The 52978-nt window shown below is 50.2% G+C and carries 59 protein-coding genes, 1 tRNA gene and 1 pseudogene (1 of these 61 running past the window's edge); 6 read left to right on the top strand and 55 right to left on the bottom strand.

What is annotated here, in order from left to right:
- Positions 1–95 precede the first annotated feature (95 nt).
- From nrdA to O6D90_RS25725, 8 genes are all read right to left on the bottom strand, one after another.
- Positions 96–2411 (bottom strand): class 1a ribonucleoside-diphosphate reductase subunit alpha, encoded by a 2316-nt coding sequence (gene nrdA / locus O6D90_RS25755; protein WP_270956666.1) that lies wholly within the window; start codon positions 2409–2411, stop codon positions 96–98.
- Between the two features lie 77 nt (positions 2412–2488).
- The gene (locus O6D90_RS25750; protein WP_002214145.1) at positions 2489–3058 is read right to left on the bottom strand and encodes a hypothetical protein; all 570 of its coding nucleotides are present in this window, start codon (positions 3056–3058) and stop codon (positions 2489–2491) included.
- A gap of 10 nt (positions 3059–3068) precedes the next feature.
- Entirely contained in the window at positions 3069–3815 is a 747-nt protein-coding gene (locus tag O6D90_RS25745; RefSeq protein WP_270956665.1) for a hypothetical protein, read from the bottom strand.
- Positions 3805–5721, bottom strand: a complete 1917-nt coding sequence (locus tag O6D90_RS25740; protein ID WP_047722240.1) for an AAA family ATPase — start codon at positions 5719–5721, stop codon at positions 3805–3807. The genes O6D90_RS25745 and O6D90_RS25740 overlap by 11 nt, the downstream gene beginning before the upstream one ends.
- Complete coding sequence (locus tag O6D90_RS26275; protein ID WP_000107766.1) at positions 5718–5954, bottom strand: hypothetical protein; 237 nt, start codon at positions 5952–5954, stop codon at positions 5718–5720. Before O6D90_RS26275 ends, O6D90_RS25740 begins: the two co-directional genes overlap by 4 nt.
- A complete protein-coding gene (locus O6D90_RS25735) occupies positions 5951–7036 on the bottom strand; it encodes a metallophosphoesterase family protein (protein WP_047722239.1) in 1086 nt (361 codons plus the stop codon). The genes O6D90_RS26275 and O6D90_RS25735 overlap by 4 nt, the downstream gene beginning before the upstream one ends.
- Positions 7037–7212: 176 nt before the next feature.
- Positions 7213–7707: a GNAT family N-acetyltransferase gene (locus tag O6D90_RS25730; RefSeq protein WP_060570061.1), complete on the bottom strand. Its 495-nt coding sequence runs from the start codon at positions 7705–7707 to the stop codon at positions 7213–7215.
- 75 nt (positions 7708–7782) lie between these two features.
- Positions 7783–8427 (bottom strand): hypothetical protein, encoded by a 645-nt coding sequence (locus O6D90_RS25725; RefSeq protein ID WP_270956664.1) that lies wholly within the window; start codon positions 8425–8427, stop codon positions 7783–7785.
- A gap of 744 nt (positions 8428–9171) precedes the next feature.
- Between O6D90_RS25725 and repA the strand changes: the two genes are divergently transcribed.
- Positions 9172–10236, top strand: coding sequence for a replication protein RepA (gene repA / locus O6D90_RS25720; RefSeq protein WP_047722236.1), 1065 nt, complete (start codon positions 9172–9174; stop codon positions 10234–10236).
- Positions 10237–10804: 568 nt separating this feature from the next.
- On the opposite strand, the gene O6D90_RS25715 is transcribed toward repA, so the two are convergent.
- The 13 genes from O6D90_RS25715 to O6D90_RS25655 all read right to left on the bottom strand — a co-directional run bounded on the left by O6D90_RS25715 (position 10805) and on the right by O6D90_RS25655 (position 17896).
- Positions 10805–11017: a hypothetical protein gene (locus O6D90_RS25715; protein WP_006812558.1), complete on the bottom strand. Its 213-nt coding sequence runs from the start codon at positions 11015–11017 to the stop codon at positions 10805–10807.
- Positions 11017–11352: a hypothetical protein gene (locus O6D90_RS25710; protein WP_023180917.1), complete on the bottom strand. Its 336-nt coding sequence runs from the start codon at positions 11350–11352 to the stop codon at positions 11017–11019. The genes O6D90_RS25715 and O6D90_RS25710 overlap by 1 nt, the downstream gene beginning before the upstream one ends.
- Positions 11349–11528, bottom strand: a complete 180-nt coding sequence (locus O6D90_RS25705; RefSeq protein ID WP_004110036.1) for a hypothetical protein — start codon at positions 11526–11528, stop codon at positions 11349–11351. The genes O6D90_RS25710 and O6D90_RS25705 overlap by 4 nt, the downstream gene beginning before the upstream one ends.
- A 40-nt stretch (positions 11529–11568) precedes the next feature.
- A complete protein-coding gene (locus tag O6D90_RS25700) occupies positions 11569–11844 on the bottom strand; it encodes a hypothetical protein (RefSeq protein WP_004110038.1) in 276 nt (91 codons plus the stop codon).
- A 68-nt stretch (positions 11845–11912) separates the two neighbouring features.
- Positions 11913–12323, bottom strand: a complete 411-nt coding sequence (locus tag O6D90_RS25695; protein ID WP_270956662.1) for a DUF7238 family protein — start codon at positions 12321–12323, stop codon at positions 11913–11915.
- Positions 12307–12678 carry a DUF2591 domain-containing protein gene (locus O6D90_RS25690; protein WP_060453946.1) on the bottom strand — a complete coding sequence of 124 codons (372 nt, stop codon included), beginning with the start codon at positions 12676–12678 and terminating at the stop codon, positions 12307–12309. The genes O6D90_RS25695 and O6D90_RS25690 overlap by 17 nt, the downstream gene beginning before the upstream one ends.
- Positions 12679–12840: 162 nt before the next feature.
- Entirely contained in the window at positions 12841–13671 is an 831-nt protein-coding gene (locus O6D90_RS25685; RefSeq protein ID WP_004110049.1) for an SPFH domain-containing protein, read from the bottom strand.
- A 3-nt stretch (positions 13672–13674) separates the two neighbouring features.
- Positions 13675–13875 (bottom strand): hypothetical protein, encoded by a 201-nt coding sequence (locus tag O6D90_RS25680; RefSeq protein WP_000589750.1) that lies wholly within the window; start codon positions 13873–13875, stop codon positions 13675–13677.
- A gap of 91 nt (positions 13876–13966) precedes the next feature.
- Entirely contained in the window at positions 13967–15043 is a 1077-nt protein-coding gene (locus O6D90_RS25675; RefSeq protein WP_047722232.1) for a recombinase RecA, read from the bottom strand.
- A gap of 2 nt (positions 15044–15045) precedes the next feature.
- Positions 15046–15312, bottom strand: a complete 267-nt coding sequence (locus O6D90_RS25670) for a hypothetical protein (protein WP_000920226.1) — start codon at positions 15310–15312, stop codon at positions 15046–15048.
- Complete coding sequence (locus tag O6D90_RS25665) at positions 15312–16256, bottom strand: 5'-3' exonuclease H3TH domain-containing protein (RefSeq protein WP_047722230.1); 945 nt, start codon at positions 16254–16256, stop codon at positions 15312–15314. The genes O6D90_RS25670 and O6D90_RS25665 overlap by 1 nt, the downstream gene beginning before the upstream one ends.
- Before the next feature lie 60 nt (positions 16257–16316).
- A complete protein-coding gene (locus O6D90_RS25660; protein ID WP_047722229.1) occupies positions 16317–17345 on the bottom strand; it encodes a hypothetical protein in 1029 nt (342 codons plus the stop codon).
- A 119-nt stretch (positions 17346–17464) separates the two neighbouring features.
- Positions 17465–17896 (bottom strand): hypothetical protein, encoded by a 432-nt coding sequence (locus O6D90_RS25655; RefSeq protein ID WP_270956661.1) that lies wholly within the window; start codon positions 17894–17896, stop codon positions 17465–17467.
- A 245-nt stretch (positions 17897–18141) separates the two neighbouring features.
- Here O6D90_RS25655 and O6D90_RS25650 point away from each other — a divergent pair, with 245 nt between their 5' ends.
- On the top strand, positions 18142–18732 hold the full coding sequence (locus O6D90_RS25650; RefSeq protein WP_270956660.1) for a hypothetical protein: 591 nt from the start codon (positions 18142–18144) through the stop codon (positions 18730–18732).
- Between the two features lie 93 nt (positions 18733–18825).
- Here O6D90_RS25650 and O6D90_RS25645 read toward each other — a convergent pair whose 3' ends face one another.
- From O6D90_RS25645 to O6D90_RS25625, 5 genes are all read right to left on the bottom strand, one after another.
- Positions 18826–19269, bottom strand: a complete 444-nt coding sequence (locus O6D90_RS25645) for a hypothetical protein (protein WP_270956659.1) — start codon at positions 19267–19269, stop codon at positions 18826–18828.
- Positions 19266–22784 (bottom strand): DNA polymerase III subunit alpha, encoded by a 3519-nt coding sequence (gene dnaE, locus O6D90_RS25640; RefSeq protein WP_270956658.1) that lies wholly within the window; start codon positions 22782–22784, stop codon positions 19266–19268. The genes O6D90_RS25645 and dnaE overlap by 4 nt, the downstream gene beginning before the upstream one ends.
- 180 nt (positions 22785–22964) lie before the next feature.
- Positions 22965–24200, bottom strand: coding sequence for an AAA family ATPase (locus O6D90_RS25635; RefSeq protein ID WP_270956657.1), 1236 nt, complete (start codon positions 24198–24200; stop codon positions 22965–22967).
- A 95-nt stretch (positions 24201–24295) separates the two neighbouring features.
- A complete protein-coding gene (locus tag O6D90_RS25630; RefSeq protein WP_270956656.1) occupies positions 24296–26668 on the bottom strand; it encodes a cobaltochelatase CobT-related protein in 2373 nt (790 codons plus the stop codon).
- Positions 26669–26777: 109 nt separating this feature from the next.
- Positions 26778–26990 (bottom strand): hypothetical protein, encoded by a 213-nt coding sequence (locus O6D90_RS25625; RefSeq protein ID WP_004110118.1) that lies wholly within the window; start codon positions 26988–26990, stop codon positions 26778–26780.
- A 264-nt stretch (positions 26991–27254) separates the two neighbouring features.
- Here O6D90_RS25625 and O6D90_RS25620 point away from each other — a divergent pair, with 264 nt between their 5' ends.
- Positions 27255–27641: a transcriptional regulator gene (locus tag O6D90_RS25620; protein ID WP_000224608.1), complete on the top strand. Its 387-nt coding sequence runs from the start codon at positions 27255–27257 to the stop codon at positions 27639–27641.
- On the opposite strand, the gene O6D90_RS25615 is transcribed toward O6D90_RS25620, so the two are convergent.
- From O6D90_RS25615 to O6D90_RS25530, 18 genes are all read right to left on the bottom strand, one after another.
- Entirely contained in the window at positions 27633–28739 is a 1107-nt protein-coding gene (locus O6D90_RS25615; protein ID WP_050194546.1) for a tyrosine-type recombinase/integrase, read from the bottom strand. The two genes, O6D90_RS25620 and O6D90_RS25615, sit on opposite strands and share 9 nt — an antisense overlap.
- A gap of 218 nt (positions 28740–28957) precedes the next feature.
- Positions 28958–29152: a hypothetical protein gene (locus O6D90_RS25610; protein ID WP_160956553.1), complete on the bottom strand. Its 195-nt coding sequence runs from the start codon at positions 29150–29152 to the stop codon at positions 28958–28960.
- A gap of 20 nt (positions 29153–29172) precedes the next feature.
- Positions 29173–29589 carry a type II toxin-antitoxin system YafO family toxin gene (locus O6D90_RS25605; RefSeq protein WP_160956552.1) on the bottom strand — a complete coding sequence of 139 codons (417 nt, stop codon included), beginning with the start codon at positions 29587–29589 and terminating at the stop codon, positions 29173–29175.
- The gene (locus O6D90_RS25600) at positions 29580–30107 is read right to left on the bottom strand and encodes a hypothetical protein (RefSeq protein WP_241324227.1); all 528 of its coding nucleotides are present in this window, start codon (positions 30105–30107) and stop codon (positions 29580–29582) included. The genes O6D90_RS25605 and O6D90_RS25600 overlap by 10 nt, the downstream gene beginning before the upstream one ends.
- A gap of 147 nt (positions 30108–30254) precedes the next feature.
- Positions 30255–30500: a GrxA family glutaredoxin gene (locus O6D90_RS25595; RefSeq protein WP_160956550.1), complete on the bottom strand. Its 246-nt coding sequence runs from the start codon at positions 30498–30500 to the stop codon at positions 30255–30257.
- Positions 30500–30865, bottom strand: coding sequence for a Gp49 family protein (locus O6D90_RS25590; protein WP_270956655.1), 366 nt, complete (start codon positions 30863–30865; stop codon positions 30500–30502). Before O6D90_RS25590 ends, O6D90_RS25595 begins: the two co-directional genes overlap by 1 nt.
- Before the next feature lie 15 nt (positions 30866–30880).
- The gene (locus O6D90_RS25585; protein ID WP_270956654.1) at positions 30881–31084 is read right to left on the bottom strand and encodes a crAss001_48 related protein; all 204 of its coding nucleotides are present in this window, start codon (positions 31082–31084) and stop codon (positions 30881–30883) included.
- Positions 31085–31094: 10 nt separating this feature from the next.
- Positions 31095–31868: a phosphate starvation-inducible protein PhoH gene (gene phoH, locus O6D90_RS25580; RefSeq protein ID WP_270956653.1), complete on the bottom strand. Its 774-nt coding sequence runs from the start codon at positions 31866–31868 to the stop codon at positions 31095–31097.
- A 122-nt stretch (positions 31869–31990) separates the two neighbouring features.
- Positions 31991–32647, bottom strand: coding sequence for a hypothetical protein (locus O6D90_RS25575; RefSeq protein WP_270956652.1), 657 nt, complete (start codon positions 32645–32647; stop codon positions 31991–31993).
- Positions 32648–32812: 165 nt separating this feature from the next.
- Complete coding sequence (locus O6D90_RS25570) at positions 32813–33361, bottom strand: hypothetical protein (protein WP_058672020.1); 549 nt, start codon at positions 33359–33361, stop codon at positions 32813–32815.
- Between the two features lie 78 nt (positions 33362–33439).
- Positions 33440–34168, bottom strand: coding sequence for a hypothetical protein (locus O6D90_RS25565; protein WP_050194551.1), 729 nt, complete (start codon positions 34166–34168; stop codon positions 33440–33442).
- Positions 34169–34915: 747 nt separating this feature from the next.
- Positions 34916–34990, bottom strand: a tRNA-Asn gene (locus tag O6D90_RS25560).
- Positions 34991–35739: 749 nt separating this feature from the next.
- Complete coding sequence (locus O6D90_RS25555) at positions 35740–36045, bottom strand: hypothetical protein (RefSeq protein ID WP_023180935.1); 306 nt, start codon at positions 36043–36045, stop codon at positions 35740–35742.
- Positions 36046–36193: 148 nt separating this feature from the next.
- Entirely contained in the window at positions 36194–36406 is a 213-nt protein-coding gene (locus O6D90_RS25550; RefSeq protein ID WP_270956651.1) for a hypothetical protein, read from the bottom strand.
- The gene (locus O6D90_RS25545; protein ID WP_023180936.1) at positions 36390–36566 is read right to left on the bottom strand and encodes a hypothetical protein; all 177 of its coding nucleotides are present in this window, start codon (positions 36564–36566) and stop codon (positions 36390–36392) included. The genes O6D90_RS25550 and O6D90_RS25545 overlap by 17 nt, the downstream gene beginning before the upstream one ends.
- A complete protein-coding gene (locus O6D90_RS25540; RefSeq protein ID WP_270956650.1) occupies positions 36566–37888 on the bottom strand; it encodes a DNA ligase in 1323 nt (440 codons plus the stop codon). Before O6D90_RS25540 ends, O6D90_RS25545 begins: the two co-directional genes overlap by 1 nt.
- 34 nt (positions 37889–37922) lie before the next feature.
- Entirely contained in the window at positions 37923–38399 is a 477-nt protein-coding gene (locus O6D90_RS25535; RefSeq protein ID WP_270956649.1) for a hypothetical protein, read from the bottom strand.
- A gap of 81 nt (positions 38400–38480) precedes the next feature.
- The gene (locus O6D90_RS25530) at positions 38481–39275 is read right to left on the bottom strand and encodes a hypothetical protein (RefSeq protein ID WP_000642525.1); all 795 of its coding nucleotides are present in this window, start codon (positions 39273–39275) and stop codon (positions 38481–38483) included.
- Positions 39276–39458: 183 nt separating this feature from the next.
- On the opposite strand from O6D90_RS25530, the gene O6D90_RS25525 reads away from it, so the two are divergent.
- Together O6D90_RS25525 and O6D90_RS25520 are read left to right on the top strand one after the other, a co-directional pair.
- The gene (locus O6D90_RS25525) at positions 39459–40124 is read left to right on the top strand and encodes a hypothetical protein (protein WP_270956648.1); all 666 of its coding nucleotides are present in this window, start codon (positions 39459–39461) and stop codon (positions 40122–40124) included.
- Between the two features lie 33 nt (positions 40125–40157).
- Positions 40158–40855 (top strand): IS1 family transposase gene (locus O6D90_RS25520; RefSeq protein WP_151884388.1). Its coding sequence is split into 2 segments (ribosomal slippage): positions 40158–40407 and positions 40407–40855, totalling 699 coding nucleotides; the frame shifts between segments, so codons are not numbered across the junction.
- A gap of 75 nt (positions 40856–40930) precedes the next feature.
- Here O6D90_RS25520 and O6D90_RS25515 read toward each other — a convergent pair.
- Complete coding sequence (locus O6D90_RS25515) at positions 40931–41284, bottom strand: hypothetical protein (RefSeq protein ID WP_160956455.1); 354 nt, start codon at positions 41282–41284, stop codon at positions 40931–40933.
- 5 nt (positions 41285–41289) lie between these two features.
- On the bottom strand, positions 41290–41955 hold the full coding sequence (locus O6D90_RS25510; protein WP_023180946.1) for an AAA family ATPase: 666 nt from the start codon (positions 41953–41955) through the stop codon (positions 41290–41292).
- 330 nt (positions 41956–42285) lie between these two features.
- Between O6D90_RS25510 and O6D90_RS25505 the strand changes: the two genes are divergently transcribed.
- Entirely contained in the window at positions 42286–42837 is a 552-nt protein-coding gene (locus tag O6D90_RS25505; protein ID WP_270956647.1) for a hypothetical protein, read from the top strand.
- Positions 42838–42887: 50 nt separating this feature from the next.
- Here O6D90_RS25505 and O6D90_RS25500 read toward each other — a convergent pair whose 3' ends face one another.
- From O6D90_RS25500 to O6D90_RS25460, 9 genes and pseudogenes are all read right to left on the bottom strand, one after another.
- Positions 42888–43055, bottom strand: a complete 168-nt coding sequence (locus tag O6D90_RS25500) for a hypothetical protein (protein WP_162269441.1) — start codon at positions 43053–43055, stop codon at positions 42888–42890.
- Positions 43048–43299 (bottom strand): hypothetical protein, encoded by a 252-nt coding sequence (locus O6D90_RS25495; protein ID WP_270956646.1) that lies wholly within the window; start codon positions 43297–43299, stop codon positions 43048–43050. Before O6D90_RS25495 ends, O6D90_RS25500 begins: the two co-directional genes overlap by 8 nt.
- A gap of 1 nt (position 43300) precedes the next feature.
- Complete coding sequence (locus O6D90_RS25490) at positions 43301–43993, bottom strand: membrane protein (RefSeq protein WP_006812500.1); 693 nt, start codon at positions 43991–43993, stop codon at positions 43301–43303.
- 13 nt (positions 43994–44006) lie between these two features.
- Positions 44007–44330 carry a hypothetical protein gene (locus O6D90_RS25485; RefSeq protein WP_000064174.1) on the bottom strand — a complete coding sequence of 108 codons (324 nt, stop codon included), beginning with the start codon at positions 44328–44330 and terminating at the stop codon, positions 44007–44009.
- A 113-nt stretch (positions 44331–44443) separates the two neighbouring features.
- Positions 44444–45136: a tail fiber domain-containing protein gene (locus tag O6D90_RS26435; protein WP_425476446.1), complete on the bottom strand. Its 693-nt coding sequence runs from the start codon at positions 45134–45136 to the stop codon at positions 44444–44446.
- 816 nt (positions 45137–45952) lie between these two features.
- A pseudogene (locus tag O6D90_RS25475) lies at positions 45953–47343 on the bottom strand (hypothetical protein); the annotation flags it as partial.
- Positions 47344–47427: 84 nt separating this feature from the next.
- Positions 47428–51810, bottom strand: coding sequence for a phage tail tip fiber protein (locus tag O6D90_RS25470; protein ID WP_270956643.1), 4383 nt, complete (start codon positions 51808–51810; stop codon positions 47428–47430).
- A gap of 20 nt (positions 51811–51830) precedes the next feature.
- Positions 51831–52418: a tail assembly protein gene (locus O6D90_RS25465; RefSeq protein ID WP_001293197.1), complete on the bottom strand. Its 588-nt coding sequence runs from the start codon at positions 52416–52418 to the stop codon at positions 51831–51833.
- Positions 52406–52978, bottom strand: partial view of a C40 family peptidase gene (locus O6D90_RS25460; protein WP_048665914.1) — the 3' portion only. It continues 225 nt past the right edge of the window; the window shows 573 of its 798 coding nt (coding positions 226–798); its start codon lies off the right edge, out of view — the gene reads right to left on this strand; the stop codon is at positions 52406–52408. Before O6D90_RS25460 ends, O6D90_RS25465 begins: the two co-directional genes overlap by 13 nt.

Below are 52978 nucleotides of genomic sequence, written 5' to 3'. Positions count from 1 at the left end.
GAATGTTATCGAGTGGCTTTAAACAAATTGTTATCTTATTGGTTTAAACAAGGTACTCAACTCAATGAAAAGGTGGGGATTTCTCCCCACACTCATCAGATTTTGCACGCGCCATCGCACTCATCTTCTGGCTCAACAACCTCCGCAACTGAAGGTTCGGACACCTGATCGTCGTCGTCACGCTTACCAGCGCCATCACGCGTGTTGTGGTAATAAAGCGTCTTCACACCTTGCTGATACGCAAACAGCAGATCTTCCAGCAGCTTCATCATTGGAACCTTGTCGCCAGGGAAGCGAGTCGGGTCGTAGTTGGTGTTCGCAGAGATGGCCTGATCGAAGAACTTCTGAATGATGGCCACCTTAGTCAGATAGCCGCGGTTATCAGGCATATCCCACAGGTACTCGTACTGGTCTTTCAGTTGCGCGAAGTCCGGAACGACCATCTTCACGATGCCGTCTTTGGAAGACTTCACGGACACCGGGCCGCGGGGCGGCTCAATACCATTGGTGGAGTTGGTGATCTGGCTGGACGTCTCACACGGCATTTGAGCGGTCAGAGTGGAGTTACGCAGACCATGCTCACGGATACGGCCACGCAGTTCTTCCCACGGCATTTTCAGCTCGAAAGAGGTCTCCGGGTTGGTATCCAGCGTTTTGCGATAGTGGTCGACTGGCAGCTGGCCCTGTGCATATTTGGTGTGGGAGAACCAGTCACATGCACCTTTCGCTTCGGCCAGTCGGCAGCTCGCATCGAGCAGGTAGTACTGAATGGCTTCGAAGGTCTCATGCACCAGCTGGTTGCCTGCAGCGTCAGAGTAGTTAAAACCGTTCTTCGCCAGATAGTAGGCAAAGTTTGTCACGCCAATACCCAGACTACGACGAGCTTTAGCCGGGATTTCTGCAGCAGCCATCGGGTAGTCCTGATAGTCGAGCAGAGAGTCCAGTGCCGCCACAGCGTAAAACGCCACGTCTTTCAGTGAGTCCAGCGTGCGGATCGCGCCCAGGTTGAACGCAGACAGAGTGCAAAGCGCGATTTCCCCGTTCGGATCGTCAGTGAACGCCAGTGGCTTGGTCGGTAGCGTGATCTCCATACAGAGATTGGACTGGTGTACCGGTGCAATTTCCGGAACGAATGCGCCGTGATCGTTCATGTGGTCGACGTTGGCAATGTAAACGCGACCAGTAGAGGCACGCTCCTGCATCAGCGTAGAGAACAGGTCGACGGCCGGGATAGATTTCTTACGAATGCTCTCGTCGGCTTCGTACTTCAGGTACAGCTCTTCGAACTTGTCCTGATCAACAAAGAACGCGTCGTACAGGCCCGGCACATCGTGTGGGCTGAACAGCGTAATATTTTCGTTGCGCACCAGGCGGCGATACATCAGACGGTTAATCATCACGCCATAGTCGAGATGACGAACGCGGTTCTCTTCAATGCCACGGTTGTTTTTCAGTACCAGCAGACTTTCAACTTCCAAGTGCCAGATCGGATAGAACGCTGTAGCAGCGCCGCCGCGAACACCGCCCTGAGAGCAGGATTTCACAGCTGTCTGGAAGTGTTTCAGGAATGGAATAACGCCAGTGTGGGTGGCCTCGCCATTGCGGATCTCACTTCCCAGCGCACGCAGACGCCCAAAGCCAATACCAATGCCCGCGCGACGTGACACGTAGTCAATGATTGCGGAAGACGCAGCGCTAATCCCTTTCAGACTATCAGCTGCTTCAATCAGCACGCAGCTGGAGAACTGGCGAGTAGGGGTGCGCACGCCGGCCATAATTGGCGTTGGCAGAGACAGCTTGAATGTACTGGTCACATCGTAGAAGCCTTTGACCATCTCCAGACGCGTCTTACCGGCGCAGCCATCTTCCCAATTCTGGAACAGGCACATGCCGACCAGCATGTAGAGTTGCTGTGGCCCTTCGTAGATAGCGCCAGTTACTCGGTTTTGAACGAGATACTTGCTCGCCAGCTGCACGGTGGCGGCATAGCCGAAGTATTCGTCGCGCTTAGGCTTGATGTACACGCCCAGCTCGGCAATTTCTTCCTGAGAGTAGTACTTGAGAAGGTCTTCATCGTAAACGCCACGACTGACGTTGCTGACGATGTGATTGTAGAAATTCGGGTAGTCATACTGGCCGAAGGCGTCCTTGCGGATCTTGAACAGGCTCAGTCGCGCGGCAACCTGCGAGTAGTTCGGGGTTTCCGGAGAGATCAGATCGGCAGCGGACTTCACCAGCGCTTCATGCAGCTGGCAGGTGGTCATTCCGTCGAAAATGCTGGCAGCGGCGCCCATAGCGACAGCAGACGCGCTAACGTTGCGAATGTTTTCGACTCCCCACATCACAACGCGGTTGTATTTTTCCTCTGACAACGGCTCTGTGGAACCGTTACGTTTTACGATGCTTATCATGTATCACCCAATAAAAAAGGCCACTAAATATAGTGGCCTCATGTTAATAGATAAGCACCTACCTATCAATTACCGACTTATAAAATTCCTGCAAGAACATCGCGAACCTGACGGAATTGATCAGTTTGCATACCGGTGTAAATCGACGCGACAGCGTCCGCAAGGTGCTCGTTTTTATTCACCAGCACTTCCTTACCAGATTGCTTCCGGCGCAACCACGGGGCGTTTGGCTGCTTCTGCGTAGCCCACTGAATGATCTCTTCCTTCGACGTGGTCAGCTTATTCCCGACATAGTGCTTAATCTCGTTTGGCGTGACCTGTATCAGTGGCTTATCCACGCACGCCAGTACGCCAATGCAGATGCCGTATGAGGTTTGTGCGCGACTGGACTGGCTACCAACCGGCAACTCGCAAAACACCATATGAGCCTGCTCGATTATGGGCTTGGCGGTACGCCAGATTTCGTTAGCGCGGCGCAGATCGTCGCTGTTTACGCGAACCGTCTTCTTGTTGCCACCAGCTTTGGTTTCCACCAATGTCAGGCCATGAATGTCCAGCTTATCCGTTTCCAGATCCAGCGTGCCAATCGCCAGGCCAAAATTGCTCATTGAAGGGTCGACGCCGACCACACGAATGGTTTTACTCATTTTGGTCTCCTTACCACGTAGCCCAGGTTGGGCATTCCAATAGTTTCTGTTCAAGTGTCTTCTCCGGCTCGCGAGTTGGCGGCTTCGGAATGTCGCTAACAACATGAATGCTATCGTTGGTTAGAACGCCTGCAGCAATATCTGCATCAATCATGCTCTGGCCGATGAAATGCCGCATGATGTCGATCAGATGGCGTGCAGTCGTTTCATTCGCGCTGAATACATGGGGGAGAAGAACTTCAATAACCGCTACTTCACATCCCTCCTCGTATAAGCAGAGTTTCGCCCGCTTTGAAATTGGCGCGTGTCGGTCATAGTCAACAGAGAAGCTGACGAAAGCAGCACCAGGCATTGCAACGTGATCCGCGCGTGCGTTAGCGTGTCGAATCAGATTAGTGAATGCGGTGCTGATGTGCGTCTCCATCGCATTGAAGAGCGCATTTTCTTGGATGTTCAGCGTTCCGGTTTCAGGAATCACAACGAACCCCGGCCCAGAATGTGGGAGATATCCACCTTCCGTAAATGGATTAATAAGGATCGGCGCAGTGCTTCCTGACGGCAGCATAGACAAACTCGGCATCAACGGAGTCGATGACAACAGACTGGTTAATACCGAGAACTGGTCGTCATTGATGTTTTCGTTTTTCCACAAAAGTGCAGGCGCAGCTGCTTTTGCCGTATGGTGGTTTATCAGCTTTATAGACTGCATCACGGCAAACATCTGCAAAAACTGCGTTCGGCTCAAGTTAAACGACATAGCTGCGACCCTCTTTGACTTCGACTGTGATGGTTTCCCGGAACCACGATTTCATCTCTTTGTGGGAAATGATCATCACTGTGCCGCGTTCACGCGCTTTGGCTTCCAGAATCCCCATGAGACGCTCCAGACCGGCAGTGTCGAGCGCGTCGTCAATTTCATCCCCGATAAACAGCTCGATATTCTTACTGGCGCGACTGGCAACCAGATCCTGCAAAGCAAGAGAGCACGCAATGCGTACCTTACGCTTCTCGCCACCAGACAACGTCTGGAAGGATTTGCTGGAGCCTGTTTTGGTTACGCTGATATTGAATTTGTCGCGATACTCGCCTTTCTTCGTTGTCTCCATTGTCGACCATTCGGCAACGATATTGCCGTCCGACAGCGTGTTGAGATACTCCGCAGTCCTGATGTTCAGGAAAGGCGTAACAGAAGTCAGGATGTGTGAACGCACGCCAGATGGGGAGTAAACCTGGCGAGCTTTCTCCAGCAACAGAGCCTGTTCCTGAATGCTTTTTAACTCTTTTTTAAGTACTGCATGATTAGATTTATTGGCAGCCAGGTTGTCTTCATGGCGCTTAATGACAGCCAGAAATGGGTTTACCTCTGCCATGATGCGATTCACGTCAGTACGCGCCCGCGCCACCATCGCTTCGACGGCCACAACTTCACGTTCGCGATGACGCAGCGCACTTAGCTCATTGGTCAGGCGTTCGATTCTGGCGATGATTTCTGAGACATCGGGTGTGGCCGCGACCAGTGCAGACTCGATGCCGAGCGCTTTCTCAAGACGAGCTTTGTGTTGAGCCACTGCCGCTGCTGATGCCTGCGCCTGGCCGATCTCATTACGCGCTTGTTCAATGAAACTCTCCTTCACGGTGGACAAATCTTCTTCGCAGTAGGGCTTTCCGCACGTAACACAAGGTGCTCCGACCTTTGTGTTGACCTCTTCTGCTTTGCTTTTAAACGAGCGAGCACGGTTCATGGACTCGTTCTGTGCCGCTTCTGAAGTGCGGATGCTTGAGCGGATCTCCGTAATCGCACCGCGCACCTTCAGCAGTTTGGCGTCATGCTCTTCTTTGGAGGCCAGCTTGCTGCGTTCGCCAGCAATCGCGTTTTCCGTATCCCGGATCTGTTCCGGCAGCGAGCGAATTTCCATCACGACTTCGGACAGCGTTACCTCCGCGCCAGCCAAATCGACGCGGGCCTTGTCCAGACGTTCGCCGCGATCGCGTTCCCAACTATCAGAGGACGCTTTGGCCGCCTCAATCTCTGACTGCGCGGTCTCGATAAGCGTGAGACAGGCGTCCATTTTGGATTTGGTAACATCCATGCGTGCGGCAGCTGCATTAGCACGCTCGCGAGCAATGGCATAGGCTCGCGTTAACCGGTCGACGCCAGCGGCTTCTTCAACGATGGTTTTGAGGTTCTTGTCGGACATACCCGGCAGATCTGGCATTGCTTCCTGACTGGCGTAGATGGACGCCATGAACACCTCTTTCGATGCACCAATCAGGCGTTCAACGAACTCCTGCGTCAGTGTGTCTTTGCCTTTGGTCATATCACCGTCTTCGCCACGGACGATCAGCCGGTTCTTGAACTCTTTGTGTTTGCGGTGGCGAATGATGGCGTAACGCTTTCCTTCATCCTCAACAGTCACCATCACGCGACAGTTTTTCTCGTGGCCTGTAGAGAGCACGTCGTCACCTTTGACGCCATGCGCAGTTTCGCCATACAGACACCACATCAGGCTGTTCATCAAAGTCGATTTGCCCGCGCCATTGCTGGCAGCGGAAGAGTCGCCACTGTTAACACCCTGAATGAGCACCAGACCGCGTTGGTCTAACTCAACTTCGGCGCTGGCTAACGCCATGAAGTTCTCAACCTGGAGCTTTAGAAATTTCATACAATGCCTCTAACTTTTTGATTCAAATGCTGGCCTTTTCGCAGTTGAAACTCCGTGTGGGCTGGGAAAGATCGGCGTTTCAGTACGCCTTGTTTGCTCAGTCTTCCCAGATAAAACGCCACAGGGTTTCCGTTGGGTGGGTAGGGCTTGTGGAACATCACCGTCTGGCCTCGTTCAAGTCTTTTCATCGTGGAGATGAAGTCCCGAAAGCTCCCAGAATGGCTCGTACTCACATTGCCTCCGCACTCTCCGCTTCGGTCAGGATCTCCTGACACAGCATGTCCAGCTTGCTCAGGTCGAAGCCGCCGTCAGTGTCGTGAACAATCTTGCAGTACGCCGCGACGGACTCGCCCAGGCTGTCTATTTTGCTGGTCTCCGCAGTACTGGCAGTGCCTTCCATCATCGATGCCTTGCGGATGAAGTTGCAGACGACACCCTTCGCGCCCATTGTTTTCAGGACGTTCTGGATTTTGATGCCTTCTTCATCGCTCTCCACAACGGCACGGAAGCGCACGTAGTTACCGCGAATTTGGTCGTCTTCCACATCGTCCTCAAGGTTGACGAACTTGGGTGCGGAGGTTTCGTGGTGGGTGAATGTGCCGTCAGGGTTGACGATCATGAAGCCAGCCAGCGAACCAACATCGCCCCAATTCTGGTGCGTCAGCGCCCCGATGCTAACCACTCCAGGCAGCACTTCTTTGTGGTTGTGGTAGTGTCCGGACAGCAACAAACGGAAGCCGATATCTTTCAGTTCCTGTGCGTCGATGCCGACATCTGGCATGGTGGGGATCGCTTTGTTGATCGAGGTATGCACAACGACATCGTGATTGTCGCCATCCAGCCCGGAACGCAGTGTTTTGAGGTCGCTGATAAGCTCTGCGTGATTATTGCGCCAGCTAATCAGGTGGACGGTTACGTCGCCCATTTTGATGGAGTGAGGACGTTTGCCGCAGACGATTTCCACACCGATTGAGCGCAGAGAGGCAGCTGCGTTGGCGCTGTATACGGAATCGTTGGTTTCGAGGTCGTGGTTGCCGGCCAGCATAACCACTTCGAGGCCCAACTCTTTGACGATCCACTCGTAAGTTTCTGTCACGAAATGCAGGACGGAAGGCGATATAGCACCACGAACATGGAAAGTATCACCAGCCACCAGCATGTGCTTGCAGCCCGCAGCTTTCATGGCTTTGGCAGCTTCTTTCGTGGCGTCCAGTTGGATCTCCAGTCGAGAGTTCAGCCCGTCAGCGTTTGTTGTCGCAAAAGCATCCCAACGATGATAATGGGGATCTGATATCACCCCGTATGGCAATGTCATGTGTCTTTTCCTTTGTGGTTATTTTGATACAGATGTTAAGCGTGTTTGAGAGGCGAACAACCCAGACAACACGGCACAGAAGAAAATCTACAGGCACATGATTATGACAAAATATATAAGTAAATACCTACTTATTTTTATGGTGGTGACAATATCTCAACCGTATGGGGGGCTTATTACTTCGGATCGCGAAACAGCATCTGCGTGCCTTTGGGGGACGTGTCGAAAAGGTGAAAACCTCTGCGTTTTAGCATGTCGGCCATTTGCGAGGATTTGACATAGCACTTCGCCATCATCGGCTGGCTCGGGTTTGAATCGATCATGTCGGACAGCAGCATTGACCCATAGCCTTTCCCGCGTAGATCTTTGACGATACTGATGGCACGGAGTTCAAGTCGTGGCGCACCGGTTGGATCGAGTGCGGCACAGAACCAGATTAGCCCTGCTTTTTTGTCATCAGAACGGCGCAGCAGGATGTAGATAAAATGCCCCGAGTATTGACCCTGCTCGTTCGTCTTGATTGCCAGCCTGGTCTGCTTCTCAAAGGTTTTACAGCCCTTAGACGTGAGGATTTCTTCGTAGAAGTGACCTTTACGCGCGCCGTCTTCAAACTCACCCATGATAAATGGCATGTCTGCCACAGTTGCTGCCCTTGAATAAAATTCACTCATGTATTAATCCCTAAAGCTCTCAGTGTCTTTCTAAGACACCATATTTTATGCCCCGGTAAAACCATGAGTTTACGTTTAAAACGTCTCAGGGGGCTTCTGACGCGCTACGCTGATGTTTATTACCCCAGCTTTTGGACGAGGGTCGACAAGATTCAACTCTTCAGCACTGTGATACTCCGTATCGAACTCCCGATCGACATGGCGAATGTAGATGGCCGTGAGAAGGCTGTCGTCGTTCAGGAAGTGTCCGTAGGATTTGCGGATCACTTCGCCAACCTTCTCGATCTTCTCTCCACCCATGCAGAGATGGTTAAACCGGCTGTGTTTCCGCAGCATCTCATGCACCGGGCCTGAGTAGACCTTATCGACTCTCCCGAACCGGATGATATTTCCAGTATCAGCCTCAACCAGACAAACGAGCTTGCCAGGTTCGACCCGGTCTCGCCATGTTACACCAGAGCGGAGTGTGTTGAAGTAGGGAGCGTCTAATCCGATGATCGGTTTACGAAATGCCATCAGTGGCACGTAACGTATGCAACTATTCAGGTGGAAGTGCGCACCGGCGTCGTGGAGTTTGAGCCGGGTTTCGTTAATCGGGCACTTCGACGCAATGCCACACAGGTCGCAGAGCAACTTCTGTTTGTTCAGGCTAGTGTTCGATTCAATGGTGTAGGAGCCATCTTCAAGACGGCGAACCCAGCGCGTGCGTTTGAGATCCATAATTCTTATTCAAATAGTTTTGTCCTGGGCAACGATAACTGACAAGGCGCACCGATGTTTGCAAATGCCTGTTTTACTTATACCCATTATTCACAGGACCGATCCAATAATTAGATCCCCAGAGAGATCCTACAGAAGATCAAAAGAGATCCCCGATCGTCTCCAGCCGTTGCGGTTACTGGCCTGAGAGGGGGTTACTATCCACTATGGGGAGGAAAATAACCTCTGTAGAGAGCATAATAACCGCTATGAAGAGCAAAACAACCTCTCTGGAGAGTGGTCGGTATCCACTGTAGTGAGTAGGAGACATTGTCTTAACTGGATAACTCAGTGCCTGTATTTCTACGTCAGGTGGCTGATATTCATAGAGATGTTGGAAGTTTTGCGTTCAGGCGTGTTTGTTTCGACCACACATCATCCCCAGAAGGGGAGTGATGGCTGGTTTTGCAATTACCTGATTTTTATACACAGGCCCGATCCAGTAATTCAGATCCCAAAGAGAAACAAAGAGACCCACAAAGACCCAAAAAGATCCCCGCACCCCGCAAACCGTTGTCCCACAGGGCCTTAGAGGTGATCGATATCCACTATAGAGAGAAGATCAGCCACTATGAAGAGCAAACCAACCACTGTAGAGAGTAGAAAAACCACTATAGGCGGTAGGATAACCGCTGTGATGAGTGCTACTATCCACTGTAATCAGCAAAGGCCACCAAAGCGGTCGAATAAAAAGAGACACTTGGAATGAGTGAAAACGGCAATAAAAACATAGCGATCGTTGAAGCATTCTCAGAAACAGACAAAAAGACCGGTGAAGTTGTTACGTTAGTTCCTAACACCAACAACACAGTTCAGCCTGTTGCTCTGATGCGTCTTGGTCTCTTTGTTCCGACGCTGAAATCGACCGCCAGGGGCAGAAAGGGGCAAATGGTCTCTATGGACGCCTCTGCTGAACTCAAACAGCTGTCTCTGGCCAAAGCCGAAGGGTACGAGGACATAAGGATCTCCGGCGTTCGTCTGGATATGGATAACGACTTCAAAACGTGGGTAGGCATCATCCACGCGTTCGCCAAGCACAAGGTTGTTGGCGACACCGTCACGTTACCGTTCGTCGAGTTCGTCAGGCTCTGTGGCATACCAACGGCCAGATCGTCCGCGAAGTTACGCAAGCGCCTGGACAGTTCTCTAACTCGTATTGCCACAAACACTATCTCATTCCGCAGTAAAGGCTCTGATGAGTATTACGTGACGCACCTTGTGCAGACAGCAAAGTACAGCACAAAGAACGACACGGTCTCGCTGCAGGCTGATCCTAAGATTTTCGAACTCTACCAGTTCGACAAAAAGGTTCTTCTGCAACTCCGGGCAATTAACGAACTCTCCAGAAAAGAATCCGCGCAGGCGCTCTACACCTTCATCGAAAGTTTGCCACCTGACCCGGCACCAATCTCGTTGGCTCGCTTACGCGCCAGACTTAACTTAACCAGCCGCACCATTACCCAGAATGCGACAGTCAGGAAGGCGATGGAGCAACTTCGGGAGATCGGCTATCTCGATTACACCGAAGTGAAGCGCGGCAGCTCGGTCTACTTCATCATCCACTATAGGCGGCCGAAGTTACGCCCGGCATTGCCACCAGCTAAAGCTGCGCCGGAAGAACCAGAAGAGCAGGAAGATAGCTTGCTTGGTGATGATCAGGAGGACATCATCGATGTTGTTCCTGAAGAAAAAGACGGTGAGATGGTCATGTTGAGCAAGGAAGAACTGGCGATTCTCGAAGAGCTACGCAAGGCAAAAGCTCGCAAATAGCCCAACCACTGTAGAGAGTAGAAAGGCTCACTATCCACTGTAGTGAGCCTTTTGTTTATCTGAAATCCGCTATCCACTGTAGTGAGTAACAACAACCGAAGAGTAACCACTGTAGGCAGTAGCGCTCAAATAACGAAATAAATGTTAGTGGTTACAAACCTAGATGAAACAAGGGCTGCGAGGTTAGTGGTCACTGGGTATCTTGTTAAATCCACTCTCTATAGTGGTTATCGTTGTTCCCGTCGTTATTGGCTATCCACTGTGGAGAGCAGAATCGGTTGGCCGTATTTACTAACCACTGTAGTGAGTAGATATCCGCTGAAAACAGTGAAGGTTTACTCTCCATAGTGGATACCCGCTGGAGAACGCATTCCATCACTCTCTATAGTGGTTGTTTGCTGCGGATGAACGCCTGTTTACTCCCTACAGTGGATAGCGACGTCGATAATCGCCACTTTACTCACTACAGTGGATACCGGATGTCACGGCAGGCGTTTTACTCACTACAGTGGTTATGGACCGGATACGCACGCGGTGAGCTGGCTACTCACCGCAGTGGTTAGGGTTATCAGTGGATTTTCTTCAGCAGACCCCAGAGTGTCCCGGCCTTCGTCGTGAGCTTACCTGTTTCCGGATCGTACATGCGCCATTCGCGACGCTGGTGGACAATGACACCGTCCTCACGTTCCAGTCGCTCCAGCACGCCGGGTTGCTTAAACCCTTTGGCACGCCAGTAGCCGCTTGTTTTTTCGATTTCCAGACCTGCCAGTGTAACCGCCATCAACCAACCTCCTTGCAGTCATCGAAAAGGTAGCTGGCGTTCTTCGCGTGAACGCCGTAGACATCACCTGATTTGTTGTAAACGAACTTATCTTCACCCACGCCAGACAGTTTGCCGTTACGTTTGGTGAGATAGGGGGAAGACAGGACGCGATCATCGCGCACAACATAAAACTGTTCGCCGCTGTCCACAACCATCGCGCCGTAGCTGGCTTTGATGACATTGCGGATCACGTCGTTCTTCACTTCGGCCACTGACATCTCACACTCATAGACGTGCGTGTCCGCGTAGACAGGGAGGGAGAGCAGCGCCAGAGCCAGGGCTATTTTCTTCATGCCACGACTCCTTTGATAACGCCGAATGCTGAGTCGAATACCAGCACTACGGCCAGCGCATTAACCATCGCACCATTAACAGGCGCCAGCGCTTTACGGATTGCTCCGGTGAAGATGCAATCGAGCACAAAAGCTATCGAGACAATAAGTAATAAAGTGTCTAATACAGTTTTCATGATAGGTAGATACTAACTTATATATTTTTTGCTGTAAATATCACTCAAAAGTGCTGATGCCTAAGATACGCTCAAGATGAGCCGCGTCTTCATCGCTTACCGGCATCGTGTCGTCGACGTACCAGCAACTACCGTTGTGCCAACAAACACCGTCATCATCGACATACACAGAATCCGCATCCATGCCTGTGTACTCAACGAGATTGCGCTCAATTGCCGCTTGAATTTCTTCATCGTTCAGCCCATCACACTTGACCATGAACAACGGGTAAACGTCATAGTCGGTGCTGGCTGAAATGCGAACCAAAATCTTCATGTGTTTTCTCCTTGTTGGTAAGTACTTATTTATATTAATGTGCGCCATGCGGCGCACAATCATTGTGTTCAGGCTGGTGGAAAGAGCTTCTCCAGCGTGCGGTCGACAGCCTTATCAATGTGCATCAGATGCCAGACGACCATATCTTTGCTTCCCAGACCGCGGGTGTAGATCACGTCGAACTTACGCCAGGCGGCGTGAAACCAGTGCGGTGTATCATCAACCGGCAGATTCTCTCCAGCCTCTTTGAAGTACTTGAGCAGCATGGCCTGTTCAGCGGTGGGCGTCGGGCCAATCTCTTCCGCGTACATTCTGATGAAACGCTGCCAGTCGGCTTCATCTTCTGAAGGTTCCGGTGCGTTCATCTCTGCAATCGCCTCACGCAGCTGCGTCGCCCATTCTGGCTCCGGGAAGCCCTGGGCAATTTCGGTATCCACTACATCCAGCGCAGCGTTGGCCGCGTCATACAGTTTCTTCACGCTTTTTCTCCTGCATTAAAAGGAACACGGTCATTGCCGCTCTGAAAGGGTTAGGGTTCTGGATCAGATGTTGTGGCGTTGAGCTATCCACCGTTCTGTGGGCCGCTCTCCACTCGCCAGGCTGTCTGGCAGGGATTACGCCGATTCTGTGTCGGTAAATAATGTCCCACGCATCTTCCGGATCGTTACACCAGTCGAAGGTTCCGGCTCCGTTCGGGCCGATGGCGACCACTGCTGTGTAATCGCCTTCCTGTGAGCCTTTCCAGCCATATTGTGAGATGAGCGGTCGATGGCCGGTGGCTTCCGCGACCAGGCAGTTAATCTCAAAGTCCGTCATCTCGCTGTAATTTTTCATTCCCGATCTCCTTCTCATCCGTTGCCGAACAACTATGTGGCGTTGTCACTTTGTACTTCTACGGATGGTAATTCCGTATTAGTAACCAATTTGTTTTCTTATTGGTGATAATACGGAAATAAAAAAGGCGTCCAAGTGGACGCCGTATCTTTGAAAAGGCTGTTACTTCAACGCGATAAACGGAGTATTGGCCCCTTCAGTCATGTACTGAGGCAACTGGCCATTCCATTTGTTGATGGCTTCCAGCTCCATGACGTTCGGATTCTGACGTAATGCTTCACCGCGCAACTTGATGGCATCAGCTTCTGCTTGAGCACGCTTGCGGATAGCGTCGGCTTCACCTTCGGCTTGTTCACGCAGCATGTTCGCTTCTGCCTTGCGCTGTTCAACTTCCTGCTGGCGCTGGAGCGTTTTCTGGTTCGCGGTCACTTTGGCATTGATAGATTCGATGACAGTGTCCGGGTAGTCTGGTTTGCCCACCCATGACAGGCTAATAACCTCAATACCTACCGGTGACATTTCTGCCTGAATGTCTTTCAGCGCATTGTCGAGCAGAGACGCCTTGCCACCGTCGATGAACGTGTCGGTAGTCATGCGGCTGGCCAGACGGTTCAGTGAGTCCGCAATCTTCTGGCGCAGATCAGTGTCGGTAATGTCATCAACACCTTTGCGATAGGTCTGGAATACGGTAGTTACTTTGTCGCGATTAACCAGATATGCCACACCAATTTTGTGGCCGATGGCTGTACCGTCGCTCATCTGGAATGTGAACGGCTCATCGTAGGTTTTCATCTGTTTGAAAGTGGGGAAGGTGTACAGTTCGGTATTCAGACCAGTCCACTGACGGCCAACGCCGACAACTTCACCGATACCTTTGTCTTCACCCAATTTGTTTACCTTAATGCCAACGTATCCCGGTTCCACGCGATCGCAGCCGGTCAGACCCATTGTGCAAATAGCAGCCAAAGCCACCGCCAGTAAACCTTTCTTCATTACTTACTTCTCCTTAGTTTTATTGAGTGAGTTGATATACCTGCGGCCAGCTTTTAACAAGGCAACCGGGAAGACTACAGCGATGGCAAGTCCGATAAATAAGGCCAGATCGCTTTTAGCTGAGATAAGCGATGGAACCAGTAAACCGTAGATAAAGCAGACTGATATCACCGCTGAAACAGCCATGAGATAACCCTTGATCATGTGTTTCCTTTTGTCGTTTTGGTGCAGAAATGATAAGTAAGCACTTATATATTTTCAAGTATAAAAAAGGCGTCCAACGGACGCCTTGTGATTACGCTTCTTCTGTCTCTGCTGGGGACGACTCTTTCGCTCGCCGTTCGTCTATCGCCTGGAGTGCTGCGATGATTTCCGGGAGTGGCTTCTCGCGGTACATCTCGACGATCTGCGATTTGGTGTACTTCTTATCGCCAATTTCCACACGCCCGCTGGCGTTCTTGGGCAGGTATCCTTCCTCCAGCATGTACTCAACTAGCGATTCGATGACGTCCAGCCCGCGAGTCGGGTCGAAGTAGAATTTCCATGAGCATTTGCCAAACGGAGGCGCGACTTTGTTTTTAATGCACTCGGCGCCAACGTCCTGTCCGATCTTCTCTTTGCCATCCTTCATGACGGATGCACCCAGACGGATGCGCACCGACGCGTAGAACTTCGGAGAGTCGCCACCCGGAGACGTCGTCGGATCGCCAAACATCACGCCAATTTTGGTACGCACCTGGTTCAAGAAGATGATGCACGCGTTGTACTTACGCGCCCAAAGCGCCAGAGTAGGGAAGTTCGCACTCGTCGCGCGCGCCAGCGCCGTGTTGTCGTTCATGTTCAGCTGATCTTTGTCCTTCGCAGTGCCTTCTGCCATCTTGTCGAACTTCTCAGCCTTCGAGTTCGGAACCATCGACGCCAGAGAGTCGGCAACGATGCAGATAGGGGCTGTTTCCGGGATAAGCTCTTCGTCGCGCACCAGCTTGAGGATTGTGCCGATCAGCTCGACGGAGTCTTCGAAGGTATCCGGCTGTTTGTAAACCCACTGGCCGTCATCTTCGTCGGCGTTCAGTCCGTTCGCTACCGCCAGACCAACGTCGAAACTGTTTTCGTGGTCAAGGAATACGGCCAGACCATCCTGTTTCTGTGCTGACACCATCGCAGCCGTCGCCAAAAAGGTTTTACCGGCGCTTGGTGGCCCGAAGACTTCAACGATACGCCCACACGGAAAACCACCGTTGTAACGTCCGGAAATGGCTTTGTTCAGTGGAGGGAAACCGGAGTCAATCCAGTGGGAGACCTTCTGGATCTCGTCATTGCTGCCGATTTTCTTTTTCAGCGCCAGTGCCAGTGCGGATTTGCCTTTTGCCATGATTAGGCTCCTTTTGATTCGTTGATTCGCTTCGAAGCAGCGGCTTCGTCAAACTTGATTGCGTCGTGGTTCAGGTGTTTGGCGACGCGAGCGATGATCTTCACGACCTGCTCGCTGACCAGCGCGAACTCACGCTCAGTAGCAGAAATGCCAGCAGCGCCCAGAATGTTCGGCAGCGCCACCACAGCGTGCTCGCCGTGGCAGAAGACAATCTCTTTAGCCAGCATGGTTGGCGTAGTTGCCCCGCCATTAATGATGGATTTCAGCATCAGCAGTACCTCTCAAATGGCAGAACAAACACTTCCAGATCTTCCAGAAACGACTGGAAGTTCAGCTCGTAACACATCTGTTCGAAGGCATTCATGTCGCGTGCGCCTTTAATCGACTCGATTTCGCTGGGTGGGAATTTTGTGTCGATAAGGTTCATCAGCATCATGTTGCGCTTAAAGGCTTCGAGCATCCGGTAGCCCGTCTTCTCGTTGAAGGCGTTCTTTGCCAGCTTGTTGAATGCCGTCTTATAGCGACCTTTGTTGATGACAATGGAGCCGTCGTTAATGCCGCGTACCATTGCGGCCACGCTTCCCCATTCATGAAGCAGCTCTTTCGCGCCACCATCACCAATGCCGCCGACGCCTTTGATGTTGTCCGAGTTATCGCCCTGCAACGCTTTCGCTTCCAGAAACGCGCGTGGTGTTGGCAGACCTGTCAGCTCTGCGAACTGTTCGAAGTTCACCTGCTTGTGCTTGGCATCTTCACGCAGGCTTACCCAGCTCACATTCTCGCGAACCAGCTGGAGCCAGTCGCCATCGCCAGTCAGCAGGTAGATATGATCGACGGTCGGCTGCGGAGCCAGGCGAGAGACCAGCATTCCAGCCAGGTCGTCCGCTTCTGCGTCTTTTGCAATGAGTTGGTTAACGCCCAGCGCGGTCATCATTTTCAAGATGTACGGCTTCTGGATGGCAAAGCCTTCTTTCATCTTCTTCATATCCGGGTCGTCATCGCGATTCGCTTTGTACTCCGGGTAGAAGTCGCGACGTTTGTCGCTGAATCCATCCCACAAGATCATTGGGCGGGCATGGAGAATTGAGGCGTAACGACGAACGTTCTTCACGAAGCCAAAAGCCGCCTGAACTTCCATCTCGCCGTTGTGTAATTTGTCGGATTGCTGGTGGTAATAGCCCAGGCTGTTACCGTCCACAAAGAGATAATTCACCGGTACACTCCTTCCAAAAAGTAAGGCGTCCGTAGACGCCTTACTGGTCACGTTATGGGATTACAGAGCGTCCAGTTCAGCCAGCAGGTCATCGAGACCTTCGTCAGCTGGTACAGATGCAGCGGCGGCAGATGCTGAAGCACTTGCAGCTGCGGCGGCTTCCGGAGCTTTAACTTCTTCCGGTTTAGCTTCCGGTTTGAACTCAGCTTCAGCGGCACGCAGGATCTCTTCATCAACCAGGCTGGTGGACTCTGGAGCCGGAGTGTGTGCTGTAGCGACAGCAGCTGCGCCTTCCGTATGGCCAGTGATAGAGCCAAAGCCTGGCAGTTCAGCAGCAGCTGATTTTGCAGCGGAAGAAATGGCCGGAGAGGACATTGTTGCTGCCGGAGCCGCGATACCAATCAGACGACCCATAGTGCGAGCCGTAGACAGCAGACGGGTTTCGTCAGCCTGGTTCGCGTATGCGATCAGATCGTGTTGGGTAGTCCAGAGCTTCTCAGGAATGTCGCCTTTGTAGACTTTACGTTTCGGGGATACGTCGTACTTGGTGTCACGACCGGAACCGGTACGCTTAATCAGGAACGCATAGCCTTCTTCTTTGCTCAGTGGGTTGCCGATATCATCCGCAATATCTTCGGACATCACTTTGCAGATATCGTCGAAGACCGTAGACGGCAGCTCAATCAGCTGGCATTTCTCTGCGTCCGCAAAGTCTTCACGCGCAGACAGAACACCGTTGACCAGATAACGCGGTGTGGCACGCATACTGTTAATGCGCTCTTCCATCGCTTTATTGCCCTTAAAGCGAGCACGACCTTCCATAACCATCTCACACAGCTGGCAAGCGTGGCCGTGGGTGTGCTGTTCGCAGATGTAGGCAGTGGTTACATCTTTGCCTTCCTCATTCTGATGCTTAACGTAGTGCATACCGAAAGTCTGGAAGAACACGCCATTAGGGTCGTCCTTGTTCGGAAAAATGCGCAGATAGTTATTGCCGTCTTTCAGACGGGTCAAATCAACGTTATTGCCACGTTTAGAAGCAATATCGCCACGGGTCTTGTTAAGCAGATCAAGTAATGACTTAGACATGTATTTCTCCTTGTTGTGATTGTGGCCATTGGCGCTATGCGCGTTGGGCGTTCGTTTATTCGTGGCTCTTTCGAGCGAGAAGAATGATAGATCAGTACTTACTTACGATCTAGCATAAATTAACGGGAAGAATGGAAACGTTCGGCGCCCAAACGTTCAATCTCCACGATAGCCATTTTGGACGCCTGGACAATCATGTCGCGGCGGTGAGAGAAGGCGGCTACAGCGTGCTTGTACAGATCTGCAATGTGCCGGGCATCGTCGAGTTTCTGGCGCTTTGCGAGGTATTGCGGGTTGGTTCTAACCTTCGCCTCCAGTACGGACTCATTAAACCTAATGCCGTTCATACTCAGGTTCTTACGCTCATTGTCGTAGATTTTCGCCTCAATCGCATCGAGAGAGAGTTTTGCATCTGCGACCTCGCGTTCTGCCCACGCCAGCTTAGAGCCGTATTCCATCAACAGACGCGGTTGCTGACGCCAGACTTCTTCAAGATTGTCGCGGTCGAACTCCAGATCGGACATGATTTTTTCGTAGATATCGGTGCTCATTTTGATAGCCTCTCACTTATTAATGTGTATTGATTATAGAGATTCAGTTAACGCTAATCCAAGATAGACCGTTATGCTATCTGCTCGAACAACTACTTCTTAGGGCTTGTTAATTGCTGGAGTCTCTCCTATTGTGTTCGTGAATTTTAATTGAAAGAAATATGGATTTTGAAAGGGATAGAGCCTTCATGTTTCCGCACGGTATTTATCATTAATTATTCAAATTAAAAGGAAATGTTATCATCATGTTTGATATTTATAATTTATTAAAGCAAATAGAAGAGAATACGAAACCTGATAATTCTGCTATTTGGATTGCTATAATATCTTCAATATCAGCTATTGCAGGCGCTGCTATTGGTGCATTTTTGTTATATCGAGGCACAAACAAGCAAATTAAGTCTGCTGCTGCTACTGAAGATAAAAAATTAAAAGCAACTATAATTACCGCAGAAAGACTTCGTTGGCTTCAAGAACTAAGATCAAGAAGTAGTGAGTTTTATGCGAATCTCGATATGAATTACAGCTTATTAAAACGACAAATAAATCCGCAGACAACCCCGGCATATCAACAAGCTGGGGACGAGTTGGCGAAAACTGTAATGATTGAGTGTAATCAGATAATTTTGTTACTTAATCCAAAAAAACATAATCAACAAACAATGCGCGATAAATGCAATGAGGCTCTTACTTTTTTTCAGGAATGTGTAGAACTAAGAAATAGAGGTAGTTTTAATTTTGATGATGTAAAATACGCAGAAATAAAAAGTCAGTATTTTAATGCCTTGACAGAAATTGGCGTTGAAACATGGAAGCAGATTAAAGAATTAAGTTAGCATCTTACTGGTGTAACATGATTAATAACAATCTCTGCGGTAAGTCTTAAGCTGTTTTCAACAATAAGGCTCGCCATCCGGCGAGCCTTATAATTAAGCGACTTTCTTCCCAAAAATGTTGGATAGCGTGACTCTGGTCTGGCGCTTCAGCCTGTACTGTCTCACATCGCCAATCTTGTTCACTTCCATAAACTCTTTGGCCACCTTCAGCACCAGCCGATTGCGGAACACTTTGAACGCCTCCAGCTGTTCCTCTGGGTTATCCGATTCGTAAATCTCCAGCAGATACTGGCACGCCTTCGGATCTTGCGTTTTAAGCGCCAGCGCTCTGGCACATTTACGCAAACGTCTGACTTTGTCGGCACCATCCAGCCCGGCGAACGCCAGCGCCAGATCTAACGTGACCGGGCAGTCGATGATTTCCCAGAACTGCGACCGCATGGTGGCCGCAACTGCTTTATCCTGAAAATCCGCTGGGATAGCCGCCAGCGCTTGTGCAATCTTCTGTGCCTCGTTCATGGTGTTCTCTTTATTCATTTGCTAATAGTCTCCGCTACCTCTGCCAGAATTGCCTCCAGCTTTTCGCCTTCTTCTGGGCGAAAGTACAAAATGTTCGGGTTAAATCCGTAGAAAACGGTCACATCCAGCTCTGGCAGATACTCTTTGCGTCCAACCAGGTCGGATGGTTTGCTCTTGTTGTTGAAGAGTGACGTCGCCCGGCTGCCACACGTCAGCACATAGGTCGGACGCACCAGATTGATCTCTTCACGCATAAAGTCGGTGAACTGGCCGATCTCGTCTTTGGTGTAGTCCTTCTCTTTGTCCTTCACCTTTTTGTACACGCCGGTGACGTAGAGATCGCCCATGCGCAGATCGCCTGCAGTAAGCAACTTCGCCTTAAAGTCGTCGTAGCCGTTCTCCATGAAGTAGCCGGTACGCCCATCATTGCCGTTCGCGTTGTCCAGAATGACCATGATTTTCGGCTTAATGCCAATGCTTGGGCGGATCAGGTCGTCTCCCAGACCCATTTCGGCCGCCATGCGAGTCATCAGTACATTCACTTCAGCAGAGCGCTTAGGGTTCATCTCGAACGGTCGAGAGGCTTTTACAGCGTCGATCACCAGATTGCCCATCAACTCTGCCTGGTCGCGCAGTCGTTCCGGATCTGTCGCTGGCAGACTGCCAGGCTCAATCGATGCGAACGCACCTACTTTTTGCAGTGACTCGCGTACCCGGCTGTTACACGCACGCTTCTCGACCGCTTCCTCAAATTGCTCAAGTGACTCGAATTTGCCGCCAACTTTCTCACGCGCTCTCATGATGGCCTGGCATCCGTTCTCAGAGCAGCCTTTCACAGCAGAGAATGGCGCATACAGTACCTGGCTGCCGTCTTCCAGCGTGCGGATCTCAATTCGGTTAGACGACACGTTAACATCTGGTGGCAATACGCGAATGCCATAGGTCAGCGCATCCTTAACCAGTCCCTGGTGCTTATCCTCGCCCAGAATGGTGAGCGCAGCAGCGAAGAACTCAGCAGGGTAATGTGTCTTTAACCACATAGACTGATATCTGATCAGCGAGTAGGCAACGGAGTGTGATTTGTTGAACTGATACGCACCGTTCTTCTCGAAGGCATCCCAGATCTCCTTAGCTTTCGTCTCAGACAAGCCCGGTTGTGACCCTGTAACGCGTACAGCAGCCATAGGCAATTTCACACCTGTCTCCAGCGCTTCTTCGACCGTCCGCAGTGCGCCGTCCTCACATTTGAAGTGTTCCGCGCGGTGAATGCGCTGCGTTGTGCCGTCTTCCATCTCAACGTCGATCCAACCAGCTTGAGCCTGAACGACGAACTTCTCGCCCATGCTCTTCATCTTTTCCATATCCTTTTTACCGATCGCTTTACGCACACCATCTGCTTCGGCCATCGTGAAGCCGGCCAGCAATCGTGTCGCGTTCATCGTCTGTTCCTGATACAGAATCACGCCGTTGGTTTCCGCGGTAAGCTCGTCCAGTACCGGGTGCAGCGACTGTGGAGCCATGAAGCCTTTGGCCACGGAGACATAGTCGTCCAACATGCCTGATTGAATCGGGCCAGGTCGGAAGAGTGCGGTCGTGGCGACAACGGTTTTGAAGCTCATTGGCTCAATGCCACCGCCCAGATCTTTAAGCAGCTTGCGCATGGGGCCGGACTCCAGCTGGAATACGCCCTGCGTGTACCCTGCAGCGAACCCATCCAGAACCTTGCGATCGTCCAGTGGGATAGCATCGAGATTGATGTCTTCCCCGGTACTCTCTTTGATGTAGCGTTTCGCGCTATCCAGCAGATCGAGCGTTGCCAGACCGAGAACGTCCAGCTTAATCAGCCCCATCGCCTCGCAGTAACGTTTATCGAACGCAATACAGCGAGCATTGCCACGCAGCTCTACGGGCGTGCGCTCTACCAGTGGAACGCCAGCGACGATCATCCCCGCAGCGTGACGACCAAAACCACGCATCAGGCTTTGCAGCTTACACGCCGCTTTGAACGCTTCCGGGTTTTTCGTGGCGTATTTGTCCAGGCTGGCCAGTTGCTCGCGCAGCTCTTCCAGAGACAGGCTATCGTCTTCCAGATTCTTGAACTCTTTTGATACCGCCATATCCGCAGCGTCGACACCGTAAATACGCGCAGTGTCACGCAGCGCCGAAGCAGCGCCCAGATAGGTGAAGTTCGGAATACCGGCAACGTAATCTTCACCATAGCGTTCATTCAGATACTCGATCACCTCATGACGACGTGCCTGGCTGAAGTCCAGATCTGCATCCGGCAAGTCGAGACGTTCAGGGTTGATGAAACGCTCAAACAGAAGACCGTGACGGATAGGATCGACGTTGGTTATGCCGATGCACCATGCCACCAGAGAACCGGCAGAGGAACCACGACCTGGCCCGACAGGAATGCCAGTTTCACGGCTGTGATTCATCAGGTCGCGCACCATCAGGAAGTAGCCACAGAAGCCCAGGCGGGTCAGTGTGTCCATTTCGTACTTCAGGCGATCAACATACACACGGTGCTCAGAAGCCGGTGGTGTGTAGCCAAACTCTTTGGTAGTAAGACGCTTACGCAGCCCCGCGACAGCCAGCTTCATCAGCGTTGCAGGCTCGTCGTCTGCCATCTTGGGCAATGCTGGTGGCAATTCATGCCAGCGCCATGTGCAGGCTTCGATAATGGTGTCCTGCGTTGTTGAGGCCATTGCAGCTGTTACCGGTACATCCATGCGAACGGAGAAGGCTTTCAGCGCTTCAAGGAGATGGCGGCGACCATTAACGGCGTTATCTCGCTGGTGGGGAATACGCAGACGATGCGGCTGGTCGATTTTGATGTTGTTCGTAACCATGTGCGCAATGTCTTTAATGTCAGCGTCGTCGACCGCTTCGTAATAAGCGGGATAGAACGCCACTGTCTCTATTTTCAGTGCGCTCGCCACTTTCATCGCCCGGACGTTAATCTGGTCGTAGAATGGGGTAGGGTGCGGATAAACCACGCTGTAGAAGTTATCGCGTCCTCCAGCTGTCACCAGCGTCCCGATAATCTTTGCGAAGTCCCGGCGCTGGAATACACTGCCAATGTCAGACGTCAGCAGGATGATGTTGCCTTTGGCATATGCGGCCGCCAGCTGGTCGAGTGCCAGACGCGGGACAAAATAGAATTGCTCGCGCTTGTTCGCAAAGGTCATCAGTTCGCACATGTCGCGATAACCTTGCTCATTCTTTATCAGTGCCGTGAAGCAGTAGCTGCGATCACGTACCAATGATTCCATACATCCACCTGACTCTTTCGCAAGGCGGGCGCGGTGCTCGTATGTCGGATCGTCGACAACATTCAGCTTAACACCACAAATAACCGCCATGTCGTCGCCAGCGGCACGCTGCAGGGGGATCACACTGGCAATGTTCATGCTGTCAGCGGAAATGACAGCGGTGTAGCCAGCGTCTCTCGCGATTTTTACCGCGTTTTCTGCTTTTAGAGCCGACTCTCCCAGGGAGAAGTCAGTTCTGACCATCAGAGCCTTCATGTGTTTTTACCTTTCTGGTTTTCTTGATTTTGTCATTGGGGAAGCCAACGAACTTCCCATACATCGAAATCGCAACCTCTTTGGCTGACTGGTGGCACTCGGGCCTATCCGGACACGCCAGACAAGCCCGGCCAGTTTCAGACGCTGCGATAAGAGAGCCGAAACATCCTTTACGCACGATTAACCGAAGATCTTCTGAACCACTTCACGCGCTGCCTGTGCAGACGTGGATGGAAGTTTATTGATAAACGACTTTTCGATGCCGGCAGAGAAATCACCGCGCATCATTCCGATTTTTGCGGACAGCAGCAGCTCGCGAGGGCCGATTGGCTGGCTGATCAGATGCTGTTCATAACCTTCACGGACAAGGTTCGCGAATTTCACCATCTTCTCGGCGTATTCGCGGATGACGCCAGCCTCAGCCAGCATGTTGACTTCAGCCTTAGTGCTCATGTACTTCACGTTCGAAACAATGCCGAAGCGCGAGAAGTTCGCCGCGTTCTGGATGTTCGTACCTTGATAGAGACCCGTTTCGTCGCCAGAGCCGTTAGTGTTGCCAGTGCCAATGAAGGCAAAGCGTTTATGCGGAGTGATACGGCGCCAGTCCGGAGTTGCCTCTTTGATGATCAGCGGCTCTCCTTCAAGAACTGGCTGGTACACACCCAGAATCTGCGGGAACGCGAAGTCATATTCATCAGCGAGGTACACCCAGCCATTTTTCATCGCCAGCGCCAGCAAACCCGGCTCGAAGTAGGTGGAGCCATCGCGAGCGAGGATCTGGCCTGTAACGTGTGCTTCTTCCATAGACGCCGTATGCTGGGCGCGGATCAGTGGTCGATTCAGCAGGGCGCATAGCTGCGTAGGAAGAGAAGATTTACCGGTTCCTGCATGACCCCAGAGATAGCCTGGGATTCCGATTTCCAGCATCATGAAGATGTCTTTAATCAGGTCGAAGTCGCCATACACATAGTTCTTCTTCGCTTCCGGTACGAACTCCGGATATGGCGTGTTGACGTTGACTGTCACCTGTAGTGGTTTTCCGCGTGGCGTTCCCAGCTCTTTGAGCGTTACGCCAAGCAGCTCGTGCGCGGCCACCAGTTCGGTCTTGTATTCGACCGTTCCTGCGTAGCCCGGATGTGCGCTAATGTCCGCCACTTTTCCTTCACCTGAATGCTTTTCGGCACGCTTCTCATTGAGTTTGGCCAGTGCCGTGCGAGAGATCGTTGGTTCATCCGGAAACGCAGTGGTGTACATTTTCACCACCTCGTCCACGTCCATACCTTTCGCGGACTCAGGAATGCTCTCGCAGCGGCCCATAGAGATATGGGATTTCAGGTAATGAAAGGATTTGCCACACCACTTGCAGACGATGGCTTCCGGCAAATGTTCTTCTTGCTGTAGTGCAGTAGCGGTCATGTGTTTTTCCTTACTGTTTGTCGTTCGTGGGGTATATCTTATATAATATATTAGGCTGTATAGTAAGTGATTACTTATTTTTGCGGGTAAAGCTATTACCCAAGAATGATACGAGATAGCTCTGTGACGACTGACGGCCCTAACTCTTCTACGCTGTTTACCAGTGCGTAATTTTTGTAGTAACGCCGTGGTGCGTCGGTCAGAACGCCGATAGCCATCAAATCGATGTCACTCAACGTCTCAATTTCTTTGGTGACGGTTCGCAAATGCTGATGGAACCCATCGCCTGCAGCACATGGCGCCCCGTCGCTCATAACCAGCATGATCTTCTTGTCCTCCATTCGCCCTGCAAACAGAGTCGCCAGCTGCGCGACGCTCTCACCATCGACGTTATTGAGCAGGGGGAACGTCTCACACACGCAGCCCATGCGGGCGCGGATCTCTGGAGAGTTAGCTTTCTCATTCCAGTTTTTGATAATGGGCAGCATTAGCGCCTCGAAACGAGTAAACCCGCGCTTCGACATGGTTTCATAATCCGGACTACCAAACGTGGTAAAGCCGGTGATGATGTTAGGCACATTGATACGATCCAGTGCATCCGCAATGGTGTAGGCGCTGGCGAGTGCCAGTTGAATCTTCCTGCCGCCCATTGAGCCGGACAAGTCGATCACCTGCTGGACGCACGCATTCACGGCTCTGTGGTCTTCTTTCTTGCGGAATACGCGGTCGTCGTTCATTGCCAGACGATACAGGTTCGCGCCATGTATCCGCCCACGTCTCTGGCCTGGGATAAACTGAACTCGGTTGCGGCTGGCGATAGCTCGCTCCAGGTCTTTGGCCAGAGTCGAAGAAACGCCTGCTGACAGATGTTTTTCGATTTTCAGTTCAAAGAGCTTTCTGCCTTCCGGAACCATGCGGTAGCGATCGACCGGTGAGTGCATTGGGATTGCGCCGAACGTCTTTCTGGTGCGCTTTACATGCTCTTCAGCCTCATCAATCAACCCGATAAAGTCGTATGAACGATCGTATGGGCGATACTCAGAAAGTGAGGTACTCATAAGCTCTTTGCTGATGGTGGCCGACAGCGCGTCTTCGGTCATTTCGCCTGTTCCGTCTTCCATCTCGTCGAGCGCCTTGAGTGCTTCCTCCAGAGTCATTTCATCCGGAGCGGGAACAAAACCTGACTCACTGTCTTCAGGCGCTTCCGCGGCATCTTCATTTTCTTTGCCTTCGCCGTCTGTGTGATCGGCTGCGTCATCTTCCTCTTCCTCTTCTCCTTCTCCTTCGGACTCCCCGTGACCAGCATCAGAGTCTTCGCCGTCATCACTATCACCATCGCCAGCGGCGCCAGAGCCATAACCATCGGAGTCATCGGCGTCTTCGCGAATGCCATCACCAAGCGTTGGAGAGCCAGTGTCATCACTACCACCTTCGTCATCAGAATCACCTGATTCCATGCCGGCATCATCGGATTCTGGGGTGTCTCCTGATTCCTCTTCGCCTGCTTCTGTATATTTACTTTCTGTATCACTAATTTCTTTATCTTCTGTAGGTAAGTCCCTATCTACTGATTCAGGCAAATCAGAACCCCCAGACTCTTCCTCTTCTGAGGCATCATCTTCTTGTTCTTCCTTGTCGTCGTCTTCGCCTTTGGTACGCTTTGGTGCTGATTCACTATGAGTCGGTTCGTCACCGGCTTCTGGGGTTTCCTCTGACTCATCCTCACTCTTCGACGGCTTCCTAGCAGACGATTTCAGCTCTGGTAATTTGCCCTCTGGCTTGTCTTTCATATCCTGCATGATTTGGGCGATAGCAGCTGCGACCTTCACACAGTCTTCTGTGTTCGACATATTGCGAACGGCCACGTCGATCCCATGCTCTTTGAGCAAGGCTACAGGCTTATCGATGAGGTGCCAGTGTTCTTCCATAAAGTCGATGAAAGGGCTTTGGCCATCCCAGGCGCGGACGACTGGGCAAAGGAAGAATTTCAGGAACAATTCACGCTTGTTGCCGTGGCAGATTGAAACCGCCTCTGACACTTTGCCCTTGAAGTATTTGTCGATCACCAGGTTCTGTGTGGCCAGCAAATTGCGACGAGTTCCGTTGAATACCTGTCCCATTCTGCGTTCAATAAAAACGTCTTCCAGCGCGTTCCAAAGCCCGGTAGACGGAGCCTTTCCTTTCTCGCGCATCTTCATTGCGACTTTCGGATCAGTAAAGAGGATATGGGCTACCTCATGGTCGAGAAAACCACGCACTGCGTTCATGAGGGTTGGCGATGCGTCGTCAGGTATAGATGGGATATTTACCAGCACTGGTTCGCCGCGCCGGTTGTAGCGGACATATGCTTCATTGCCTCGCTCTGCAACAGGTATCTGTTTACCTGAAAGCATCGCTACAACTCGTTTTACGCAGTCGCGGAAGTCCTGTACCTCTTTCAGCACAGATCTGGTCATGGCTTTGGACATGAGAATTTCCTTGTTATTAAAACAATTTGTTTTCTGATGTGCGTAATTTATCACTGTACGAACAGGCGACTAAGCTGTTCGTACAGGCTTCTATCGGCAGGAATGTGTTTTAAATGGTTCTCACGGCTAGAGAGCCGCAACCAGTATTGATGAGAGTGAAATGTTTATTTTTTAGCTCAAAAGTGAAAACCGTCGTATCAACCATCTCCACGGGAAGCTCTTCGGATTCCAATTCCGTCAGGATCGTCGCCACGCCATCCAGTCCAATCGCATACGCGTGTCCAACCTCAAGGGCGGTCAATTTAGAAGTTATATTTTTCATTTCATATCATCCAACTGAACACATTTGAAAGTTTGGCAATACTACTACCTATTGTATCAATATGGAATGCGTCTATATCAGATACGTCTTACTTTTGCCTGTAAGCTAATAGTGACAAATTGCCTAAAAAACATAGTATAATAGCGGTGCTCCAGGGACTTAGTACCTATCGAAATTAAATAGATAAGTCTTTACAACCCTGGCCTTTGCTGTAATATCAGTAAGCACTTACCAGAGATAAACAAAACACGCAAGGTTCACTACATGGCTACCAACGAAACAGAGATCAAACAAGGTCGCTACGCAGCTTACATTGACTCGTTAATCACAATCTCGCCTAAAAGTCAGGCCACCATTGCCAAAGAGGTTGGGTACAAGAACGCCAACAACCTCTCCCTCATTAAAAGTGGCAAAATCCCTCTGCCGGTAGATAAAGTTCGAGCTTTAGCTAAAGCGCTGGATGCAGACCCGGTTCGACTGATGCTGATGGTTCTGGAAGAACGCCACCCTGAGTTACTCGAATTTTTTCGCGAAGAGGGAACTGCACCTCTCTCCGCTGATGAAAAACTTGTTCTAGAAGCGTTCCGTAACCGTTTTAACGGTCAGCAGGGCGCATCAGAAAAGGTGGTCGAGGCCATCAAGTCACTGTGAGAAATTTACACGAATAAGCTCGGTGGCTAGACGATCTCCCTTGAATTTGTGGTCTATCTCGTCTAAGTCTGTTTGATTAACGATAGATGCGATGTACGCTGAGAAATTGTTCAAGGCGTCTCGCATCTCATCCATATAATCGTGGCGATCATAGACGCGATCTATCCCTTCAAGGCTGTGGTTCATAATCTTACGAGCAACTTCCTGATTGATCCCCAGCGCGGGGAAATAACTACGCGCTGTACGTCTCAGGTCGCGTGGAGTAAATGACTCAACCTCCATCAACTCAGGTCGTTCTAGTATCCTTCTCAGTGCTTGGGCGATGGCCACCTTAGACATTGGCGTATCCACGCCCTTCTTCTTATTCGAAGGAACGAGCCACTGGCTGCCTTTCCCGTACTCGAACAACTCTTCCACGCATTGACGCATCAATGGGCTTAACGGCAGCGCGTGCTGTCTGGCTGATTTGTTTCGCGTACCTTGATTCCATACATCACGTTGAAGGTTGAACTCATCCTTTCTGGCCCGGAGCACTTCATCGGGTCGTCTGGCAGCAACAAGACAGAGCCTTGCCGCCCACTTTGTGCCTTCGCACACATTGAAGTAATCCCAGACGTTCCAGAATACCCAGACCTCGGCGTCGGTCAGCTTACGTTCGCGCGGTACTGGCTTTGCGCCACCGGCAACTCTGTTGAGCGACATATCATTCAACGGTGATGTATCAATCAGCCCCTGAAAGGCGCACCAGCTCAGGAACTGTTTCATCAGGGAGAACACACGTCTGCCCTGGACGATCTTGCCTTCCAGTATCAGCGGATTCACCAGCTGGTTGACCAAGACCCTACTTATATCACTTACCTTTACTTCAGAGATATGCGGCATTACATGTATCAAAACACAATGAACAGCTATTTCAGGTCGACGCCTCGTTATCAGTAAAGATAAGCGAGTGAATAACATGAAGGCGGAAGAAAACGACATGTCTCCGTCGAATTTGGCGGTCGACATTGCCGACAAACCGGAAGCGCGTTCGAGGTACTCGATGGCTTCCCGAGAGGTGTTTTCTGCTGCGCGTGCTTTATCAAAGGTGTTTTTCATCGTCCACTCACTGAGTGAAGCCTTTTTACTGTATGTATAAACAGTATATTAGGCATAAGTTTTTGTATGATCAACCATAAAATAGCCTGTTTTGTACAATGATTCCATACTTAATAGGTATGGAATCATTGCGGCCCTGAAATTTAAATTCTGGGGTGCTAATAGTATAGTTATAGAGAGATGTGAAAGGGCTGTTATAACCCTTTAGCTTCGAGGGATTATGGTTTGCTTTTTGCTGTGGCGGCGCGGTTCCGACGAGATTTTAGTTCTTCTTTTATAGAATCAATGCTGTGTTGAATTTTTGCACAGGCTGGATCGTTCCCTAGATCTGCAAGGCATTTAGTCAATGTATCGCGGAGATTATCAAGTTCAGTAGTGAGATCTTGATCAGAGCGTTGGCCTAATGGAGTCATAGAGATCTAGTCCTTTTGAATTAAGATGCGTGAAAATTTTCTGCAACATCAGAAAAATATTTGAGTAGTCTGGTATCTCTTGCTGACATACGGTCGTGAGCTGGGGTTACTAAACCCATCAACAAATAACGGCCGCTCTCCCACATATGCTCGGTATAAACGAGATAGTGATCTGTGGTTCGGTTGTAGTTCTCTTGCCTAGCACTCCAAGTTAATTGGAAATGCAAATTGACGTGAATATGCTGGACGTTTGCGTCGACGGCGAACGGAGGAAAGTCAAATGGCGCGTCTCTACCAAGAAGATTGGACGGCGCGCCAGTTGATTTGTAGGTAATGAACTCGGCTTTGAGCTGTGTTTCTAGATCTGGGTAAACAACAAACGTGGGTTGAAAAAAATCATCCCACGTAACTTGACTGTATTCAGCCGTTAATGCCATTTAGCCGCAGCCTTGTTGCCAGTCTCCAATAGATGGTTCATGGCTAAAATGTTGACGCCAGAATCACGCACTTCTGTAGTGCGTGTAATCTGATCAATCAGATTAAGATAGTTTTTGGTCGCAATACTGACCATTTTAATAGCCTTAAAAAACGCAAACTCAACAGAGTTTTTGTCGTAAGACATAATTACGTCTTTTTCAGGTAACATCAAAACGAAAGATTCTGCGATACCGGCTACATGAATAGTTTGATTCTTAATTTCTTCCGCGACATTGATAGCAGCAAAGAAGTCAGTGTCAGCATAACGAGCTAGTTCAGCGCGACTTGAACGCAGTTCTTTAGCCACTTCATTAAGAGCAGCTGTAAGATCACTGATGTCGGTTTTATTGACTCTAGCGCCCATCTCATAAACCCGTTCTACAATCGTAGGCTGACACGCAACCGCTTTAGGTTGCGGCTGGATACTGGTAAGAACCAGTGCCACTGCTGCCTGCAAATGCTGGATTTTAAATTTCACGATAGACTCCATAATCGTCATTTCTCGACGAGGCGTAGCATTCTACTACTGAACTTAACTATAAGCTAAAAAAAGTTGGTTGCATATGCGACTTGTGCGGCAAAAACACAAAAGGAAAAATAAAGAGGGCCGCAATGCGGCCCTCTTTTATAGCACACCAACCAACGCTGCAAATTCAGTAAAACCACCGATAGCCTCACCATTTACGAACACCTGCGGTATGGTCTCTACCGGCTTGCCAACCAAGTCGCTCAACTTCTCTTTGTCGATCCCGGCAGACACAATATCGATATATTCGTAATCACCAAAGCCGTGGCCGTGCAGCTGCTTCGCCAGCTCGACCGCACGTTTGCAGTATGAGCAATTATCGCGTCCGTAGATAACGACCTTCATCACTTCACCTCGTGCAGCTGCTGCTTGAGAAGATAGCCTTCCAGGGGCCAGATTTTGGCAATCGCGTTTTGGCGTGCAATTTTACGCCCGATCTCCGGATCAAAGTTCTCTGGGCTGGCGCACGTAGACTCGCCGGTTACAGTGTAGCCGTTCTCCAGCACAAGAACGCAGAAGGTCAGCAGTTCGAGTGATTGCGGGGCCGGTTCAGGCTCTTCCTGCTTCAGCCACAACGGTGAGCAGCGATATCCATCCGCGCCGGTAAAGTAAAACTCGCCTGAGATAACAGCTTCAATGCGTTCCGGGGTAACACGCGCGGCCGTTTTGCCTTTGGCCACAATCTCTTTTTCGATATCCATATCGGTCATTTTGGTTTCCTTACGTTAAAAACGAGTGATCCGGGCACGAAGAATCAGGTCATACGCCTTCATCGTGTCCAGCTGTTTGATGAGGATGATGCGGTCGACATACAGCAGGCGAGCAAACTCGTCGCCGGCAATGTACGTCTCCAGTTCTTTGATGCGGCCACACAGTTCTTCGTGTTCATCCATGACTCGTTTCTGGTGTGGCAGGTACTCTTTGGTCATTGGCTTTCCCTTACTGATAGGCTTCCAGTGCGACTTTGCATAGCTCAGAACGCACGCAGTCTTCGGTCGAAAACTCAATAAGGCCAACATGGGAGGAAGGTTTAAAACGCTCCAGTGCATCTTCCAGACCAGACTTAACATTGCCTGGCAGGTCGCATTGCGTCACATCTCCGTTCACAATGACGGTTACGTTCTCGCCCATACGGGTCAGGAACATTTTCATTTGTGACGCTGTAACGTTTTGCGCCTCATCCAGAATGACTACAGCGTTCTCGAACGTGCGCCCACGCATGTAAGCGAAGGGGGCAATCTCTACTTTGGCCACCTCTGGCTTTAAGCAATATTCAAGGAACGAGCCACCCAAACGCTTCTGTAGCACGTCATAGACGGGCCGGAAGAACGGAGCGAACTTCTCGCTCATGTCGCCCGGAAGGAAGCCCAGATCTTCTTCTGCTTGCAATACGGGACGCGTCACGATGATCTTCCCGACTTCCTTATCCAGCAGACGCTGCGCTGCGACGGCAGCTGCCAGGTAGGTCTTGCCGCAACCGGCTTCACCACTGGCGAACGTCAGAGGTTTGGTATCGAGGGAGATAAGATAGTGGGCCTGGGCCTCGTTACGCGCTTCGATGGGAGAGTTGTCGCGTTTAGGTTTTGGTGGCAGAGCAGGGGCGGCAGCCAGCTCGTCAACGATGATTGTGTCAATTTCGTAGCCGTGGATGCGTGGTTTTAACTTCAGTGCCTGACGAGCTGCGCGACGCGCCTGTTTACGTTTGTTTCCCATATTGAGTCCTTTCAAGTGAGTAACTGAAAGAACTATACCGACAAATGATAGGTAAGTCATTACCTATCATGCGTGTTTTTTATGACCCCCATAATGAGAACTGAGGGTCATTGGATGTGCAGTTACTCTAGTCTGGCGCGAACATCCAACAGTTTTCGTGCTGTCAGGCAGATATCTCGTGCAAGATCACGAGTGTCTTCTATGTACTGATAGTAGCGCTCTAACTCTCCCGGAGCCTCGCGGCGGACTTGGGGAATATCGATGTAGTTCAGACCGGCACAATATTTTTTGAACAACTGAAAAAAGTTATCTACCTTTTGGTTCAGCTCTAATCTGATTTGCTCTAAAAATCGGTCATTAAATGAATAAAACGGGTTACTTACCGTGCTCTCAATCCAGTCAAGAGGGTATATAACAGCCTCTGGGATAACTGCTCTGAAAGGTTCATTTTCCAATGCCCACAGATAGTTAAAATTCAACATATCGGTGAATTGTTTAAGAATGCCTATGTCCCTATCACTGTACTGAGGTTGAGTGGGCTGCTGGGACATCCTTTGTAATTCGGCTTGCTTCGCCTCAGCAATCTCCTTCCATTGTTTTAACTGTCCAACCGAATAGGAATGGTGGTCATTGTCGATAAGACCGGCATGGTATGCACACATCCAGATGCCATTTGAGATGCTTTTTCTCTCTTCAGATGTCATGTTTGGATCGTATCGTGGCCCTCCAGCAGCTGCAGCGGTAATATGTGCCGCTTCGCCACTGTTTACGCTTCCCATCGGGTTTAAGCCGTCTGGGCCAATCGTGACCTGATTGCATGGTTGATATGAGCATCGGTGTCCGGCTCTATTCGCCAGAATTTTTTTTACTTGAGCACTAAAGTCGTCTCTGCTACTTCCCACATGAACCTCGCTGTGCAAATAATTTTAGGCTCGTCATAAATTTCATTTGTCTTGTTCCAAACGAGCCATTTTTAAGTGTTTATCAGTGAAGGTCAGAATAGTGACACCTTCATCTTTATTCATGAAACCGGCACCGTTTATCATCATGATCAGGCGCTCTTTGCCGCGGAATACCTCATAATACTTTCCCGCTGCACATGACATTGTCTTGGCACATTCCAGTCCATTCAAGGCTGTCTCATCAAATACCTGGTCTTTAGTGGCAACCGGTTTACCGTATTCTTTAGTAAGCATTTCGTCGAGCTGCATGAAGGTATATTTGCCGACGTTAGTAGTCATGCTCGACTCAACTTTGCCGTCAATTAATCCACCAGTGGTATGCGGCTCCTTGCCTTCAGCCGCAGTTTTATCGAACAGAGCGAAGGCTTCGATGTTTGGGGTTCGTTTTTCAAAGTGGGTTTTGTACTGGCTCTCAAGAGCGTTTTTGTCTTGGCCTATCAGCGTGATTTTATCTACTTCAGACTCGTTACATCCCGTCAGAGCGAGCGCGATCACCAGAGAGGCGAGAATATTGAGGTTGCGCTTTTTCATTTATGCTATCTCCATGCAAACAGCCACGCATCTATTACTGGTGGCACTTCAGATAAATATTTTAGCTCTTGGGCGATATTAACCGATGCTGCTTTGATACTGGCGAACTGCCGCATCCAACTCACTAACATATCGATTAAACTCACCCACAACATACTCCAAAAACTGATCGTCCATGAGAACGCCGTTGAAGAAATTTACTGTTATACCGGCGTTTTCATTCTTTGCACGATTGATTGCGCGGATATCTCGCTTCTGTGTTTCTGACTTCTTTGCGTTTGATTTTAAAAGGTTATGATAGTTTTCGGCAACGCCATCGTTGTGAGCCATGATATTTCTGATGGCAGCTAGATGATCAATGTCCCTGATGCCTTTACCTCCTATGGTTCCAGTAAGTCGCTTATGGCAATCTTCGACAGTTTTGAACCTTTTGTCTGTCACCTCGCCCGACAATCTATCCATGACATCAAGGCATTCAACCATGCGGTGTTCAAATAACCCGAACATCGTCAGAAATGCCGAACGACGAGTAAGTTGTGAAATCAAGTGCTTGTATTCCGTTTTGACTTCATCAGCATCGAGTCCAGAACATGAACCGCAGGTAAAGTACGGAACCGTGTACCGATAAATATTACCCTCATCGTCCTCGTGATAATCGTCATACTCGCCCTCCGAGACTGCTCCCGGAAGATCGGCATCACTGAGAGCGCGAACAATGTTTGCCTCAGCCTGTTCGGCAAGCATATTCATGACCGCAATTGATGTCTTTGCTCCCCAAAGTTGTAAGCTGAAAAATATCTTTGCCATCTTCTTTGTTCCTTAGAATGTTCTGAGAAGACTCAAATAGCGTCAACCTAATGCTGCTGAATTTATATGTACGACCGCAAAGCAAAATGGAGCCGAAGCCCCATTTTTATTAAAACTATTTATTCTGTTGGCACCTAAACAATAGGTAAAGCGCAAGTACGGTTAGGACCTGGCTCAGCAAAGGAGCCTGAATAAAAGTCGTTAGCATTTCACTCATCGAAAGATACCTCTATTCGATTAATCAAATGCGCTACGAGACCAAATTGACGTAGATTCATCTTAGTTGTAAGATGAACTTGTATTGACGTATCCGTTCTCGTAACGCGATATGAGGTTTTTTAACGATGGCGTCGTAAAAAAACCAGAAAGAACTCCCGTTCGGGGGTTCTTTTTTTTTGCGTAGTATTCACTTCCCCATTGCACTTCCCTCTCGTTGTATGAAAACTCGGATTGTAGCATTTCCAATAGCTTGTTTAGAATTTGCATATGATAGCACAACCCATATACGCATGTAGGACTGACAGAAATTGCCCCACTACGTACAAAAAAGTTTATGATTATCAAAGAAAAAAGGGGCCGAAGCCCCTTTGGATTATGGTTTGCGCTAAAAAAGTGTTGCTACGATGCTAAGAAGCAATGGTTAAGAACGTCTGCCGTGTCTATCACAGCGCTGAACGGTTTGGCGACATTTGCGGAGTCTTTCCGTTCGGACGGTGGTGGCGAACTCCAAACCGTTCAGCGCTGTGTTGGCGATGGTGGGTGGATTCGAACCACCGACCAGTTGATTAACAGTCAACCGCTCTACCACTGAGCTACACCATCATTTTTCGCGGCGGTACTTGTTCATGGACAACCAGGCAACCAAGAACTTTCCCGCAACTTGCACTTTACGTTAGTGCCAGACGAGGCTTGTGGCTCGCTCACATAGAGCGAAGATCTGGAGTCCTTCTCGGCGGTTGATGGCCGCCAGACTCTTCGATCTTATTGGATGTATGGAATCATCCATGTTGTGAAACCAGGGGCTATATAGGCAACAATGATTTCACCAGAGGGTTAAAGAATCCTGCTTTCACAACGTTGAGGTCACTGAACCGATTTATGTTCGACCCAACATATTGATCAGTCACTACAGCTCTGTGGAATCACCTGTATGATTAAAAGAAAAACAGTGACCTCAACGTTGTGTGCTGGCTAACCATGCCAGCCGGGTTACGTCGCCGCTTTTAACCCAAGATCAAACGACATAAGTAATGGAAATGACGTAACAGGATGGACGGTCAGCTGGATGAAACCGGGATGATGGAGTGGAATGAGGAAAACCAACCGCCCATCCTGTTACTTCATCGAATAGGGCATGGGTGGTGCAACATGCCCTATCCTGCGTTCTGCAATCACACTCGCTCAGTGTGTCCCATTTTGGTGACGAGGCTGGAAACTGACCTCGCTGGTGTTTGGCTTCTTAGGCTACTGCCAGGTACGTATCTTCGTTTGCAGTTATATTTAACGTTCAAACAGTCGCGTCTCAACGAAAACAAGTGAATCTTATACATATTAGATAAGTAAGTAAATACTTATTTTTCTGTAACCCGTTCAGTTGCTATCTTTTTGATCAAGCTCACCTTCTGTTCCGGCGTTCTCGTGATGATGGCCGTAAAACGCTTCGCTTGAATAGTGATAGTTTCGTTCTCCTTCAGTTCGCCGTAGTGAGTCTCCAGCAGAGAACCAAGGCGCCACAGACCGTCGTCTATGCGTTTATGGCTGGCAAATCTGATCAGCAGTAGCTTTACGATTAACTGACCAATGTAAAAGGCATATCCGAAGCCGGCCGCCACAAGGTAGGTTACCAGCCACCAGTCGAAAGAGGTCAAATTGCTCATTTCCGCACTCCCGTCTCGTGAACAACCCGATACAGACACTTACCGATGCGAAGCGTTTTGGTTTTCAGTTCCTGCCTGACCAGATCGCGACAGATACTGAAGCCGAGGGCCACGCCCCCAGCAAAAGACAATAGGATGTATGGAATCATCAGAACGCCCCCGCCTCAGTCAATTGCTGCAAGAGTGAGTGTCCTTTTTCAGTGAGCTGATAATTCTCCACACATCCCTTTGGCGAAACGTTAGCGATAAGATTCATACGTTCCAGTTTGGCGCGAGTCTTTGGCTTCCAGTTGGCGTAGAACTCTTTCCACTGGCTGATTTCACGCAGAGTTTCTTTCTCCCGTTTACTTAACATGATCATCCTTAATCTCCTTCAGTGTGTACGTGATATCTACAATGCGGTAAATGCGGCCGCGCCTCTGCATGACACCGGCTTTTACGTAATCGTTGATGCAGCTGGACGTAACCAGACTGCCGATAACAATGCCGACGACCAAAAATACAATCATCCAGCCGAGCATCAGTCTTTATCTCCAATACGGTCTTCGGTATCTCGCAGACATTTCGGCCACTTCAGACGTGGGTGGCGTAAGCTACCGTCTGGCGTTTTCTCATGGCAGTGAACCTCGACGATGCGTCCACGATACTTCTCCTGATTGTTCCAGATCTCATCCAGGTACTTATGCTTGATACCGCTGGCACGAACGATGACGCCGTTCTCCAGACGAATCACTATCTTGCCAAGCGTATGCGCAAAGCCAGAGTCCGGGTCGCCTGGCTCGAAGTCGATGATTTCACCGTCTTCGGAATCCTCGTCTTTCAGCTTCCACCAGCTGCGGGTACGCTTGAACTCGTAAACAGAATCCGGATCTTTGCCCATCTCCCCCTCTTCGTTCTCGTCCAGGCGCTTCATGAAGCGTTCGATAAAGTCTTCATGGCTATGGATGATGTAGAACGGATGCAGGTGGATATCTTGCGCGTAATCTTCCCCGCAAGTGTTGCGGAACAACGCCACCAGCATAGCAAGGCGCTCTTTCAGCTTCATGCCGGTCTTCAGGTACTCTTTGCTTTTTGCCTGAGCACGCCACTCCGGTAAGAAGAAATCGAAGATGTGGTAAACGGCACCAATGGCTTTCACGTTCTTCTTGCGAAGCGCCGACACGGACTGGTTGAACGTACCTGCAGTACCCTCACCATCGAAAAAGATGTGCTTGAAACCGGAGAGTCTGCCTCGCTCCAGCATGGCTGGTTTAAGGTGATCGAGTGACGTAATCGGATTGCCGGTACGCGTCAGGAAGTTCACCTCTTCCTCGTCAACGATGACTTCGCAGATAACCCGGAGACCATCGAGTTTGAGGCTGCCGATCATTGGCCACTTGGCCTTTGGATTTGGTTTAAATGGGTATTTGTCGCCTTTCTCCTTGTACGGAGACGCCAGCTGTACCTCAAACTTCGGAATTGGGTTTTCGAACACCTTGTTGCACAGGCTGATACCGACGCCGGCTTTCGGATCTTTCAGCAGGAAGCGACGAAACACGTCCTGTCCGTCAGCGCACATTGAGGCAACGAGTGATTCGACGGCAGTAATGGCCGCGTTCCCGGTCAGTTCGCGCGCCGCCAGCTTCTCCAGCAGCTTGACTACCTTCTGGTCGCTGGGTACGGAAGTATCGAGTGGCTCGGCCACTTTGTACTTCTTCACACCGAATCGAATGAATGGGTTGAGCATTAGCGAGACCATGCTCTGCTCAAATTCATCAAGGTTGGCCAGCGCCTCTTTCTTGGCGTTGGTTCCCATCGTTTTTATGGCATCCAGCTTGTGCTTTAGGGCGATCAGTTTTTCCATTAGTGTTTAACCTCCATCGGTCGCTCGGGAGTTTTCATGTGTTTTCTTTGGTTGCTTCTTCAATGAGTGCCGCATACACGTCAGTGACGGGCGCCAGTGAATCGGTGGACGTGGTTTCGGGTTTGGCTGGTTCCGCTTTCTTCGTGCGTTTAACCAGACTGTTAATCGTCATGGTGTTGCGCTTCCGGGTAAGCGTTCTGGCGTGGTCGTTTTGCTCTTCCACTTCTTTGATAAGCGCAGTCATATCGATGAAGTAGAGCTGTTCGCCTTTGCGGATCTCTTCGACCATCATCTTCAGCGCCTGGCATTTGCCAGCAGCAATGGCCGCAGCGCAGGACTGGAACGATGTCGCCGGGAGACGCTTCTCTTTGTAGGCGAGGATGGTGTGCTGGCAGACTGTATAGCTGCAATGGGCCTCATGGCCGTTGATCTTCACTTCCGGACAGCGCAGCGAATAACCGTTGTTTCCGGAGATAGACGGGATTTTCGACAAATCTGTTTTTGTGGACATGCTTCTAACCGTAGTCGTGTACTTACTTATTGAGCGCAGTTTAAAAAAGCCCCACCAGGGGGCTAAATGGTTTATCGAGGTTTACCAGGTCGCCCAACCAGTCATTTTGTCCTGAGCGGCTTCGAACCGGTATGGTTCCAGTAAATCGTTGGCATGGTGGACGGCGTAGGATTTTGCCTCCTGTTTAATCATCGGCAGCTCGTTGGCCAGGCGTGCCACCTGCCCTGCAAAACTGGCGAGCACACCGTCACATGCCTGACCCGCGTCGACAATGATGCGCACCAGGTCTAAGTCGCTGCGGCACATATCGCAGATGATGCCGTATTCCACCTCACGAATGCGCTCAACGGCTTTTTTGGTATCGCCACTGACCACCAATTCCAGCATACCAGGTGGGGTTGTCAGATCTGTAACGCGTTCGGTAACTTCAGGCAGTTCGACAATGCTCAGGAACGCCGCGATAGACGGATCATCCTCTACGCCAGCCCTGCCTTTGATCGCGCGAAGAGTCGCGTCGACAATTTCCTCAAACCGTTCACCTTCATCGCACACCGCCTGATTGGTGTAGACAACGCGACCGTCGTACCATGCACCGGCGCGTACTTCGACCGTTGCGTCCTTCATTTTGTGAGTGAACGCCACGAGTGCCGCGCGTTTCTGTTTAACACCAGGCAGCTCCGGGGACTCTCCAAAACGAACCCATACCCGCATGTATTTCGAGCCTTCCCCAAGAGGTGCGGTGCTCACAGACGTGGCGATGTGCTCCAGCGCAGTTTGGATCGCCTCATCGATAATCTTCTGGCGCTCTTCTGTATCAATTTCTACGCCTGATTTGTCGATAATTTCGGTAACGGACTTCTGAATATCTGCTTTCATAAAGGTTCCTCAATTCCTTCGTCGCGCATATTCTTACAGAAAAATAAGTATGTATCTACTTATCAATGTAGGCGTTTAGTTTCGTTTATAAAAAATGCTCTTAATCTTGTCCAGTTGTAGCTGTCAGGTCACTTCTATATGATTTCACTTAACTAATACGTTAAACACACAAGGCTTAGGTCTATGACAACGTTGTCCAAAAACGTGATGCAACACAGGAAGGTATTGAAAGAAACTGGTTTGGCGTTTGCCAAATCTATACCGCTTGTTGGACCTCATATTGAGGCAGCGGAAAAAATGTTCACGTTGTTCTCAGAGATAAATGCGACGACTTGTCGTGATCGATTCAACCGTTACATTATGGGCATTGGTGAAATTTGCGACGATGAGGTCGATATCTCAAGAGAACACTTTTCGGCGTTAGTCAAAAAGCTCGTGCTTGATGATGAAGACAAGAAAACAGAATACTACATTCGCTTGACGGTAAGCCTAGCCCGCAGCAGCCTTAACGACGATGAAAAACTATTTTTTATCCACATACTGAGTGGGTTAACCTGCTTTGATATTGAATATGCGCGCAAACTCTACATCACAACAAGCTCGCCAATAAAAGGCTATAAATCAACTGTATTAGCCCAAGTTAGCCTTACATCACAAAAAAGTGGAATGGCTCTGAGATCGCTAAATAAGCTCATAACCTCGGGTCTCGTCTACGAAGACAGGGCTGGCGAGATCCAAGCGAACCCCATGTTCAAATTAACAGATGAACTTGAGCGTCTTTTAGGATTTATTTTTCACAAGGATGATTTGGAGCCTGAAGCTTTATCGGTGATGCTGCCAACTTACTGATTTAGTGTATGATGGTGTTTTTGAGGTGCTCCAGTGGCTTCTGTTTCTATCAGCTGTCCCTCCTGTTCAGCTACTGACGGGGTGGTGCGTAACGGCAAAAGCACCGCCGGACATCAGCGCTATCTCTGCTCTCACTGCCGTAAAACATGGCAACTGCAGTTCACTTACACCGCTTCTCAACCCGGTACGCACCAGAAAATCATTGATATGGCCATGAATGGCGTTGGATGCCGGGCAACCGCCCGCATTATGGGCGTTGGCCTCAACACGATTTTCCGCCATTTAAAAAACTCAGGCCGCAGTCGGTAACCTCGCGCATACAGCCGGGCAGTGACGTCATCGTCTGCGCGGAAATGGACGAACAGTGGGGATACGTCGGGGCTAAATCGCGCCAGCGCTGGCTGTTTTACGCGTATGACAGGCTCCGGAAGACGGTTGTGGCGCACGTATTCGGTGAACGCACTCTGGCCACACTGGAGCGTCTTCTGAGCCTGCTGTCGGCCTTTGAGGTCGTGGTATGGATGACGGATGGCTGGCCGCTGTATGAATCCCGCCTGAAGGGAAAGCTGCACGTTATCAGCAAGCGTTACACTCAGCGCATTGAGCGGCATAACCTGAATCTGAGGCAGCACCTGGCAAGGCTGGGACGGAAGTCGCTGTCGTTCTCAAAATCGGTGGAGCTGCATGACAAAGTCATCGGGCATTATCTGAACATAAAACACTATCAATAAGTTGGAGTCATTACCCGAAAAAAACGAAATTTGAGATGAAGCGAACACAAGCGGTTTGTGTTCGCTTCATCATAACTAGCCTTTCTTCATCAGCTCACGCTTGATTTCATCGGTGCGCATCGTGACGTCGGCAGCGGTGATCGCCTCGTTCAGTTTCACGATGTCTTCGATTTCCTGCGGCGACTTCTCTGCCAGATGGAAAATGGCTGCACGAATCACGTCAGAACGGGTGAATTTCTCGAAACGAGGGATGAACTTCATCATCTCCAGCAGATCGAAGTACTCGTCTTCCAGCGACATTGTGCGGCTCTTAATCTTCTCTTTCCCACGAGTCGGACGCCCCTGCGGTCTGACTGGCTGGCGCATTGGGGTGCTGCTTTTTGCCGGTTCTTCCGGATCTTTGCGCTTTGCAAGGTCTCCCATTCTCATGGACATTATTCTTCCTCCAGACTCATGATGTAATCTACAAACTCTTCGAACTCGGCTTCTGCCTTCTTATCGCGTTCGGCGCCAGTCATTTCAAAGATAGAACGACCTGCCTCTTCCGCGTCGTCATAAACGTTACGGTTGTACAAGTTAACCGGCGCAGCCTCGATGCCGAATGTCTCGACAATTTCTTTCGCCGCCAGAATACGTGACGCCTGGGAAGGCAGTGACGGACACTGGTTCACTACCGCGCGGATCTTCACAGTCTCGTTCACGTTGCGAACGTTGTCGATAATCGGGTCGATATCGCGCAGGGATTTCAAATCACGACGTTTAGGGCGCAGAGGGATAATGATGAAGTCTGCCAACAGCATCGCTTGTCGCTGAATTTCTGAGTCAAAACCACCCGCATCAATGACGACGTAATCGTAGCGTCCCTTCAGCGATTTGATGTGCTTGACGATGTCATCCTGAACGTAAGCGAATGGAATCAGCTCAAGATCTTCGTTCTGGCGACGGTCTTCGCACCAACTCGTAGTAGTGCGCTGAATATCAATGTCGGTGACTTGAATCTTCTTTTTCTTTTTAACTTTGAGGCATACCGCAATTTGCTGGGCAACAGTAGATTTGCCTGGGCCGCCTTTCGTGCCGCCAACCACAATGATCTTGGTCATTGGAGAGTTCCCTTTGCGTGAATTATTGTCGTATGAAACAACTTGTTTTCTTATATGCGATATAGCCTAAATGCCTACGGCTGCGGTGTAAAGGTGAAATGTCAGGCACTTATAGGTAGTTAACAAATTAGCCGAATGTAAATTTGACTCGAAAAAATTCCCTGGATAGTATGACTACAGGTGGTGATGGTCACCTGGCGCCTGTCTCGCAAAGCAATAGCCCATCGTTAAACAACGTTTTATCTAAACTTGGCTCGCCAAAGTAGTTTTGACGCGTCCGGTTAGCAGGCTATCGGTAGCATTAATAAACTAACTTTTGGAGCTGACGCCATGTCTGACTACTCTTGCCTAAGCATTCTCAAGACCAAAGCTAAAAAGCTGGTTCGAATTCAAAAAATTAAGCAATCCGAGGCGCTAGAGATCGTTGCTAAAGAAGCGCAATTTTCTAGCTATCACGAGCTTAAAGAGGTCGCAAAGCGAGACCCTTTTGAGTCTCGACTGGTTCTGGCAGCAATGGGTGAATCTTCTCTGGAAGATGCTCTTTATACTGAAGAAGTCTTCTCCGCTATCGAGACGGAGGTTATGGAGCTGTTATCTGGTGAAACAGCCGATACGAATGCCTATGATTTCAACGTAGAAGACCTTGAAGCAACGAAGGTCAAGTACGACGAGAAGCGAGGCATTTTGACTGTGCTGGCGTCCTTTACGTATCAGGGAGAGCAAGACCCAGACCGTGCCTACTCAGGAACCTCATTTGAGGTTGTTGCTGAAATGCAACTAATTCTCCGTGAAAATGCCTGGAGTCTCGTTGAAGATAGTCTGGAATTGGCCTCGGTTGTATCGGATACCGATCGTGACTGGTATGACGATGTAGATGGTTAATACGAAGGCGCTCCATCTTATCGGTGGAGCGCCTTCGTACGGGCTTGTAATCAGGCATTTGGTAAATGACCGTATTGCCAGTTACACAATCGCTCTCCCATCGTGTTATGGAAGAGGATCTCGCGTTCCGTCTCTTCGGTCATAAAGTCGTCGTTACTGACATAAATAGGGTTTGCTGCATCGCAGAACAGCACGCCGGAAGTCTGTGTCTTAATCACGCAGCCACTTATCATGCAGCTCGCGATGAACAGCAGAAGCATCTTTCCGCCGCACCTCATTAAGTGTCTCATTTTTGACGTCCACTGTGCTTTGAAGCCTTTTCCTGTCCTCCTGTCTGGCCTTCTCTTCGATTGCTTGCCACGCCGCACGACCTCCCATCGTATAAGCACCGACAAGCACGAAAAGAACGGCAGCCAGAGTCATCAGAGCAAACTTCAGCTTTGAAAATAGGCTGCCGGTCATATCAGACCATCCCGTTCTGGTGTTTTCGCACCTGTGACCAAGCGATAAAGCCGGCCACCACAATGGTAGCGATACCGAAGATGATCCGAACCGTATCACCACTGGTGATGTGTCCCTGCGCCTTGTCCATTGCCGCAGAGACCTGCGGCATGACGTCGGCCAGCTGTGCCAGACCAATTCCAGCCGTGACGGTCGCACCGGCAGTCTCTTTGGTTACAGGAACAGCCTTCACGGTTTTCACCGGCTTAACGACACCAGCGCGACGCAGACCTTCCTCAATAACTTCTGCCGCATACCAGGTGTTCGGCGTTTTGAGCGGGCCACGGCCATTTTCATGACGGATAATCGCCTCCACCAGCGGACGCAGAGTGTCGTAGTCGTGCAGATCGATGATCATGTCCGGGGTGACGCCCACGGCTTTAGATACCTCGTTCACGTAAGCCACGGTGTTGTTTTCATGCGGAGGCGCCCAACGTTCGATGACTTCGCGGATCGTATCGATGCTGGAGCCATCCTTAGCGCGGCGCTTGTCGTGGTAGGTAATAAGCGTCACTGCCAGCGCTCGAATACCCCATACAGGATCTTTGAACGTACAGAAACGCGGTTCAGCAGGGTTGTCGATTAACCCCTGCCACGGCGAACCTTTGTCGAGGTTGCCAGGGTTGTTATTACGAATACCTCTCGGAGTTTTCATCCTTGATCTCCTGTTATTGCAGTCCATTCTTCACGCCATAAGCGGCCAGACCCAGCAGCAGCGCGGTAATAAGGAACGACGTTATCTTTGAGATAATGCCGCCAAAGAACCCACTGGAGATGGCGTCCAGCCGATTAAGAAGTTTGTCCAGGTTAGAATGCTGAATGCTGTGTTGTGCTGGTGTCATATCACCAAAGTAGGTTCTGAGCTGATCATTGACCTCCTGGCCAATTTCCTCACGTAGCTCCTTACCTAATTTGCCGACAACTTCGCGAGCAACAATAGCGGCGATACGCTCAACCTGCTGCGGCGTAACTCCAGCCATTTCATTCGACATTTTTTCCTCCATGAAAAGTAAAATCGAATGAGGGATTTATAGCATAAATGGTTAATTTTTTATAGGTAAACACTTACTTATTAATTGGCGCGAAAACATCCGCGCCAATAACCCTATTCCCCTTTAAAAATGGCAGGAGACTTCACTAAAGACGCTACCAGAACCTTGAGATCCGTTAGTTCTGATTTGAGAGCTGTCACCTCGTCCTCAAGCGCCTCAATACGCTTACTCTGAACGTCTTCATCATCAATCATTTCATTGATTGCGTTAACCAGAAGAGCAGTAACACCACCATAGTTAACACCTAAGAATTCAGTATTATCGATATTCATTACCGCTTCCGGTAAAACATCCTGAACCTCTTGAGCAATAAGCCCAGCTTCTAATTGATAGTAGCTGTTTTCATCTTCAATAAGGTTGTTTCTCTTATAATATGTTCTACCAACTAATTTTCTAACCTTTGACCTTGCATCTTCAATGTCTTTAAGATTTGCTTTTAGCCTAATATCTGATGAGCTAACCCATTGGTTTGCAGTGGCACCACCAGCGTGATTAAAAATGAAATCAGCGCCTTTTACATATAAATGAGTTTCAGCGCCGCCAGCAGACCAGTTAACGCAATCGAGACCTGTAATCCAGTCATAACCCCAATGAACAGCTTTAAAAATACTTATGGCTGCATCAGTGGTTGGAACTTCACACAGAATACCAGTAGCACGATCGCGCCACGCAGAAAAAGCCCCCCCCTGAATTTTTCCACCGGCAAGACAGGCTGTTGATCCAGTCCTCGTTCCAAAAACAAACATGCCTTGTTCACTTTCTGGAGAGTATGAGCTTATGCGTTTATACGGAACCAGCGCAGTACTATCCCAACCAAAAACCTCCGTTGCGTTGGCAATAGCCTTAATTATTCCGTCACTTTGCCACTTTAGACCGGTGTCTGCATCCCCCATAACTAAAGAGTTTGCGCCAAGTGCGTTTGGTATATCACTATTCGCAAGAATCATGGAACCATCAGTTCTTGATATCCTTGTCCATCCACCCCAACTGCCAGCGTTACAGATAATCCCCCACTTATTACCATGCATTGACGTTGCAACAACATTACCGAAATCAAGAGTTCCGTCTGATTTTCGTCCATGAACATGCAATTCAAACATCCACCAACCTGATGCTTCTGGAGGCTGGTATGTAACGAGTTCACCGCTAGAATAATACCCACTTTCCGCTCTTACTGTCATGAAACCCAATACGTTTTCATGGTTAGGTATTGCAATTGCAGTACCCCCTACAGGGGTGTTTAAATTTTTTCTTGCGCCAGTATCAGTTTTAGACCCGGTTCCACCTTGACCAACATCAAGAGGTATTGACTGTCCCGTAGAAAGCTCCATCATCCCCCATCGCTGATCCATAACGAAAAGGCCGTGGGTGCTCTGGTTTCCAACGATAAACGTGCCATTATCCTGCTGACGTAATCTATCAACTTGTAGGTTGATTTTGGCCTGCGGGGTATTGTTGGCTGCTGTTCCGCCCTGCTGAACACCAAGAGGGATAAACTGTTGCGATGCGGTATTCCAGTAACCCCATCCATCGTTACCAACTGTGAGGTATTTGATCTTATCCGGCGACTGAATAAACGTTTCACCATCGCCTTGATTAAATCGGTCAATCTGAAAATTGATTCGTGCTTGCCCAATGTTTTCAGCTCCAGTACCACCAGCACCAATAGATAGCGCCGATGTACTGTTGTTGTCATTTCTGGCTACTCGCCATTCACCGTTGTTTGCAATCCTCAATTCATATGTGCCAAGAGGGGTGGAGAATGAGTTGTAATCACCAGGAGAGCCATGAATTGTCGGATCATTGCTAATTACTGCCTGAACCTGCAAAACATTTCTTGCCGCACTCCTATTTGGCAGATCGGCAAGGTTCTGATCTTTATGCAGCACATTGTTTACATCTAACAGATCGGCAAATTGCTTCGCCTTTTCTGCTTCACTCTTTGCTGTATCTGCGTGGGCGGCTGCATTGGTTTCACTTGCCGCCGCCGCCGCTTGGCTCGCCGCCGCCGCATCCTTGCTACGGCAGTATTTTTACTCTCAAGAGCAGAAGCCTGGCTTTCAGCAGCCGCATCTTGGCTGGCTTTCGCATTGTTGGAATAAGTGAGTGAGTCATTCGCATAGCGAGCGGCTTCCGCTTCGCTTGCCTTAGCAGCCTGCTCGCTATTAGCGGCAGCAGTTTGGCTCACGGAGGCTGCTTCTTTGCTCGCTAACGCGGAAGCCTCTGAATTAGCGGCGCTCTCTTCACTTTGGTGCGCTGCATTCTGCGAAGCGGCTGCAGCCTGCTCACTTTGTAATGCAGCTGTTTGTGATGCTGCGGCAGCCTCTTTGCTTGCCCGGGCGTTACTTTCACTGGTAGCAGCTGCCTGCTGAGAGGCAGCTGCAGCGTTTTCACTTGCCTTAGCATTAGCTTCGCTGCCCGCAGCTGCTTGTTTAGAATTTAACGCCTCTGCAGCCGCTGCTTCCGATCTGGCAGCTGCAGCCAGGGCCTTTGAGGACTCCGACTCAATGGTATCGACGTGATCTCGATACCACTGTTGGTTTTCGTTGTGCTCATTAACAATCTGTAAGAGCGACTTTACCTTTATCTCAGTGCCATCAGCGGCTTCTAGGGTGACTTCATCGAGCGCCGTCAACCAGCAGCGCATCGCTTTTGAGTCAGCAGACATGCGAGTCATAAGCGCAGTAAAGCGAGCACTGAACTGTGTCAGATCACCCTCATATGTTGTAATGATTACGCAAGGTACATCTGCCTGCGTCTCACCAGCATATGGTTCCGCCAGAACCATGCTGGTGTCACTATCGACGCGCTTAATCTCGTGTAGCTTATTGTCAGGCCCAATTACGATCATGCCTGGCAATACACCATTGGCCGTCACATTCCAGGCTGTACCTGCGCCTGTTACTATGTTACTCCCCTGAGTGAATGAGATAGTACCTTCCCTGTACCACATGTTAACTCCTTAAAACGGACAAATCAGCTTCCTGCTGAACTCATATAATACACACACAAAATAAGTAATTACATACCTACTTATTTAGGCTTTAAATAATAAAACTGTTAATGTGCCAACGGCATTTGCATGATCTAATTGTCCACCATAAGACAGTGTGGTCGAGACATTTCGAGGCAGAAATAGATAAGCGCTACCGCCGCCATGCATTGCCGTCGAAGAGACGGATGCGATTCGACCACCGTAAGACGAATCAACCCACACAGTACCACCACCTTGTCCATACCCTCCGGAATATGTCCACCCATGCACACCGATATAAGGGATTACCAAATGTCTGTCATAGCTCGCCGCAGGTATGCCGATAGATGAGTTGAAACCTAACACGACCGCTTTGGCAACATCGCCCTCAATCTTTTCAGCATAAACAGTTCCGTTGAAGTAGCCTTCTTGTGCTTCAATTCTGCCTCTAAACACCCCCTGATTTGCATAGACAGTACCCCTTACTGTCACTTGGTTGAACTCAGCGTTACCGTTTTTATTGATCGACCATCCTGCTGACGAACCAGCATAATTATCAGACTGAATTACTTGCCCAATCTTTGCGTTATCAATAGTCCCGTTTTTAATCCATGCCCCATTCATATAGGCAACGCCATTCTCAATTACAAATGGTGTTGTAATATGCCCATTAACAGAGTTAACTAATCCAAAGCGATCCGCCTGAACAAGAAATTGCGAAAGCCCTGTGCTATCGATACCAAGTGCAATACCGGCAACATACTTCTGGCCACCAGAGGTTGAGGTTTCCATCTTCAGAGTCCATGCGGTAGACACCTTCTCGTTCGTATCCGCAATCGCTTTTGCCTGCTCCTGAATGATCGCAGAGTTGCCATCAACCTCAACCTTAATCGTATCTACTCTCTTACCAAGTGCGCCATCTGCATCTGCCCTAGCAGTAGCCTCGGATGTAATAGCTGCTTTAATGTCTTCCGATGTTTGAGCTGCCAGAGAGTTAATTTGAGAAGACAGGGCACTATCTGCATCCGTCCTGGCACTGCTCTCAGCGCCAATCGCTGCCTTAATGTCCTCCCCCGTTTGCGCCTTTAGTGTGGTTATCTGGCGAGCCAGGGACTCATCGGCGGTAGCTCTTGTCTCCTGTTCCGTCGCAATCGCAGCCTTAATATCGTCATCAAGCTGAGACTGAAGCGCAGTGATTCGCTTCGAGATAGCCTTATCCGCTTCCACACGAGCCGTCGTTTCCTCGGTAATTGACGCTTTAATTTCATCACCAATTTCAGCACGAATCTCTTCGACCTTAGTGGCCATTGCCGACATATCATCAGCGAAAGCCTTCTGCGTAGTGGCAATCTTCGCGTTGTTGATCATCTGCTTGTGCTGGTCTTCATCCTGACGGAGAGCAAGATCGATATTTGTCTTGGCAATAGCGTCGATATTTGTTGTGACCTCGGAGCTTGCGCGATCAATTTCGGCAACAGTCTTCTTCATTTCTTCAATTGCAGCAGCGCTATCATCAACGGATGACTTCATTGCCTCAATTTGCTTGGCATTAGCCTTATCGCCTTCGACACGGGCTTCACGCTCTTCAGCAATCAGCGCGGAGGCATTGTCGAGCGCAGCGTGTGCCGCTTCAACAGCGCCAGCGACGGCTTTACCCTGCTCAGAAACGGTCTCCTGCAACTCAACCAGAGCCGCATTAGAGTCCTCAACCTGTTGCAGCGCGTCGTTGACCTTGTCCAGCGTGCCTGAAACCTCATTCTTGAGATCGGTTTGAGACTGCTGGAGAGTTTCATCGGCTGCGGCCAGTTCCTTAAGGCTCTCTTCCATCTGCTTATGAAGATTGTCGACTGCATCCTGAGACGCCTTCGTATCGATTTCCTCAAGCAGCTCCTGACCCAACTCGGACGAAGTAATTTTACCTGTCAGGAATGAAAGAACGTCTCTTGTCGTCGCTTCCGTACCCAGATTTGAGTTCGGCGGGCTTAACATGCCACGCTTGTTCGCCGCACGAACCCAATAGTACCAGGTCTCACTATCTCCCAAACCGGCATGGGTAAACGTTGTGCTGGCGGCCTCTGCAATCAACTTTGCTGTTTCCAGATCGTTGGTCTGGGAGGCGTACACGTTGATGTGATCGAGGTCGATTGAGTCCGGGTTGACCCAATTCAGAATCACGTTGCGGTAGTCGCCCACAGCCGTCAGAGAGGTAGGAGAGCCTGGCGGCGTCATCGTACCTTTTACTTGATAAACGGTGCTGACGATGTCCGTCTTCTTGCCGCTGAACGAAACCGCATAGAGCTGAATGTCGTATTGACCATTCTCGGCAATATTGAGGATCTCGAACTGCTCTTCGGTAACGCGTGCGGACTGCCAGTTAGAGACGTTGTTCTCATCGGAACGGCGCCAACTGATCCAATATTCCGCAGACTTACCCTCCCAGGTGGCAACGAGTTTGATTGAGAGGTTGCCCGGACTGGAGATATACGTCCCTTCCGTCACCTGCAGGTTAGTCGGCTTCGAATAAGTCGGATCGAGAACGGTGTTGTTCTCTGGGATCAGCGTCGCGCCGTTGTCGATGGCTTCGTACTTCGATGCGTTATTCTGGACAACCGTAACGTCAAATGTCCCCTGGGCATCCCCCTGAGCAACGTTGATAACGCGCACACGCATTGGCTCCAGATCTGGCTCTGTAATCGTCCAGACGCCATTCATTACCGGCATATCGCCGGAATTGAGCGCTTTGGAGAAGGTCACTTTGGTAATGTCTTCCCCGGTCTCAAGAATATCGCGCTCAACGATTTCACCTTCCTGATTCAAGATCCGGATGTAGCTACCGGCCTTATTCAGCGTAACCGGTGCGTCGAGAGTGATACTGTTCTTTGTGAACGCCACAATGCGGCCAGAGTTGCGCTTACCTGCGCGGTATTTGTTCTGAATCAGCACCGTTTCGCCCGGCATCAGGAAGGAAGCATCCAGCCCTGCCGTAAAGCTGATAACGTCCGATTCCATGCGTGCGGTATACAGCAACCACAGACCGACACGATGCGCCTGGCCGCGGCTAGTGCAGCCGAACGCAACCACTTCGGTTTTGCGCTCGCCATAACGACGCATCGCCTCCTGGTCTTCTACGTACTCGATGTTTTGTTTGTAGCCGTCTTCCTTGTTGTTGTAGGTCACAAGAGCCACTGACGGACGGTCTTTGCGCGCAGATCCCTTATAGCTGAACATGCCGTCTTTGACGTTCGCGTTGGTGAACATCATGACCGGATCTGACGGGCTATCCTGCATGACGTTAACCATGCCGCCAGCCCAGAAGACCATACCGCGGAAGGCGCCAGCGATATCCTGAATCAGTCGGTACGCGTCCTGACGGCTGGTGATCTGGGTGTTGATAGCAAAGCGCTTCTCTTTGCCCCCGAATCCATTGTCAACTTCTTCGTCGCAGTAGCGCCCAATCTGGTAGATCTGCCCGAGGTCAATCATGGACTCAGAAACGAACTGCCCAAGGCCATAACGAGCGTTGGTAAGCACGTCGAAAAGAATCCAGGCTGGGTTTGAAGACGAAAGCAGCTTAAAGGTGCCATCCCATACGCCGATATAGGTATTTGTATTCTCATTGTAGTTGGACGGGACGCGGATCTTCAGGCCACGAACCAGATACGAACGAGACGGCATTGAGCTGCCGAACTGCTCTGAGTTAACCTTCAGGCCAACCAACGCTGAGTTCGGGTAGTTCATCGGTGTATCGACGATCTCACCGATAGAGTCCACCCACGTATCGTTAAAAATGTACTGAGTGTTGCTGTCTTCGGTAATACGAATCACGCGAATTTTGTAGGCACGACCTGGCTTGGGCAGTTTCAGTTCATAGCTGCGGTAGTAGACGCCTGTCTTTTTTGCCGTCAGCGTAACTTCGGAAGTGCTCTCCCCTTCTGCGATGGCGTCCTTGAAGGCATTGTCGCCATTGGCAATCTGGAATTTGTACTTCACGGTCGTACCGTTGGTATCACCGGTCTTTTTGTCGACGCTACGCAGTGACGGGAACTTCAGAATGACGCGGACACGGTCTGCCTCATCGTTATCAATGGCAATCGTGACGTCGTGAGTTCTTTTCAACTGGATGTTGACCGACTTCGGCGTTTCAACGAAATCGAACCCGGCCATCGGCGTCTGGTCTTGTGAACCATCACGGAAATCCCAGGTGATACCACTAAAGTTTGGTGACCCGTCTTCGTTGAGGATTGGCAGATCATCAATGAAGATCGATTTTGCGCCATCCACCAGCCCGCCAATGACACCTTCCCCGAGCAGGTCGAGGATTGACGCCATAGCACGCGAGTTTACGGTATCGTCAGCTTCAACCGGCGTGCGGCTGGAGCCACTGCTTTTCTTACCGCCAGCACCTGCAATCAGGAGAGGCAGTCTCTTCTTCTTGAACTGTTCCATGTTCAAAAATTCCCTTCTTACTAAAGCTGGTCGATGGTGATCGAAGAACTCACTACCTGTGAGCCGACCAGAATTTCCTCACCATAAATGAGCTGAACCGGGTTGCCCTGGTTAGTGGTGTTTTGTGGCCCGTCGAAATAAAACGAGTTCGAGTTATCTGCCTGCCTTACGCTGTCATTGGTCGCCTGGGGCGAAATTAGCTGAGAAATACCACCCATCATCAGTGATAAGCCGAGCGGGGCCAGCGCAGGGAACCAGAATGAAGTAACCATGACGAGTGCCCCTACAACTGTCTGGAACCACCCAAAAGCCTTGCCGCCGCTACCGCGAGGAACCGGCGTGATGCGGATCTTCGCGATGTTGTCGGACTGCCCCATCATTTGAAACTCGCTCTCATCAACCGACCACTTATGCCCCTGCTTATTGGTGATCTGGATGTGATACTTGTCGTAGGTCTTCATGTTGCGCTTCATCCAGGCTTTTAAGCCCGGACGGTTGGCTTCGACCAAATCCAACGCCTGTTTGGTGTTGCGCACTTTTAAATGCCAGTGGCGGCCGAAATGTCTGGCCATCGGGCCACCAAGTTGCACATGAACTAACTCAGACACGTCTCATCTCCCTTGAGTAAGTCTCTGTGACGCAGGTGGTGCGTCGTGTGTTTCTGGTACATGCCACCGTAATAAGCGCGGCAGCTCAGGCGGTCGATCTGGTGGTGCAGGATCATTCCGTCTCCGATGTACACCGCGCAGTGGTCAGGCATCTTTCCGTACTGAATGAAGAAAACGTCACCACGCTGGGGTTCCGTCCCCGGCGCCAGACGAACAAGCCCTTCATTGCGGTAGTTCTGATCGAGAATGTCGGTATCGCCCGTGTACCACGATGGAATATGCAGGTGCGGGTTCGGATTCAGCTCGACGTTGAACTCACGCTTCAGATAGTCGCGGCACAGCATCCAGCAGTCGAAGACACCAAACACATAGGGTCGTCCCAGATAAGGCATCTCAAAGCCGTCTGGAGTGATCACATTCATCTCACTGAAGTGAAATGGTGCATCGCCCTCGACATTCTTCCGAACTGCCAGAATCAGCCACGGAACTTCCGTTGCCTCGCATCCGGCACGGTCGGCGTCTGACGCATCAGCTGATTCGTCAGTGTGGGAGTGCCAGAT

The organism is Citrobacter sp. 21OH12SH02A-Citro, assembly GCF_027919895.1.
Taxonomy (GTDB): Bacteria; Pseudomonadota; Gammaproteobacteria; order Enterobacterales; family Enterobacteriaceae; genus Citrobacter; species Citrobacter braakii.
Note: the sequence above shows the minus strand (reverse complement) of the source record. Positions and strands in the feature narration are given on the sequence as shown.

Bases quoted from the DNA above. Each gene is read 5' to 3' on its own strand.
- O6D90_RS25515 (WP_160956455.1), bottom strand. From the start codon at position 41,284: ATGAGAATGGGAGACCTTGCAAAGCGCAAAGATCCGGAAGAACCGGCA.
- O6D90_RS25680 (WP_000589750.1), bottom strand. From the start codon at position 13,875: ATGATCAAGGGTTATCTCATGGCTGTTTCAGCGGTGATATCAGTCTGC.
- O6D90_RS25725 (WP_270956664.1), bottom strand. From the start codon at position 8,427: ATGGATCTCAAACGCACGCGCTGGGTTCGCCGTCTTGAAGATGGCTCC.
- O6D90_RS25690 (WP_060453946.1), bottom strand. From the start codon at position 12,678: ATGAAAAATTACAGCGAGATGACGGACTTTGAGATTAACTGCCTGGTC.
- O6D90_RS25675 (WP_047722232.1), bottom strand. From the start codon at position 15,043: ATGGCAAAAGGCAAATCCGCACTGGCACTGGCGCTGAAAAAGAAAATC.
- O6D90_RS25705 (WP_004110036.1), bottom strand. From the start codon at position 11,528: ATGAAAACTGTATTAGACACTTTATTACTTATTGTCTCGATAGCTTTT.
- O6D90_RS25535 (WP_270956649.1), bottom strand. From the start codon at position 38,399: ATGTCCACAAAAACAGATTTGTCGAAAATCCCGTCTATCTCCGGAAAC.
- O6D90_RS25570 (WP_058672020.1), bottom strand. From the start codon at position 33,361: ATGAAAAAGCGCAACCTCAATATTCTCGCCTCTCTGGTGATCGCGCTC.
- O6D90_RS25490 (WP_006812500.1), bottom strand. From the start codon at position 43,993: ATGAAAACTCCGAGAGGTATTCGTAATAACAACCCTGGCAACCTCGAC.
- dnaE (WP_270956658.1), bottom strand. From the start codon at position 22,784: ATGAAGGCTCTGATGGTCAGAACTGACTTCTCCCTGGGAGAGTCGGCT.
- O6D90_RS25630 (WP_270956656.1), bottom strand. From the start codon at position 26,668: ATGTCCAAAGCCATGACCAGATCTGTGCTGAAAGAGGTACAGGACTTC.
- O6D90_RS25540 (WP_270956650.1), bottom strand. From the start codon at position 37,888: ATGGAAAAACTGATCGCCCTAAAGCACAAGCTGGATGCCATAAAAACG.
- O6D90_RS25575 (WP_270956652.1), bottom strand. From the start codon at position 32,647: ATGGGAAGCGTAAACAGTGGCGAAGCGGCACATATTACCGCTGCAGCT.
- O6D90_RS25625 (WP_004110118.1), bottom strand. From the start codon at position 26,990: ATGAAAAATATAACTTCTAAATTGACCGCCCTTGAGGTTGGACACGCG.
- O6D90_RS25485 (WP_000064174.1), bottom strand. From the start codon at position 44,330: ATGTCGAATGAAATGGCTGGAGTTACGCCGCAGCAGGTTGAGCGTATC.
- O6D90_RS25660 (WP_047722229.1), bottom strand. From the start codon at position 17,345: ATGTCTAAGTCATTACTTGATCTGCTTAACAAGACCCGTGGCGATATT.
- O6D90_RS25585 (WP_270956654.1), bottom strand. From the start codon at position 31,084: ATGACCAAAGAGTACCTGCCACACCAGAAACGAGTCATGGATGAACAC.
- O6D90_RS25565 (WP_050194551.1), bottom strand. From the start codon at position 34,168: ATGGCAAAGATATTTTTCAGCTTACAACTTTGGGGAGCAAAGACATCA.
- O6D90_RS25715 (WP_006812558.1), bottom strand. From the start codon at position 11,017: ATGGCGGTTACACTGGCAGGTCTGGAAATCGAAAAAACAAGCGGCTAC.
- O6D90_RS25670 (WP_000920226.1), bottom strand. From the start codon at position 15,312: ATGCTGAAATCCATCATTAATGGCGGGGCAACTACGCCAACCATGCTG.
- O6D90_RS25650 (WP_270956660.1), top strand. From the start codon at position 18,142: ATGTTTGATATTTATAATTTATTAAAGCAAATAGAAGAGAATACGAAA.
- O6D90_RS25590 (WP_270956655.1), bottom strand. From the start codon at position 30,865: ATGACCGATATGGATATCGAAAAAGAGATTGTGGCCAAAGGCAAAACG.
- O6D90_RS25645 (WP_270956659.1), bottom strand. From the start codon at position 19,269: ATGAATAAAGAGAACACCATGAACGAGGCACAGAAGATTGCACAAGCG.
- O6D90_RS26435 (WP_425476446.1), bottom strand. From the start codon at position 45,136: ATGTTTGTTTTTGGAACGAGGACTGGATCAACAGCCTGTCTTGCCGGT.
- O6D90_RS25495 (WP_270956646.1), bottom strand. From the start codon at position 43,299: ATGACCGGCAGCCTATTTTCAAAGCTGAAGTTTGCTCTGATGACTCTG.
- O6D90_RS25545 (WP_023180936.1), bottom strand. From the start codon at position 36,566: ATGCTCGGCTGGATGATTGTATTTTTGGTCGTCGGCATTGTTATCGGC.
- O6D90_RS25685 (WP_004110049.1), bottom strand. From the start codon at position 13,671: ATGAAGAAAGGTTTACTGGCGGTGGCTTTGGCTGCTATTTGCACAATG.
- O6D90_RS25745 (WP_270956665.1), bottom strand. From the start codon at position 3,815: ATGTCGTTTAACTTGAGCCGAACGCAGTTTTTGCAGATGTTTGCCGTG.
- O6D90_RS25615 (WP_050194546.1), bottom strand. From the start codon at position 28,739: ATGAAAAACACCTTTGATAAAGCACGCGCAGCAGAAAACACCTCTCGG.
- O6D90_RS25710 (WP_023180917.1), bottom strand. From the start codon at position 11,352: ATGAAGAAAATAGCCCTGGCTCTGGCGCTGCTCTCCCTCCCTGTCTAC.
- O6D90_RS25610 (WP_160956553.1), bottom strand. From the start codon at position 29,152: ATGACTCCATTAGGCCAACGCTCTGATCAAGATCTCACTACTGAACTT.
- nrdA (WP_270956666.1), bottom strand. From the start codon at position 2,411: ATGATAAGCATCGTAAAACGTAACGGTTCCACAGAGCCGTTGTCAGAG.
- O6D90_RS25555 (WP_023180935.1), bottom strand. From the start codon at position 36,045: ATGAGCAATTTGACCTCTTTCGACTGGTGGCTGGTAACCTACCTTGTG.
- repA (WP_047722236.1), top strand. From the start codon at position 9,172: ATGAGTGAAAACGGCAATAAAAACATAGCGATCGTTGAAGCATTCTCA.
- O6D90_RS25550 (WP_270956651.1), bottom strand. From the start codon at position 36,406: ATGATCATGTTAAGTAAACGGGAGAAAGAAACTCTGCGTGAAATCAGC.
- O6D90_RS25470 (WP_270956643.1), bottom strand. From the start codon at position 51,810: ATGGAACAGTTCAAGAAGAAGAGACTGCCTCTCCTGATTGCAGGTGCT.
- O6D90_RS25525 (WP_270956648.1), top strand. From the start codon at position 39,459: ATGACAACGTTGTCCAAAAACGTGATGCAACACAGGAAGGTATTGAAA.
- O6D90_RS25655 (WP_270956661.1), bottom strand. From the start codon at position 17,896: ATGAGCACCGATATCTACGAAAAAATCATGTCCGATCTGGAGTTCGAC.
- O6D90_RS25595 (WP_160956550.1), bottom strand. From the start codon at position 30,500: ATGAAGGTCGTTATCTACGGACGCGATAATTGCTCATACTGCAAACGT.
- phoH (WP_270956653.1), bottom strand. From the start codon at position 31,868: ATGGGAAACAAACGTAAACAGGCGCGTCGCGCAGCTCGTCAGGCACTG.
- O6D90_RS25635 (WP_270956657.1), bottom strand. From the start codon at position 24,200: ATGACCGCTACTGCACTACAGCAAGAAGAACATTTGCCGGAAGCCATC.
- O6D90_RS25605 (WP_160956552.1), bottom strand. From the start codon at position 29,589: ATGGCATTAACGGCTGAATACAGTCAAGTTACGTGGGATGATTTTTTT.
- O6D90_RS25750 (WP_002214145.1), bottom strand. From the start codon at position 3,058: ATGAGTAAAACCATTCGTGTGGTCGGCGTCGACCCTTCAATGAGCAAT.
- O6D90_RS25730 (WP_060570061.1), bottom strand. From the start codon at position 7,707: ATGAGTGAATTTTATTCAAGGGCAGCAACTGTGGCAGACATGCCATTT.
- O6D90_RS25700 (WP_004110038.1), bottom strand. From the start codon at position 11,844: ATGAAGATTTTGGTTCGCATTTCAGCCAGCACCGACTATGACGTTTAC.
- O6D90_RS25735 (WP_047722239.1), bottom strand. From the start codon at position 7,036: ATGACATTGCCATACGGGGTGATATCAGATCCCCATTATCATCGTTGG.
- O6D90_RS25740 (WP_047722240.1), bottom strand. From the start codon at position 5,721: ATGAAATTTCTAAAGCTCCAGGTTGAGAACTTCATGGCGTTAGCCAGC.
- O6D90_RS25510 (WP_023180946.1), bottom strand. From the start codon at position 41,955: ATGACCAAGATCATTGTGGTTGGCGGCACGAAAGGCGGCCCAGGCAAA.
- O6D90_RS25530 (WP_000642525.1), bottom strand. From the start codon at position 39,275: ATGAAAGCAGATATTCAGAAGTCCGTTACCGAAATTATCGACAAATCA.
- O6D90_RS25620 (WP_000224608.1), top strand. From the start codon at position 27,255: ATGGCTACCAACGAAACAGAGATCAAACAAGGTCGCTACGCAGCTTAC.
- O6D90_RS25505 (WP_270956647.1), top strand. From the start codon at position 42,286: ATGTCTGACTACTCTTGCCTAAGCATTCTCAAGACCAAAGCTAAAAAG.